General features: G+C 46.7%; 53 protein-coding genes and 2 pseudogenes. 26 read left to right on the top strand and 29 right to left on the bottom strand.

The window, feature by feature from the left end; all coding sequences use genetic code 11:
- Positions 1–356: 356 nt before the first annotated feature.
- The 5 genes from QUB26_RS18780 to QUB26_RS32030 form a co-directional block, all read right to left on the bottom strand.
- On the bottom strand, positions 357–1,490 hold the full coding sequence (locus QUB26_RS18780; RefSeq protein ID WP_333244703.1) for a hybrid sensor histidine kinase/response regulator: 1,134 nt from the start codon (positions 1,488–1,490) through the stop codon (positions 357–359).
- A gap of 56 nt (positions 1,491–1,546) precedes the next feature.
- A complete protein-coding gene (locus QUB26_RS18785) occupies positions 1,547–2,623 on the bottom strand; it encodes a response regulator (RefSeq protein ID WP_333319195.1) in 1,077 nt (358 codons plus the stop codon).
- A 3-nt stretch (positions 2,624–2,626) separates the two neighbouring features.
- Positions 2,627–11,266: a PAS domain S-box protein gene (locus QUB26_RS18790; protein ID WP_333319197.1), complete on the bottom strand. Its 8,640-nt coding sequence runs from the start codon at positions 11,264–11,266 to the stop codon at positions 2,627–2,629.
- A 346-nt stretch (positions 11,267–11,612) separates the two neighbouring features.
- Complete coding sequence (locus QUB26_RS18795) at positions 11,613–12,275, bottom strand: IS630 family transposase (RefSeq protein WP_333319199.1); 663 nt, start codon at positions 12,273–12,275, stop codon at positions 11,613–11,615.
- On the bottom strand, positions 12,161–12,559 hold the full coding sequence (locus tag QUB26_RS32030; RefSeq protein ID WP_445299620.1) for a helix-turn-helix domain-containing protein: 399 nt from the start codon (positions 12,557–12,559) through the stop codon (positions 12,161–12,163). Before QUB26_RS32030 ends, QUB26_RS18795 begins: the two co-directional genes overlap by 115 nt.
- A gap of 26 nt (positions 12,560–12,585) precedes the next feature.
- On the opposite strand from QUB26_RS32030, the pseudogene QUB26_RS18800 reads away from it, so the two are divergent.
- Positions 12,586–12,766, top strand: a pseudogene (locus QUB26_RS18800) (IS701 family transposase); the annotation flags it as partial.
- 788 nt (positions 12,767–13,554) lie between these two features.
- The gene (locus QUB26_RS18805; protein WP_333244691.1) at positions 13,555–14,085 is read left to right on the top strand and encodes a hypothetical protein; all 531 of its coding nucleotides are present in this window, start codon (positions 13,555–13,557) and stop codon (positions 14,083–14,085) included.
- A 116-nt stretch (positions 14,086–14,201) separates the two neighbouring features.
- On the opposite strand, the gene ilvD is transcribed toward QUB26_RS18805, so the two are convergent.
- Complete coding sequence (gene ilvD, locus QUB26_RS18810) at positions 14,202–15,887, bottom strand: dihydroxy-acid dehydratase (RefSeq protein WP_333244689.1); 1,686 nt, start codon at positions 15,885–15,887, stop codon at positions 14,202–14,204.
- Positions 15,888–16,178: 291 nt separating this feature from the next.
- Here ilvD and QUB26_RS18815 point away from each other — a divergent pair, with 291 nt between their 5' ends.
- The gene (locus tag QUB26_RS18815; protein WP_333244711.1) at positions 16,179–17,021 is read left to right on the top strand and encodes a pentapeptide repeat-containing protein; all 843 of its coding nucleotides are present in this window, start codon (positions 16,179–16,181) and stop codon (positions 17,019–17,021) included.
- Between the two features lie 87 nt (positions 17,022–17,108).
- Positions 17,109–17,972 carry a sulfite exporter TauE/SafE family protein gene (locus tag QUB26_RS18820; RefSeq protein ID WP_333056634.1) on the top strand — a complete coding sequence of 288 codons (864 nt, stop codon included), beginning with the start codon at positions 17,109–17,111 and terminating at the stop codon, positions 17,970–17,972.
- Between the two features lie 171 nt (positions 17,973–18,143).
- Here QUB26_RS18820 and QUB26_RS18825 read toward each other — a convergent pair whose 3' ends face one another.
- On the bottom strand, positions 18,144–18,941 hold the full coding sequence (locus tag QUB26_RS18825; protein ID WP_333244683.1) for a hypothetical protein: 798 nt from the start codon (positions 18,939–18,941) through the stop codon (positions 18,144–18,146).
- Between the two features lie 316 nt (positions 18,942–19,257).
- Between QUB26_RS18825 and QUB26_RS18830 the strand changes: the two genes are divergently transcribed.
- Positions 19,258–19,584, top strand: a complete 327-nt coding sequence (locus QUB26_RS18830; RefSeq protein WP_333244709.1) for a hypothetical protein — start codon at positions 19,258–19,260, stop codon at positions 19,582–19,584.
- Between the two features lie 59 nt (positions 19,585–19,643).
- Positions 19,644–20,183, top strand: a complete 540-nt coding sequence (locus tag QUB26_RS18835; protein ID WP_333244680.1) for a GIY-YIG nuclease family protein — start codon at positions 19,644–19,646, stop codon at positions 20,181–20,183.
- 341 nt (positions 20,184–20,524) lie between these two features.
- Here QUB26_RS18835 and QUB26_RS18840 read toward each other — a convergent pair whose 3' ends face one another.
- The 6 genes and pseudogenes from QUB26_RS18840 to QUB26_RS18855 form a co-directional block, all read right to left on the bottom strand.
- Entirely contained in the window at positions 20,525–21,847 is a 1,323-nt protein-coding gene (locus QUB26_RS18840) for a response regulator (RefSeq protein WP_333244677.1), read from the bottom strand.
- Positions 21,848–22,053: 206 nt separating this feature from the next.
- Complete coding sequence (locus tag QUB26_RS18845) at positions 22,054–26,187, bottom strand: ATP-binding protein (RefSeq protein ID WP_333319201.1); 4,134 nt, start codon at positions 26,185–26,187, stop codon at positions 22,054–22,056.
- A gap of 145 nt (positions 26,188–26,332) precedes the next feature.
- The gene (locus QUB26_RS18850) at positions 26,333–26,485 is read right to left on the bottom strand and encodes a hypothetical protein (protein ID WP_333319203.1); all 153 of its coding nucleotides are present in this window, start codon (positions 26,483–26,485) and stop codon (positions 26,333–26,335) included.
- Positions 26,486–26,662: 177 nt separating this feature from the next.
- A complete protein-coding gene (locus QUB26_RS32035) occupies positions 26,663–26,740 on the bottom strand; it encodes a DUF6887 family protein (protein WP_445299621.1) in 78 nt (25 codons plus the stop codon).
- A pseudogene (locus QUB26_RS32040) lies at positions 26,727–26,807 on the bottom strand (DUF6888 family protein); the annotation flags it as partial. The gene QUB26_RS32035 and the pseudogene QUB26_RS32040, both read right to left, overlap by 14 nt.
- Positions 26,808–27,035: 228 nt before the next feature.
- Positions 27,036–28,085, bottom strand: a complete 1,050-nt coding sequence (locus QUB26_RS18855) for a hypothetical protein (RefSeq protein WP_333319205.1) — start codon at positions 28,083–28,085, stop codon at positions 27,036–27,038.
- A gap of 428 nt (positions 28,086–28,513) precedes the next feature.
- On the opposite strand from QUB26_RS18855, the gene QUB26_RS18860 reads away from it, so the two are divergent.
- From QUB26_RS18860 to QUB26_RS18870, 3 genes are read left to right on the top strand one after another with little or no spacing between them, the layout of a single operon-like run.
- Complete coding sequence (locus QUB26_RS18860; RefSeq protein ID WP_333244668.1) at positions 28,514–28,684, top strand: hypothetical protein; 171 nt, start codon at positions 28,514–28,516, stop codon at positions 28,682–28,684.
- Positions 28,685–28,724: 40 nt separating this feature from the next.
- A complete protein-coding gene (locus QUB26_RS18865) occupies positions 28,725–28,928 on the top strand; it encodes a hypothetical protein (protein WP_333244664.1) in 204 nt (67 codons plus the stop codon).
- On the top strand, positions 28,925–29,197 hold the full coding sequence (locus QUB26_RS18870) for a type II toxin-antitoxin system RelE family toxin (RefSeq protein ID WP_333244661.1): 273 nt from the start codon (positions 28,925–28,927) through the stop codon (positions 29,195–29,197). Before QUB26_RS18865 ends, QUB26_RS18870 begins: the two co-directional genes overlap by 4 nt.
- An 89-nt stretch (positions 29,198–29,286) precedes the next feature.
- On the opposite strand, the gene QUB26_RS18875 is transcribed toward QUB26_RS18870, so the two are convergent.
- The 6 genes from QUB26_RS18875 to QUB26_RS18900 form a co-directional block, all read right to left on the bottom strand.
- Positions 29,287–29,538, bottom strand: coding sequence for a DUF2281 domain-containing protein (locus QUB26_RS18875; protein ID WP_333244658.1), 252 nt, complete (start codon positions 29,536–29,538; stop codon positions 29,287–29,289).
- 100 nt (positions 29,539–29,638) lie between these two features.
- Positions 29,639–29,974 carry a DUF5615 family PIN-like protein gene (locus tag QUB26_RS18880; protein ID WP_333244655.1) on the bottom strand — a complete coding sequence of 112 codons (336 nt, stop codon included), beginning with the start codon at positions 29,972–29,974 and terminating at the stop codon, positions 29,639–29,641.
- 11 nt (positions 29,975–29,985) lie between these two features.
- Positions 29,986–30,276, bottom strand: coding sequence for a DUF433 domain-containing protein (locus QUB26_RS18885; RefSeq protein ID WP_333244652.1), 291 nt, complete (start codon positions 30,274–30,276; stop codon positions 29,986–29,988).
- A gap of 121 nt (positions 30,277–30,397) precedes the next feature.
- Entirely contained in the window at positions 30,398–30,718 is a 321-nt protein-coding gene (locus tag QUB26_RS18890; RefSeq protein ID WP_333244649.1) for a DUF433 domain-containing protein, read from the bottom strand.
- Positions 30,719–30,834: 116 nt separating this feature from the next.
- Complete coding sequence (locus QUB26_RS18895; protein ID WP_333244646.1) at positions 30,835–31,488, bottom strand: Uma2 family endonuclease; 654 nt, start codon at positions 31,486–31,488, stop codon at positions 30,835–30,837.
- A gap of 135 nt (positions 31,489–31,623) precedes the next feature.
- Entirely contained in the window at positions 31,624–32,640 is a 1,017-nt protein-coding gene (locus QUB26_RS18900) for an adenosine kinase (RefSeq protein ID WP_333244643.1), read from the bottom strand.
- Positions 32,641–32,792: 152 nt separating this feature from the next.
- Between QUB26_RS18900 and QUB26_RS18905 the strand changes: the two genes are divergently transcribed.
- The 4 genes from QUB26_RS18905 to QUB26_RS18920 all read left to right on the top strand — a co-directional run bounded on the left by QUB26_RS18905 (position 32,793) and on the right by QUB26_RS18920 (position 36,164).
- Positions 32,793–34,352: an AAA family ATPase gene (locus QUB26_RS18905; protein WP_333244639.1), complete on the top strand. Its 1,560-nt coding sequence runs from the start codon at positions 32,793–32,795 to the stop codon at positions 34,350–34,352.
- Positions 34,353–34,439: 87 nt separating this feature from the next.
- Positions 34,440–34,766 carry a hypothetical protein gene (locus tag QUB26_RS18910; protein ID WP_333244637.1) on the top strand — a complete coding sequence of 109 codons (327 nt, stop codon included), beginning with the start codon at positions 34,440–34,442 and terminating at the stop codon, positions 34,764–34,766.
- An 86-nt stretch (positions 34,767–34,852) separates the two neighbouring features.
- Positions 34,853–35,647 (top strand): YdcF family protein, encoded by a 795-nt coding sequence (locus QUB26_RS18915; protein WP_333244634.1) that lies wholly within the window; start codon positions 34,853–34,855, stop codon positions 35,645–35,647.
- A gap of 283 nt (positions 35,648–35,930) precedes the next feature.
- The gene (locus QUB26_RS18920) at positions 35,931–36,164 is read left to right on the top strand and encodes a hypothetical protein (RefSeq protein ID WP_333047608.1); all 234 of its coding nucleotides are present in this window, start codon (positions 35,931–35,933) and stop codon (positions 36,162–36,164) included.
- A gap of 291 nt (positions 36,165–36,455) precedes the next feature.
- On the opposite strand, the gene QUB26_RS18925 is transcribed toward QUB26_RS18920, so the two are convergent.
- Positions 36,456–36,689, bottom strand: coding sequence for a ferredoxin-thioredoxin reductase variable chain (locus QUB26_RS18925; RefSeq protein ID WP_242722517.1), 234 nt, complete (start codon positions 36,687–36,689; stop codon positions 36,456–36,458).
- A gap of 13 nt (positions 36,690–36,702) precedes the next feature.
- Here QUB26_RS18925 and QUB26_RS18930 point away from each other — a divergent pair, with 13 nt between their 5' ends.
- A complete protein-coding gene (locus tag QUB26_RS18930) occupies positions 36,703–36,960 on the top strand; it encodes a hypothetical protein (RefSeq protein ID WP_333244631.1) in 258 nt (85 codons plus the stop codon).
- Positions 36,961–36,971: 11 nt separating this feature from the next.
- Here the strand turns inward: QUB26_RS18930 and QUB26_RS18935 are convergent, their stop codons facing one another.
- Both QUB26_RS18935 and QUB26_RS18940 read right to left on the bottom strand, forming a co-directional pair.
- Positions 36,972–39,740 (bottom strand): DUF3536 domain-containing protein, encoded by a 2,769-nt coding sequence (locus tag QUB26_RS18935; RefSeq protein WP_333319208.1) that lies wholly within the window; start codon positions 39,738–39,740, stop codon positions 36,972–36,974.
- A gap of 96 nt (positions 39,741–39,836) precedes the next feature.
- Entirely contained in the window at positions 39,837–40,067 is a 231-nt protein-coding gene (locus QUB26_RS18940; RefSeq protein ID WP_333057522.1) for a hypothetical protein, read from the bottom strand.
- A 222-nt stretch (positions 40,068–40,289) separates the two neighbouring features.
- Between QUB26_RS18940 and QUB26_RS18945 the strand changes: the two genes are divergently transcribed.
- From QUB26_RS18945 to QUB26_RS18975, 7 genes are all read left to right on the top strand, one after another.
- Positions 40,290–40,520: a hypothetical protein gene (locus QUB26_RS18945; RefSeq protein ID WP_333244625.1), complete on the top strand. Its 231-nt coding sequence runs from the start codon at positions 40,290–40,292 to the stop codon at positions 40,518–40,520.
- Complete coding sequence (locus QUB26_RS18950) at positions 40,514–40,666, top strand: nucleotidyltransferase domain-containing protein (RefSeq protein ID WP_333319210.1); 153 nt, start codon at positions 40,514–40,516, stop codon at positions 40,664–40,666. Before QUB26_RS18945 ends, QUB26_RS18950 begins: the two co-directional genes overlap by 7 nt.
- A 117-nt stretch (positions 40,667–40,783) precedes the next feature.
- Positions 40,784–41,011, top strand: a complete 228-nt coding sequence (locus QUB26_RS18955; RefSeq protein WP_333293018.1) for a DUF4160 domain-containing protein — start codon at positions 40,784–40,786, stop codon at positions 41,009–41,011.
- A gap of 3 nt (positions 41,012–41,014) precedes the next feature.
- Positions 41,015–41,296, top strand: a complete 282-nt coding sequence (locus QUB26_RS18960; RefSeq protein WP_333227438.1) for a DUF2442 domain-containing protein — start codon at positions 41,015–41,017, stop codon at positions 41,294–41,296.
- A gap of 55 nt (positions 41,297–41,351) precedes the next feature.
- On the top strand, positions 41,352–41,513 hold the full coding sequence (locus QUB26_RS18965; protein WP_333244621.1) for a hypothetical protein: 162 nt from the start codon (positions 41,352–41,354) through the stop codon (positions 41,511–41,513).
- A 46-nt stretch (positions 41,514–41,559) separates the two neighbouring features.
- Positions 41,560–41,805 carry a DUF4365 domain-containing protein gene (locus tag QUB26_RS18970; protein WP_333244618.1) on the top strand — a complete coding sequence of 82 codons (246 nt, stop codon included), beginning with the start codon at positions 41,560–41,562 and terminating at the stop codon, positions 41,803–41,805.
- A complete protein-coding gene (locus QUB26_RS18975) occupies positions 41,802–42,359 on the top strand; it encodes a hypothetical protein (protein WP_333244615.1) in 558 nt (185 codons plus the stop codon). Before QUB26_RS18970 ends, QUB26_RS18975 begins: the two co-directional genes overlap by 4 nt.
- Positions 42,360–42,386: 27 nt before the next feature.
- Here the strand turns inward: QUB26_RS18975 and QUB26_RS18980 are convergent, their stop codons facing one another.
- From QUB26_RS18980 to QUB26_RS18995, 4 genes are all read right to left on the bottom strand, one after another.
- Positions 42,387–43,202 carry an alpha/beta hydrolase gene (locus tag QUB26_RS18980; protein ID WP_333244613.1) on the bottom strand — a complete coding sequence of 272 codons (816 nt, stop codon included), beginning with the start codon at positions 43,200–43,202 and terminating at the stop codon, positions 42,387–42,389.
- 254 nt (positions 43,203–43,456) lie between these two features.
- On the bottom strand, positions 43,457–44,656 hold the full coding sequence (locus tag QUB26_RS18985; RefSeq protein WP_333244610.1) for an FAD-dependent monooxygenase: 1,200 nt from the start codon (positions 44,654–44,656) through the stop codon (positions 43,457–43,459).
- A gap of 154 nt (positions 44,657–44,810) precedes the next feature.
- Positions 44,811–45,407 (bottom strand): Uma2 family endonuclease, encoded by a 597-nt coding sequence (locus tag QUB26_RS18990; protein WP_333244607.1) that lies wholly within the window; start codon positions 45,405–45,407, stop codon positions 44,811–44,813.
- A 67-nt stretch (positions 45,408–45,474) separates the two neighbouring features.
- A complete protein-coding gene (locus tag QUB26_RS18995) occupies positions 45,475–45,891 on the bottom strand; it encodes a VOC family protein (RefSeq protein WP_333319212.1) in 417 nt (138 codons plus the stop codon).
- 380 nt (positions 45,892–46,271) lie between these two features.
- On the opposite strand from QUB26_RS18995, the gene QUB26_RS19000 reads away from it, so the two are divergent.
- Entirely contained in the window at positions 46,272–46,646 is a 375-nt protein-coding gene (locus tag QUB26_RS19000; RefSeq protein ID WP_190659809.1) for a response regulator, read from the top strand.
- A 239-nt stretch (positions 46,647–46,885) separates the two neighbouring features.
- Positions 46,886–48,211 carry an ATP-binding protein gene (locus QUB26_RS19005; protein ID WP_333319214.1) on the top strand — a complete coding sequence of 442 codons (1,326 nt, stop codon included), beginning with the start codon at positions 46,886–46,888 and terminating at the stop codon, positions 48,209–48,211.
- 326 nt (positions 48,212–48,537) lie between these two features.
- On the opposite strand, the gene QUB26_RS19010 is transcribed toward QUB26_RS19005, so the two are convergent.
- The 3 genes from QUB26_RS19010 to QUB26_RS19020 form a co-directional block, all read right to left on the bottom strand.
- The gene (locus QUB26_RS19010; protein ID WP_333319216.1) at positions 48,538–49,074 is read right to left on the bottom strand and encodes a GrpB family protein; all 537 of its coding nucleotides are present in this window, start codon (positions 49,072–49,074) and stop codon (positions 48,538–48,540) included.
- Between the two features lie 83 nt (positions 49,075–49,157).
- Positions 49,158–49,628 carry a GNAT family N-acetyltransferase gene (locus QUB26_RS19015; protein WP_333319218.1) on the bottom strand — a complete coding sequence of 157 codons (471 nt, stop codon included), beginning with the start codon at positions 49,626–49,628 and terminating at the stop codon, positions 49,158–49,160.
- 108 nt (positions 49,629–49,736) lie between these two features.
- Positions 49,737–49,862 carry a hypothetical protein gene (locus QUB26_RS19020; protein WP_333303040.1) on the bottom strand — a complete coding sequence of 42 codons (126 nt, stop codon included), beginning with the start codon at positions 49,860–49,862 and terminating at the stop codon, positions 49,737–49,739.
- 46 nt (positions 49,863–49,908) lie between these two features.
- On the opposite strand from QUB26_RS19020, the gene cax reads away from it, so the two are divergent.
- The 3 genes from cax (at position 49,909) to QUB26_RS19035 (ending at position 54,248) form a co-directional block, all read left to right on the top strand.
- Positions 49,909–51,030: a calcium/proton exchanger gene (gene cax / locus QUB26_RS19025; protein ID WP_333246489.1), complete on the top strand. Its 1,122-nt coding sequence runs from the start codon at positions 49,909–49,911 to the stop codon at positions 51,028–51,030.
- An 11-nt stretch (positions 51,031–51,041) separates the two neighbouring features.
- Positions 51,042–51,218: a hypothetical protein gene (locus QUB26_RS19030; protein ID WP_333303042.1), complete on the top strand. Its 177-nt coding sequence runs from the start codon at positions 51,042–51,044 to the stop codon at positions 51,216–51,218.
- A gap of 960 nt (positions 51,219–52,178) precedes the next feature.
- On the top strand, positions 52,179–54,248 hold the full coding sequence (locus QUB26_RS19035; RefSeq protein ID WP_333246962.1) for a serine/threonine-protein kinase: 2,070 nt from the start codon (positions 52,179–52,181) through the stop codon (positions 54,246–54,248).
- Positions 54,249–54,454 lie beyond the last annotated feature (206 nt).

A 54,454-nucleotide genomic window follows, 5' to 3' on the forward strand; every position in this document is an offset into this window, starting at 1 on the left:
TAAAACCGGTTTCTGGCGAGAAATCCAGAAGAAACCCGGTTTCTGGGGTGTACTTTATAAACCTGGAATCCGCTGTAATTCTCATTCCTTACTAAGTCGGTGGCACAATTCGCCAGTATGTAACAAAAGATTAAGTAGGGTGATTCGAGTTAAATTTAATAGGTTGTGTATGGTTGTGTACGGTTTTTTTTTTACCTTCTACCCCATGAATTACCGCAGAAGCAAGCTCTAATTCCGAGTCAAATATTTGTCCTGCTAGTTCATCTTTTTTGATGTGTTGCCATTTCCATGCAAAGCAAATTTATTCCTTCTCAATCTCCATAACGATGCCACCGGACTTGATAGAAAAACTCATGCTAATTGCGGACAATTGGCAGAGTGAGATGTACCGTTGTTTCCTTTTTATAGATACTGGTAATTGAGAACTCTCCTCCTGCCAGTTCGACAATTTTCTGGACAATTTTTAAGCCGATACCGGTGCCCTGTTGCTCATACCTCTTGCGTTCAAACTGCATGAAGGCACCAATTTTAGCAATTTGCTCCTCTTTCATGCCCTGCCCGGAGTCATGTACAGATAAATGTAGCATCTCCCCTAGGACTTGACTACTAACTTTAATGGTTGTCTCTGGTGAGGAGAATTTCAGTGCATTATCAATTAATTCATGGAGAATAGTTGATAGATATCGGTCTGATAGAGCGATCTCCGCTTCCTCAAGAGTGAACAACATATCGTTGCTACGGTTGACCTTCTGAGCCTGGTATGTCAACTCGGCTTCAATGGCAGAAGCTACAAATTGAGTCCGGGCAGATTCCATTTTGTGCTGTTGACTTGCGGATAGTTCTAATCCTAAATAAATCAGGAATTTTTTCGTTAATGTTTCTAGGCGACGGGCAGAGTCATGTGCCCAGCCTAATATCTCACGGATTTGGGCGATATCCATGTTTTCGATATCGTCCTTGAGCAACCCGATCGTGCCTAAGATCCCATTGAGGGGCGTATTCAGTTCGTGGGATAGAGTAGAAGCTAAGTTGCCACGCAACTCATTGAGGGTGCTGTCCAAGACATTGATGGTATTTTCTTGGATGTGGTATAAGTTCTGGATATTATCATACTGTTCCTTGATTCTGAGCATTGAATGCACGCGAGCACGCAGTTCAATAGCATTTACAGGTTTACTGATGAAGTCGTCAGCACCGACAGTGAGACAATGGGCAAGGTCTGATTTTGAATTTAATGCTGTCACCATAATGATGGGAACGGCTTGCCATTTTGACATGGCTTTGATTTTCCGACAAATCTCGATGCCGTCTATTCCCGGCATCATCACATCCAGCAAAATAAGATCCGGATCAAATATGTCGAGGGATGCGATCGCTTCTTCCCCGCTGGCAGCATAATGCAATTGATAATCCTGCTCTGATAACAGGGTTTCAATCACATCAAAGTTATCCGGCTCATCATCAACAATTAAGATAGAAAATTGAGACATAATTGCCACCATTTCAATAAGGTAAAAATTTTATAATTTCATCTGATACTCGTCAGCTATGCTGCCAAAGTGATTTCAAAAATTGCTCCTTGTGGTTGGTTGTTTCTGACACAAATTTCGCCCCCATGTGCCTCAACGACGATTTTGCAGAAAGCTAAACCCAAGCCTATTTGAGAGACATCCGACATCAGATTTCCAATCTCGTATTTCTCAAAAATTTTGTGTTGCAATGTATCAGGAACACCTGGTCCAGAGTCAATAACCTGGATTTTTGCCTTGCCCGATGTGAGGAATTCTACAGTCACTATGATTTGACTATTGGGTGGGGAAAACTTAATGGCATTCGAGAGGAGATTATCCAGCATTCGATGTATCATGGTGGCATCAACCGAGACTTTTCTACTGTTTTGTACTGGTAAATTAGCGACTATAAACTGACTTTTTTGAGCAGCAATTCCTTCAAAGTTTGAGATAGCAGATTCTATGATATCGCACAGATAAATATCAGTGTAATTGAGACGCTTTTTACCGGATTCGAGTAAATAAATTTGCAATAAATCATCAATTAATACCTGTATTGCTTGTGCTGACGAGTAAATCCGTTCCAGTTGCATTTGTTGTTGTTCTTTAGAAGACTCTAAGCTTTTTAGGAGTTCCAAGCCAAGCAAGATACCAGCCAGGGGATTGCGTAAATCGTGGACTACCATTTTAACCATATCTTCCCGCAATTTGAGTAAGCTTTGCAGGTCGTCATACTGGTGCTTAATTCGCAGCATACAGTGAACTCTGGCACGTAGTTCAATAGCATTTACAGGTTTACTAATGAAGTCGTCAGCGCCCGCAGTGAGACAATGGGCAAGGTCGGATTTTGAGTTTAATGCTGTCACCATAATGATGGGAACGGCTTGCCATTTTGACATGGCTTTGATTTTCCGACAAACTTCGATGCCATCTATTCCTGGCATCATCACATCCAGCAAAATAAGATCCGGATCAAATATGTCGAGGGATGCGATCGCTTCTTGCCCGGTGGCAGCGTAATGCAATTGATAATCCTGCTCGTTCAAGAGAGTTTCAATCACATCAAAATTATCGGGTTCGTCGTCAACGATCAAAACAGATGGTACATTCATGAATTATCTTACCAGGGAAGTTAAAAGGTGTTGAATAGTGCTTGCCAATTGCTTCAGCTTAACGGGTTTGGTGAGGTAATCATTGGCTCCGGCGGCAAGACAACGATCGCGATCGGCAGTCATGGCTAAGGCAGTTAAGGCAACGATCGGCACATCGACTAACCTAGGATCGAGGCGAATCTGCTGCATAGCTTCTAGACCATCCATACCAGGCATTTGAATGTCCATCAAAATTAGATTGGGGTTTTCCGACTTGGCCAGGGCGATCGCCTCCTCTCCATTCTTCGCCAAGAGAATGCGATAGCCTTTAGCTCTCAAGTAGCTCGAAACCGTACTGATATTGGCTTCGTTGTCTTCTGCCAGCAAGATTAAGGGAGAGCCTCCCTGCTGTTGGGGCCCGCTGGGTTCGATGCGGGGCTCTGTCTGGGATTCCGGGTCAACAGATGAGGGCGCACCAGTAGGGGCAGTGCCCCCGTGCCTGCCCTCGAATTCGATCGTGAAGCAACTTCCTACACCCACAGTGCTGGTGAGCAACACCTGCCCGCCGTGGAGTTCGACAATGCGTTTCACCAGGGCAAGCCCCAAGCCAGTGCCTGCATATTGACGATTCAGGGCGCCATCGATTTGGATAAAGGGCTGAAACAGTTTGTTGATATGTTCTGGGGCAATACCAATACCTGTATCGATGACGGCAATTCGCAGACTCTCTTTGACCAAAAAATGGGGTGAGGAATCGGCAGAATCTGGGTCTGCCCGGCGCTGTTGACGGCTAACTTCTAGGGTGATGCGTCCTCCGTTAGGAGTGAATTTTACCGCGTTGTTGAGCAGGTTGATCAAGACTTGGCGCATCCGCCGTTCATCAATCAATAAGTCGGGCAGATTGAGTGGCACTTTAATCTCTAGCTGGATGCGTTTTTGCAGGGCTTGTTGTTTGATAAATGCCAGACTGGATTGACAGAGATGATTGATTGAAACTGGGGTGCAATCGAGCTCCATTTGACCCGATTCAATTTTGGCGACATCCAAAATGTCATTGATTAACTCTAGTAAGTGAGAGCTACTCCGCTCGATGGTTTGTAAAGCTTTGATTTGTTGTTCGTTGACGATGCCAAAGACTTGCTCTTGTAGCCCCTCGCTCATGCCCAGAATGGCGTTGAGGGGGGTGCGGAGTTCGTGGCTCATGTTGGCAAGGAATTCGTCTTTGAGGCGGGTAGCACGGGCCAGTTCTTGGTTAGAGACTGCCAGTTGTTCGTTGCGCTCGGTGAGTTGCTGCTGGGCTTGTTGCCGTTCGGTGAGTTCTTGCTGCAACTGCTCAAATAGGCTAGCTTGTTGAACCGCGATCGCCAACTGGTTAGCAATTTGTTGCAGGAGTTGTGCTTCAGATTCTTGCCAGACTCGCTTTTCTCGGCAAGCATGGACGACTAAAACCCCCCAGAGCTTGTTGGTTGGGCCAGGGGCAACCCCTCTATGGCTTTGGCTGCTTCGGACTTCTTGCAGGATAGGTGCAACCATTTTGGACTTGACTTCACCAACGCTTGCGTATTCCACCAAGCAATTAGTCCCCATATCGGTCATTATATCCGGGACGATACGGGGCTTGCCCTGGGAATAGTGGTTGAGGATTTCTTGAGACCACAGTTGCTCGTCCCAGTGATGGTTTTTGAGCGCGGGAAACTCGGTCAACACAGATTCTTCAACTATTTGACTTCTGCCATTGCCAAATAGCCGGATTACGATGATTCGATCGCCTTGCAAGATTTCTTTGACTTGCTGTGTCACAGTCGCCAAAATTTGGTTAATATCCAACGATTCGCGAATTTGCTGGGCGATTTCTCCCAAAGTTCGCTGCCGTTGCAGTTGTAAAGCGATCGCCTTTTGTGTTTCCTTGCGGATAGCCAGTTCTGATTGTACCTGTTCGTAGAGGTAAGATTGCTGAATGGCGATCGCTAATTGGTTAGCAATTTGTTTAAGTAAATTGATTTCCCAGTCTTGCCATTGGCGCGGACGATCGCATTGATGAACAATCAGTAACCCCCAGAGGGTTTGATTCAGAATAATTGGAACTACGAGTTTAGCTCTGACTTGGATTTCTGCGAGGAATTCAACCAAGCAGGGTAAGATTGACTCGTTTTCATCTTCCCTATCGTTGAGGGCATAAACTTTTCCTTGGATATAGCGATCGTAGTTCTCTTCGGGGAAAACCTCTTCTGGGAAGAGGATATCCAGAAGCTTAAGCCTATTTGGCGAAACTGATTCAGCAATGGCAGCCCCCGTCCCTTCAGGAAAAACCCGATAAACCAGCGTTCTGTCTGATTGCAAGAGCTGATGGATTTCCTCAACAGTGCTATTGAGAATCTCGTCCAGATTCAGAGACGATCGCATCCGTTTAGTAATCGCTCCCAGCAAACGTTCCTGTTTTGCTTGTTGTTGCAATCTCAGTTCGGCTTCTTTGCGATGGGTGATATCCTGAAACGTGCCTACCAGACCAATAATATTACCTGAGCAGTCTCGCAGGGGAGCCTTGTGGGTTTCGAGAAATATTGGTTTACCATTGGGTAGGGTTAGCGTTTCTTCGATCCCTAATATAGCTTCACCCGTTTCGATTAACCGCCGATCCATCGCACAATACTCGTTCGCCTCGACTTCTTTCTGGCAAATATCTAAATCTCTTTTACCTATACTTTCGGTCGTAGATGGCAAGCCTAGAGTTTTGGCAAACTGCTGATTGCATCCTAAAAAAACCGACTCTCGATTCTTCCAAAACACCGAAAGCGGGATGGTATCGAGTACCGTTTGCAGAAACTGCTGAGATTCCTGCAAAGCCTTCTGGGCCTGTTTGCGATCGCTGATATCTACTAATACACAAATAGTTTGATCCTCTGAGCCTGGAAGAAGTGCGGCTCCGATCAGCACAGAAATCCGGCTGCCATCCTTACGGTAGTATTCCTTTTCCAAGGAATCGATCGCGCCATCCTGCATCAGGCGCTCCATCGCTACAACATCAGCGGGGAGATATTCGGGCGGGGTCATAGCATCCCAATGAATCATCCCAGCATTTAGTTCCTCCCTAGTGTAGCCAATCATCTGTAAGAAGCGATCGTTGGCATCGATAATGTTCCCATGAAAATCGGCAAACATCATGCCGCTCACACTGGACTCAAACACACGGCGGAAGCGGATTTCACTGCTTTCCCTGGCGAGTTCAGCTTGTTTGCGATCGCGGATATCCGATATAATTCCCTGGATGCTAATCAATTCCCCTTCAGCATTGATAACAGGTCGGGCGCTGCTTCTCACCCAGACATAATTGCCATCTCGGTGGCGATGTCGGAACTCATAATCACTTGACTTTTTACCAAGTTTGACATTCTCCCGATAATCAGTAACCACCAAAGGGCGATCGTCTGGATGCACCAGGGATATAAACGACTTACCCATCCATTCACTCTCGTCCCAGCCAAACATGGTCTTGAATTGCGGTGACAAATAAGTGAGCATCCCATCGGGTTCACATGACCAGATCAAATCATTAGCCCCTTCTACCAGGCGCCGGAATTTAGCTTCACTCTCTGCTAATTGGGCTTCGATTTGTTTGCGATCGCTGATATCGCGGCATACACAAATCAATAATCCATCCTCTGTGAGGGTGAGGGATAGCCCTTCGGCAAAGGTAGAGCCATCTTTGCGGGTGGCGATCGCCTCTCCCTCCCAAGCGCGATCGCGCCCCAGCACCGGCAAGACTTCCCGCTCAAACCGTTCTAACTCGTGTTGGGAATACAAAAGTTTCCAGGTTTTGCCCACCAGTTCTTGAGGATGTTCGTAGCCAAACAGTTCTAGATGGGCTTGATTCAAATAAAGGTAGGTGTCTCCTTGCATAATTGCAATGCCGTCGATCGCCGCCTCAATTGCTGCCAGTTGTCGTTTTAGGGTTTCTTCGGTTTGTTTGACATCGCTAATATCTGCAAAATAGCCAACAATCTCGATTGGCGTGCCTTCTTCATCTCGCAGCAGACGCATTTCATCCCGTAGCCAAACGTAGTGACCATCGCGATGCAAAAATCGATATTCATGCTGATGAGTGTTGTGTTCAAAGAGAGCCGATAAATGTGCAAAAACTCTAGGGGCATCTTCTGGGTGAATATGGTTAGCCCAGAAGCCAGATTCCGATAAAAAATCTTCTGGTTTGTAGCCCAAAATGGCTTCGATATTTTTGCTCATGAAGGTTGCTCCATAATCGCCATAGGGCTTACAGCTATAGATCATGGCGGGGCTCGATGCCAGAAGAAATTCGAGGCGTTCTTTCAAAAGGCGATTTTCTAGCTCTGTCTGTTGGCGATCGGTAATGTCTTGGATCAGGCCAAGCACATAGAGATGTTCATCATCCATCAATAGGATAGAAGTGGAAAAGGAGATAGTGCGGCACTGTCCATCTGGGCGCCGGATTTCCCTTTCCACGGCGATCAAGTTGCCCCCTTGTCGTATCTTTTTCAGGTCGGCAATCGTCTGTTTTTGAGATTCTTGATTATTCAGGTACAAGCTGTGATACCACCCCAGACGGTTAATTTCTTCTAAGGTGTAACCCGTAATCGTTTGCATTTGCTGATTCCAGACTGTGAAGCGGACAAATGGAAACTCCTCAACTTCATAGAAAACGCACAGCCCTTCAGTCATGTTTTCTACAATTTGTTGACGGAAAGTATTTTCCTGCCGAAGCGTTGCTTCGGCAAACTTGCGATCGGTAATGTCGAAGCGAATGGCTAGATACTGAAAAGGTCGCCCGCCTTCGTCCAAAAAGGGGACAATGGTGCTAGCAACCCAGTACAGGCTACCGTTTTTTGCCTGGTTGCAAATTTCACCGCGCCAAACATGACCGCTAGTAATGGTCTGCCACAAATCTTGGAAAAATGCAGGGGGATGATAGCCAGAGTTGACTAGGCGATGGGTTTTGCCCATGAGTTCATCGCGGGAGTAGCCAGAGATCGCACAGAAGGGATCGTTGACGTAGGAGATCACCCCTTGGCGATCGGTGATGACCACAATGGCAGACTGATCCAAGGCCTGTTTAAAGGCTGATAATTCTTGAATTAACTGCTGTCGTTGGAGTTCAGCCTGTTTGCCTCTGCTAATATCAAAGTTGACCCCAATCATGCTCTGGGGATTGCCTTGGGCATCTGGCACGACGACACCATAGGCTTTAATAAAGTGGAGGCTACCATCGGGATGCAACACTCGAAACTCGGTATCAAATTCTGCTTGTCCTAAGAGGGCTTGTTGGAGCAATGTTTCGGTGGCGGTGCGGTCTTCGGGATGTAGCCGGTTTGCCCAAATGTCGTAAGGCAGAGGGGAATGAGATTGTTTTGTGACACCGTACAGTTCGTACATCCGCTCATCCCAAAAGACGGTGTTTTGTACAAGATCGAAGTCCCAACAACCGATCGCCCCTGATTTGAGCGCCAAAGCGAGGCGATCCGATACTGTCTGTAGTTCTGCTTCTGCACGTTTGCGATCGCTAATATCTTTGGCGATGCCTAAAAAGCCGATAATTTGTTGATTGACATCCTTGAGGGTGCTGATGGATAGCGACACAGGAAATCGAGAACCATCTTTACGGATATAGCTCCACTCTTCTTCGCTGACAATACCTTGGCGTACTTTGGCAACAAAAAGCTCAAAGCCGGGAGGAATATTTTGCCCTAGTTCAGCAGAGAGTGATGATGCCCGGTCAATTACCTCATTTGCATCGTGGATGAGTGCGGGCGTAGCTTTGCCGACCACTTCTGCTGCGCTGTAACCCAGCATCCTTTCGGCTGCGACATTAAAGGTCTGGATGATGCCAGTTGGGTCTACGGAGATGATGGAGTAATCAGCACAATCGAGGATGGCGCGTTGCAGGCTGTTGACTTGCCAAAGCTCTTGGGTGCGTTCTTCAACTTTTGCTTCTAGCTGTTGGTTTAGTTGGTACAGTTGTCGCTCAGCCTGTTTGCGAGCCGTAACGTCTCGAATCATAAACAAGGCTTCATCTTCGCCACTCTTGACAACTCTGACCTCTTCATATTTCAGGCGTGGGCCAATGTACACCTGCTGTTCATAAACTTGCAGTTCTCCTGTCCGTAAGGCTTGTTCTAGGTGGTGTAGATGTCGGGTCGCAATTTCTCCTGAGATCATATCCACCATCGCCACACCAGGGGTATCGAAACCTGTACCGAGAAAGTCGAGCTGACGATTGGCTGTCACGCTCCCCCGATAAATACCATCGGCACCGATGCGAAACATGAAGTCGGGAACTGCTGCTAATATGGCTCGGCTGTGGGCTTCGCTCTGGATCAGGGCGGTTTCGGCAAGTTTGCGATCGCTAATGTCTGTAGTAGTTCCTACATAGCCGACTACTTGCCCGTCTGCATCCAGTTCGGGAACGGACTGCCCATATACCCAAGCCACAGCACCGTCGGGACGTTGAAAGCGGTATTCGAGTTGGAAAGAGCGATTTCCTTGAATGAATTGCTCCCATTCGGCGATGACCCGATCGCGATCGTCGGGGTGTAGCCCTTGTTGCCATCCTTCCCCGAAAGCGGTTTTTGGGGTGAGTCCGCTGATCTGAAACCAGCGATCGTTAACATAGATGCACTTACCCCTAGCATCGGCGCGGAAAATCCCCACTGGTACGGCTTCCACTAGGCTGGCGTAGCGTTCTTCGCTTTCTTGCAGGCGGACTTCAGTTCGTTTGCGATCGCTAATGTCGGTAATGGTGCCTATATAGCCGATCCGATGTCCATTGGCATCGAGTTCGGCGACGCACTGCCCATAAACCCACGTTACTTCACCGTCGGGACGTTGAAAGCGATATTCGAGTTCAAAAGAGTCGTTACCTTGAATGAATTGCTCCCATTGGGCAATGACCCAATCGCGATCGTCGGGGTGCACTCCTTGTTGCCATCCCTGTCCGATAGTGGCTCCTGTTGTGAGTCCGCTGATCTGAAAGTAGCGATCGTTGACATAGGTACATAGCCCCTCGGCATCGGTGCGAAAAATCCCCACCGGAGCGGCGGCGGCAAGGGAGGCGTAGCGTTGTTCGCTCTCGATCAGGGTGGCTTCGATCCGCTGTCGCTTTACCAGTTCATTCTGCAATTTTTGGTGGATCGTGGCTTGCCCAATGGCGATCGCCAGATGCACTGATAAGGCTTGTATCAGTTCAACTTCTTCCGGTTGCCAGTCGCGGGCGTGCTGGCTTTCGCTGGCATTGAGCAAGCCCCATAACTCATCGCCACACAGTAGCGGCACCAAAATTTTGGCTTTTGTCTGGAGGCGGATCAGCATCTGCCGATGACAGTCTGATATGTTGGCTGTGGAGATATCTGGTACGACGCGAACATATCCCTGACGATAAATCTCAGGATTGTCTTGCTTATAGCAGGTCTCATTGACCCGTTGGCCCAACAGAGACAGGGACGAGTCGGTGGATTCCGCCACGACAATGATTTCCCGATCGGCTTCAAACCGCCAAATATTGACGCGATCGCAGCCGAGCACTTGCCGCACCTGCTGCACAGTCGTATCCAAAATCGTTTGCAGGCTTAGGGACGAGCGAATTTGGGTAGCCAAGTCTGCGACTAATTTCTCTCGTTGTACCTTGGTGTTGAGAGCGGCTGTCCGAGCTTCCACCTGCTGCTCGAGCTCAAGGTTGCGATTTGCTAGCAGCGCTACCTTTTCCGCCTCTAGCCGCACCACCTTCTCTTCCCACTTCTGGACCAGCTTGTATAGCTCCAGCGGGTTGAGGGCTTGCAGCAAACTGGTCTGGGTGACAATACCCAGTAACTCCCCTTGTTCCCCTGTCACCGCCAACCGACGGATCGATCGCTGCTCCATGAGCTCCTGCACAGTCCAGAGTGAATCGTCGGGTCTAACGGCAAAAATCGGCGTACTCATTACCGCTTCAGCCCGACAGGTTTCCAGGTTCAAGCCCAATGTCTGAAATTGCACAATATCCCGCTCGGTGAGAATCCCCACAGGAATTTGTAGCGGTTCAGTAGAGATTCCGCCTGGGTGCACAATCATCACGGAACTGACGCGATGCTCTGCCATAAGTTGAGCGATCGCCAGTAGGGAACAATCTGGCGCAGCACAAATCACTTCGCGGGTCATCACTTCTGCTACCATACGCAACCGCAGCAGGTCGATCGGTCGAGATATTTGGCGCAGACTTTCGTGAGTGACTAGGCCCACTAGGCGATCGAGCTCGTCCACGATGGGCAAATGGCGAATGTGGTGCTGTTGGAGCAGATTAATCGCAAAAAATAAATCGGTGAAGGCGGACTCGCGGAGGGTGACGACGGGGTGTGCCATCACCTCCCGGAGCGCCAAATTCTCCAAGGAACGCTGCTGGGCACTCAGCCGCACCACGTCTCGCTCGGTCAGTACGCCAACCAATTGCTCGTTTTCGACTACCAACACGCAACTCGATCGCGCCTCCTTGTGGAGGTCGTCGAGTTGACCATCCGCCGTTCTAGGGGTGTTGCAGAGCGATCGCACGCCACTCATTTGGGCGATCGCATCCATCACCGTCGTATCGGGCGAAACCACCAAGGGCTCTCGCACGATCGCAGTCCTGAGTTCTATGGGAGTGAGAGCAGTAGTACGAATGAACATGAGTTTATAGGGTTTTTTTGCTGATTATTTTTTTAACCATTTCGCCTTAAACACATGAGCTGATAGCGTAGCCGGGGGTCAGCCATAGTAACGAGAAGAGTTACGTAGCTGCACGACATTCTCTAAATATTATATTTACTTACAGTTCGCTTTTGCCGGAAATGACTTAGGGAATTTCTGCCACTCTAAGCTAACGCTTTTGCATCCTTTTCATGAGATGATAAAAACAGGAATTGCCCTCAACCCTTTACTGGATTAAGTGAAATCTCGGAGAAGGCGCCGTAACGATCAAATTTGTTGACTCTTGACGATTACTGGGAATTCTACAGTACAGCACTTTGCGTGACTAAGAGGTACAGTAACAGCAGTGAGCAAAATAATTTTCGATTTGCTTACTTGAACATAATTTCACTCCCAATTCCAATAGTTTTTCTACTATCTGTATACTTCGAGGTACAAATCTCCTGAGCCATGCCTTTAATTCCCACCATAAATGTTCGATCGGGTTAAACTCTGGTGAGTAAGGTGATAAATACACTATTCTTGCTCCCACTGCTTCAATCATTTCTTCTACCCCCTCTACTTTGTGCGCCTTCAAATTATCCATGACTAATACCGCTCCTTGCCATAATTTTGGAACCAGTTGTTCTTGCACAAATTTCTTGAACTCCTCTCCGTTTATCGATTTTTCTATTGTCTTCATGGCGATGACTTTCTTATTGCTTATTGCTCCCACCACTGTTACCCTACTTCCTCTATAAAATGGCTTGATATCGTAGCTTCCTTCTCCCTTTTTACTTCTAGCTCTAAGTCTCATTATCCCCAGCAATACGCCCATTTCGTCCAAAAATATCAGATTTTCTGGTTCGACATCTCGGATTTTTTCCCAATATTCTACTCGCTTCTTTTGATTAATTTCTTTATGGGCTTGACTACTCCGTAGTGTTTTTTTTTCAAAGTGAGTTGCTGCTTTTGTAAGAATCGGCACATGGCACTCTCGCTCAACCATACTCCTGTTTTTTCGTGCCAATACTCACAATATTCTGCAAGTGTGTAATCTGGATACTGGGCTACCATCTCTTCAATCTGTTGTTCGTGACCAAAGAGTTGGCTCGGTTTACCACCCTTTGCCTGACTAGGAAGTAGTCTTCCTGTCTCTTTTTTTCGCTTTAGTAGTGCCTGTACGGTACTTTTACTGACTTGAAATCTTTCTGCTACTTTCCGAATAGAGGTGTTACCTGCTTCGTAAGTGTTAATGATCTTTTGACGCATATCTAGGGAGTAGGGTTTCATTTTTCTTTTTCTTACCACCTCTACTATTGTACCTAATCGTTAAGCAAAGTGCTGTATACAGATCGCTATTCCCCCAAGTGAGAAGTTGTGATGCGTTTAATTACTTTCATGTGGGGCTTTTCTGATATTAAGCGTAAAACACTACCAGCCATATCTCGTGGAGTGGGATTAAGCCATGAACAAACACTCTTGCATTTCCTAAGCGAATTACTTGAAAATTAGAACGCTGGAGAGAGGCTAGGTTAAACCTTTTGGACGCTCAGCATAATCGTACAAAACAATGGCTTAATACACCGATTAAGGCAAGTCCAACAGTTAGGGTCAAAGTGGGAGAAGCAGGGGTCATATATCTTCTTATTGCCAGAAGATTGTTCCCAAATGAACCCAATTAAATGGAAGTGGCAACATCTTAAAAAAGATGAATTAGCGGCACAAATGTTTGAAGCGGAGTTATATAGCAATCCTAAATGATTCATGTAAATTTGTAGGTAGTGCCTTTCTTTGCCTACCCCCTATCTATCGGGGCAACCGGGCGTGGGATTGCCCCTACAATAATTACGCGAATGATTTAGGGTTGCTATATCTCGCCTACGCCGTAATTCATGGAGTAGAAGTTAGAGGAGAAACGAGTTTCAAAAAAGAAGGCAAGTGCAGGCCCGTGCTCCCAACTCTGAGGCCATAATTCATTCCAAATCTAAAATCTAAAATCTAAAATCTAAAATGGTATGAGATTGCTTCTTGAAGGGCTGTCGCTACGCCAATAGATGAGTTATATAGCAATCCTCGCATCAGTTGTAAAAATATGTAGGGGGTAGTGCCTTTCTTTGCCTACCCCAGCCTGCATCGGGGCAACCGGGCGTGGGGAGAACCCTACAAGAATTACACAAATCATTTATGATTGCTATAAGACCCAAATCAAAACTATTTTCGGTAATCTTGAAAAACAGGAGTTGCTATAATTTAAAGTTGAAAAACAACTGTACGGAGCGAAAATTATGGGACTATTTGACCAAATTTTGAGCGCGATCGACAATCCCAACCAACAAGCAAGTCCCAATCAGTTGGGCAACATTCTCGGTGCGGTAGAGCAGTTGAGGGGAAACCAGGGCGTCGATGCGGGTACGGCTCAGTTGGCGATGTCGGTTTTGGGCGGATACGTGCGATCGGCATTGCAAAACGTGCGATCGCAGTCAGGAGACGCACAAGCTCAACAACTTGTCAACCAATTTAGCGGTACAAATCCCAATCCCCAAGCAGTACAGAGTTTGTTCGGAGCCGGCCAACTCACGCAGATAGTGACCGATATAGCCCAAAGAACTGGTTTGAATAACGCCACAGTGCAGGCGATGATACCTGTTTTGGTGCCGCTCATACTGAATTTGCTACAAACCGGCGGCAACGCCCAAAATCCAGCCCAGGGTGGAAATCCCGTTTTGAATACGTTTTTAGATACAGATGGAGACGGCGACGTAGATATTACTGACGCCATGTCGATGGCTAGCCGCTTTTTGAATCAGCGCCGTTAATTTGGGATTTTGAAACCGCAGATATCAGCGGATGGACACAGATGAACGCAGATAGGATTTTATCTGCGTTCCTCTGCGTTTATCTGCCTTCATCTGCGGTTTCAAAAATTCCTACTTTAACCCAATCCCAAATCAGTCACAGCACCGATACTGCTAGAAGAAACCAACTTAGCGTATTTAGCCAAAACGCCCCTAGTATAGCGAGGTTTAGGAGGCTGCCAAAGAGCGCGCCGCTGCTCCAATTCTGCATCAGAAACATTGAGCTGCAACAAGCGATTGTTAGCATCAATTGTAATCGAATCGCCCTCTTTTACCAGAGCAATTGTGCCTCCTACTTGTGCTTCTGGTGCAACGTGACCGACAACCATGCCGTAAGTTCCGCCCGAGAAGCGGCCGTCAGTAATTAACCCGACAGAATCGCCTAAACCTGCGCCAATAATTGCCGAAGTTGGTGCTAACATTTCGCGCATTCCCGGCCCGCCTTTGGGCCCTTCGTAGCGGATGATAATCACATCTCCGGCTTGAATTTTGCCTGCTAAAATTGCATCCAAACAATTTTCTTCAGATTCAAATACCCGCGCCGGGCCGGTAATTTGCGGTTTTTTAACGCCAGTAATTTTAGCAACGGCTCCTTCTGTTGCCAGATTTCCCCTGAGAATTGCTAAATGTCCTTGGGCGTAAAGCGGGTTGTTCCAAGGGCGGATGACATCTTGGTCGGTGCGGGGTTCGGCTGGAATATCTGCTAACACTTCGGCAACAGTTTGACCGGTAATTGTCAGGGCGTCGCCGTGCAGCAAACCCTGTTCTAGCAGCATTTTCATTACTTGAGGAATGCCGCCGGCTGTGTGCAAATCGGTTGCTACGTATTTGCCGCTGGGTTTGAGGTCGCACAGCACTGGTACTTTTGCTCGAATAGTTTCAAAATCGTCGAGGGACAGTTCAACGCCGATCGCATTGGAAATGGCCAATAAATGCAGCACAGCGTTGGTTGAACCGCCGACTGCCATGATGACCGCGATCGCATTTTCAAAGGCCTTGCGTGTCAAAATTTGGCTCGGTAACAACTGTTTGCGGACAGCTTCCACCAGCACTTTTGCAGATTCGGCAGCGCTGTCAGCTTTTTCGGCATCCTCAGCAGCCATTGTCGAAGAATAAGGCAAACTCATGCCCATCACTTCAAAAGCGCTCGACATGGTATTTGCTGTGAACATTCCGCCACAGGAACCCGCACCCGGACAAGCTTTTTGTTCGACTGCATTGAGTTCTGTTTCGTCAATTTTGCCCGCGCTGAATTGGCCGACTGCTTCAAAAGCGCTGACAACGGTTAAATCGCGTCCGTTGTGGTGTCCTGGTTTGATCGTGCCGCCGTAAACAAAAATAGCAGGAATGTTCATGCGGGCGATCGCAATCATCGCCCCCGGCATATTTTTATCGCAACCGCCGACAGCCAGCACCCCGTCCATACTTTGGCCGTTGCAAACTGTTTCGATGGAATCCGCAATCACATCTCTCGACACCAGAGAATATTTCATCCCTTCTGTTCCCATCGAGATTCCGTCGCTGATAGTAATCGTACCGAACATCTGCGGCATAGCGCCCGCTTCCCTTGCACCCGCAATAGCCCGCAAAGCGAGGTCGTTCAATCCCATATTGCAGGGCGTAATCGTGCTGTACCCGTTGGCAATCCCCACAATCGGCTTAGTGAAATCGTCGTCACCAAAACCGACTGCCCGCAGCATTGCTCGGTTGGGCGCGCGCTGCACGCCTCCAGTCACAGCTTGGCTTCTCAAATTTTCAGGCATTTTAAAATTTCCTTTGTCAGTTAGTTGTCGGTTGTTCTGTTGTCTGTTGTCTGTTTTTCTTTGCCGCTGGCTGTTGACTGCCCAGTGCCGAGAGTTTTACGCTATTTTTAATTTTCTCAGAAGCGTTCATATTTGTCAGGCCTTTTAAGAGGCAGTGGCACCGCAGTGCCCGGAAAGCAATGCAAAGATTCTACAGATACTACAGCGTGCAGAGTGAATACCGTGGTTATCTGGGATGATGTGGTAACACCCATCACTCTAACGTTTAAAAAAAATTGCGAGGCGAATGACATGGAGGCCGATCGAATTCTGAGGCAATATGCGGCCGGAGAAAGAAATTTTCGAGAAATTAACCTCGCCGGGGCCGACTTAAAAGGGGTAAACCTCAGCGAGGCTAACTTTACCAGATCGAATTTCCAAGACGCAAACCTCAAAGGCGCTAACCTGACGGGAGCGAACTTGCGCGAGGTGAAATTGGCAGGGGTGGACTTGACGGAAGCCAACCTCAGCGAAGCAAATCTCATCGGTACCGATTTGAGCCGTGCCAATCTCAGCGGGGCTAACCTGATGGGAGCCAACCTGCGCGGCTCAATGGCCAGAGAAGTCAACATGACTAAGGCTAATTTGACGGAAGCTAATTTGACCGAAGCCAACTTTACCGAAGCGAATTTGTTTGCGGCCAACTTAACCGAGGCTAGCATGATTCGCATTAATTTGATGAAGGCAAATTTGAGTTGGTCAACTCTCAAAGCGGTAAACCTGACAAATGCCATCCTCAGCGAGTCGCTTTTAGAAAGAGCTAACCTAAATCAGGCAATTCTCAGCGGGGCGATGGTGAGCGGGGCAAACTTGGCTGGTGCAGACTTGCGCCAAGTAACGATGGTTGGAGCTAATCTCACCGACGCTAATCTGAGCAATGCTAATTTGAGAGTTGCTAATGTTAGTTGGTCAACGTTGGCAAGAGCTAATTTGAGCGGTGCTAATTTGTACCGTGCCAAGCTGTGCTGGTCTAATTTTAGCGGGGCTGTTTTGGTGGAAGCGGTTTTGATTGATGCTAATCTCAATCGAACTAACTTCCGCGATGCAGATTTGAGGCGGGCAATTATGCCCGATGGCACAACTAATGATTCTTAAAATTTGATTGTTGACTGTGGACTGTTGACTACTAACTAATGACTACTGACTACTGACTACTAACTAATGACTAATGACTAATGACTAATGACTATCACTGAATTATTGATGTTGGGTGCGGCGGGAATTTTTGCCGGAATTCTAGCTGGATTTTTGGGTATCGGCGGCGGTACGGTGCTCGTGCCTTTGTTGGTGGCTCTCAATTACGCTCCGGTGCAGGCGGTTGCTACTAGCGGTTTGTCGATCGTCATTACAGCTATTTCTGGCAGCATCCAGAATTGGCGCATGGGCTACCTCAACTTGAGTCAAGTCGCAGGCATCGGATTTCCCGCCGTCATCACCGCACAAATCGGTGCTTATTTGGCGGGGATATTTCCGCCTTACTTGCTGTTACTTACTTTTGGGTTGTTGCTGTGGTTGAATATTTATTTGATTGAAGTTCGCAAGCACCTGACAGCTAAGAAGAAAGCGGAACTAGAACAAGGGGAACTGGGAGGACAAGCGGGACAAGGAGAAAATGCTCAATTACCAATTACTAATCACGAATTACCCAATAATTCCAATATTTTATTCCATCCAACTTTTGCTAAAATTGCTACCGGCAGTGCGGCGGGTTTATTAGCGGGTTTGTTCGGCGTAGGCGGCGGCGTAATTATGGTTCCCCTGCAAATTTTGCTGTTAGGAGAAAGCATTAAAACCGCAATTCAAACCAGCTTGGGCGTCATCGTCATCACGGCAATTTCGGCGACGGCGGGACACGCGGCGCGCGGGAATGTTTTGTGGGTTGTGGGGTTAATTCTTGGCGGCGGCGGTTTGTTGGGCGCGCAGGTGAGCACGCGGTTTTTGCCGAGATTGCCCGATCGTATTGTTAGTTTAGCTTTTCGATCGCTCTTGGCAGTGTTATCGATTTATGTTTTCTGGCAAGCTTGGCAAAAATTTAGTAACGGGTAATGGGTAATTGGTCATTGGTCATTGGTCATTGGTCATTGGTTATTGGTCATTGGTTATTGAGGCAGAGCCTCCGGGTATGTATTCCCAGGCAGAGCCTGGGAACAAGGCTAAGGCTACAATGACAGTTGACACTTTACTAATGACTAATGACTGATGACTAATGACTGATGACTATTGACTGAGTTTCTTCACGGCGCGAGTCAGACGCTGCAAATAAGGCTTGACAATTTCTTGATTTTGTCTCTGCAATTCGGACACTTGCTGCTGCAACTGCTGAATCTCGGTTTGCAACATCCCTGTGTCTATTGTGGGTCGATCGAGCAAATCCTGCAATTGCTGGAGAGAACCTTGGATTGTATCAAAGTCTACTTCGTTCGATCGCTCCTGTAACTGAGCCGTAATAGTTTTAACTTCAGTTAACTGTTCGCCCATCAATAAAAATCGGACGTTGACATTTTCCCAATCATGCTCTCTCAGGGCACTATTTTCCAAAATGCGGAGTTTTTGCTGCAAATCGGACAGGGTGGTGTAGAGTTCCTGAGAATCAGCCGGCAGCGCCTGGGCTTGGCGTTCGAGGGAGGCTACGGCAGCTTGTACCTCGGCGATGACGCCGGATTCCAAGCCCAGGAGTTTTTGCTGCAAGTCGGAGACGGCGGTGTAGAGTTCCGCAGGTTCTCCAGGTAGTATCTGAACTTGCTGCGATCGACGTTCTACTGCGGCCTGTACGTCCGTAATCGCAGAATTTGCCTTTTGTTGCATTTGTTGCTCGAAACGCTGGCGATTGGCGAGATTTATCGATAGTGCTGCGGTTAAGGGGGCGGCAGCGTAGACAATTTGGCCCGACAATCCTGCAGCAATCGTGCCAATAGCTGAACCAGCAACAGAGGCGTATTCTACCAATTCTAGCCAGTCCGGCTGGTTCGGGCCACTTCTGGAAGCTGGGAATGATGCTTTTTCAATCTTCTGCATAGCCTTTTAGTCGTAGTCGGATAGATGGCGATACCGACATGATAAAAGCGATCGGCAAATAAATCAGGCCTATTTGTCAAAATTTCCTGATTGTGGTATTTTAATTCACCGAAAGCATCCAGGATACCCGCCACGTGATTCATCTCGCGCAAGTTAATGCTTCAATTCTAAAATCTAAAATCTAAAATCTAAAATCTAAAATCGATTGACCTTCTGCCTTCAAAACGGTCAATCTCAGGTAAAATTCAGGATTAAGTCGATCGCTCAACAGTTAACCAATAAAAGTTCACCGCCGTCTGTCAGGAGTATAGAGAAAATGGGTCTTAAGATTATTGAAAGCTACGATAGCAGTTTTGTCCTCGAACCCGATGCTAAAACAGCACTGTTCGGTTCATTAACCGGTGAAAGCTTTCTCCAACAAATAGCGCTACAATTGCAATGCTCGCGCATTGAGTTTGCCGAGTTACTGTTTCAGCCAGTCCCTTACAGCAGCGAGACGCCGAAGGGAATGCCTGCGGAATTTGAAAAGTATCATCAATCGAGCGATTTTGCGATCGTCAACGTCCCGCCTAATTTCATGTTCCAAGCCAAAATATTTAAACCCAGCCGCCTCTGTGCAATCTATCGAGTTTTTAAGAATTAGGTAAAAGCTGGTTCATCTGTGGTTTAATCTAAAATCTAAAATCTAAAATCTAAAATCGGATGACAGAAGACATTCAATCTCTCGCCAGCTTAGAATTCATTCCATACATAGACTCCGAGGGGAAATTGCCCGATTTTGTCCAAGGAAAAATCGGCGTTTACGCAATTTTTGACAGCGATAAAGTCCTGCAATTTGTCGGCTATTCTCGCGACATTTACCTCAGCCTCAAACAGCATTTGGTACGCCAAACCCAATATTGCTACTGGCTGAAAGTCCAAACTATTGACAAGCCCAGCCGCACGATTCTAGAAAGCATTAGAGAAAGTTGGATTGCCGAAAACGGTTCCCAACCCCAAGGTAACGGTGCCGATGCTGCCAAGTGGAACGATCCCATCGACACAAAAACTGTAATGACTGCCCAAGAAACGGCAAATTATGAAGGTATCTTCGCCGATGAAATTGCCAAAGATAAATTGTTGAAAAATGTCGCGCGGCGCGTGGAAAATGAAATTTTCGCGCTGCTGAAAACTCGCGGCGTAACAGAAGAAATCCGGTTTAATCCCAAGCTCAAAACTAGCGGATTGCTGGATTTAAAGTAAATACCGCTCACCCGGCAGTCCGCCAGGGAATGAATTCCCTGTCTAATAGCGAAAGTCCTCTAAAAGAGGACTAAGCTGTTACGAATCTAGATTGTATTTTTGGGCGGGCGGGACGCCCAACACCTACTCCCCACAAGACTTGGATTTTTTTTGACAGACAATTTAAAGGCCCAACAGCTTAATAAATTATTCAGTCCTCTTTTAGAGGACTTTCACTTTGAGGCAGGGGTTTCAACCCCTGACGGACTGACGGAATATCGGTTTTACCTTAAACAGATGCTCGTGTACAATCTATCTCATATATTCTCTGGGTCGGTTAAATTTTAAAATGTTGAAATGTATTAAAATTTAACAGATATCGGAATCTGCAAAATTAACTCGGTTCCTCGGCCCGGAGCAGAAATACAACTGATTTGACCTCGATGTTTTTCCACTACAATATCGTGACTGATTGCCAACCCTAATCCAGTACCGCGGCCTACAGGCTTCGTAGTAAAAAATGGGTCAAATATCTGGTGGCGCACTTCCTCACTCATCCCACAACCGTTATCGGCAATGTTAATCACAACGGATTGAGTGTTTTGAGTGGCTAATATTGAATCTTGATTGTGCAGCGCAGCTTCTGACTCAAAACCTACTGAAGTGCTGATGGTAATTTTTCGGGGAGACGATTGATTTTCCAAGGCATCAATAGCATTACTTAGCAGGTTCATGAACACCTGATTTAACTCACTGGCGTAACAGGTGACTCTTGGCAGTTGGCTGTAGTTTTTAATGACCTCTATCTCCCCAGCTTTGTTTGTCCCCTTCAGTCTGTGTTGCAAAATAACTAAAGTATTGTCAATGCCTTCATGAATATCCACTGGCTTGTACTTTTGTTCGCCAAGGCGGGTGAAGTTCCGCAAAGACATCACAATTTCGCTAATCCGAGAAGCACCCTCTGTCATGGAATTCAGCAGTTTTGGATAATCCTCTGCGATGAATTCGGGTTGAATCTCGTTCAATTTGCCGATAATTTCTGCAACGGGGTGGGGGTAGTAATGTCGGTACAATTCGACGAGGCGAAGCAAATCTCGTGCATACTCCGCCGCTAGAGAAATATTGCCGTAGATAAAGCTGACGGGATTGTTGATTTCGTGAGCAATTCCTGCCGCTAGCTGACCTAAAGAAGCCATTTTTTCCTTCTGTATTAACTGAGCTTGAGTTTTCTTTAGTTCAGTTACGGTTTGTTCGAGTTGCTGGGCGTAGGATTGTGTTTGCTGGAACAACTGGCGCTGCACGAGTTGATTTGAGACGCGGGCGAGAACTTCTTGTTCGTGAAACGGTTTTGTGATATAATCTATACCACCAACTTCAAAGGCTTTGACTTTATCTAATACTTCATTTAAAGCACTGATAAAAATAACTGGAATGTCCTTGGTTGTGGGAGAAGCTTTCAATGCTTGGCAGACTTGGTAGCCGTCCATACCGGGCATCATGATGTCGAGCAAAATCAAGTCAGGAGGAGTTAATTCGATCGACCGCAGCGCTAGTTTGCCGTCGGGTGCGGTGCGTGTTTTGTACCCTTGCTGCGAGAGTATTTGAGCTAAAAGTTGCAAATTAGCCGGAATATCATCAACAATTAAAATATTCCCTTTTAAGACGGGAGTTGCTTCGTAATTCATATCTATTGCGGTAAAATAACCTTTATATAGCAATCCTTGCAGGAGTCGTAAATTTTTGACCCCACCCCAACCCTCCCCTTATCAAGGGGAGGGAGTAAGAAATTCACAAATGATTTAGGATGGCTATAGGCTTGTAGTGAGTACGATCGCCCGATCGCGTTTTATGAGGACGATCGTACTCATTACAAACCTATCTCATATCCTGATTATTTTGCTTCGGGATGGATGAGAGCTAGTATTTGATTGAACTGAAACTCGTTAGCCAATGTGGCTAGGGCGCTAGCTAAAGCGTCATTACGATCGCGAATTTGCTCAATGTGGATCAGAATTAACTCTAAATCGCACTCAATTGTGGCTTTCTCTAAAGCTGCCAGCCAATCTGCGGGTAAAGCTGCCAGACTCTCTGGAGTCGGAGCCTCAATTTGAGTTGACTCGGGAACACTCTCCGGTTCACCGTAAATGTAACGCACTCCCAGATGTTTCTGCAGGGTGGCAAAAATTTCTGTATCTCGAAAGGGTTTGTGGATAAAGTCATCCCAATCATCTGATACAGTAACGGTTGGCGCTTCCTCGGCGTTACTGGCACTCACGGCAATAATTGCCGTAGCTTGACCTTTAACGGTGGCTTTAATGCGTTTGGTCGCTTCATGTCCATCCATCACGGGCATCCACATATCCATAAAAATTAAGTGTGGCTCAAAACTCGACCACATTTCAATAGCTTCCATGCCGTTTGTGGCTTCTTGGAGTTCAAAGTTAAAGTCAGCGAGGAGTTTGATCAGCAGTTGGCGGTTGTCCGATCGATCGTCCACAATCAAAATACGATAGCGTGGCTGGTTGCGTTCCAGCGCTATCACCCGACGCGGTGGCTGTACGGGTTGAGGCGCCGGGACATCAACGGCGCTGACGGGGATATCAAACGCGAAGGTGGTGCCGCCTCCTACTTCACTGCGTACAGTAATCACGCCGCCCATCAGCTTGATAAACTGTTGGCTGATAGCCAGTCCCAAGCCTGTTCCTTGCTGAGATTTTGTTCCTGTTTTGGTTTGCACAAAGGCTTGAAAAAGTTTATCTAACTCATCAGCAGCTATGCCGGAGCCAGTGTCTTCTATTTCAAAATGTAATTGGTAATTACTAATTAGTAATTGCTGATCTTCACCCTCATTAACCGCACTTACTCTTACCCTAATTTCTCCTTGTTTCGTAAACTTAATGGCGTTAGAGAGGAGATTGATTAAAACTTGGCGCAACTTAAGTTGATCTGTTTGCACATATTCGGGAACTTCGCTAGAGCACTCAAATATTAACTGCAATTGTTGCTCCCTTGCCTGGAGTTGAAACATCTCTTCCAAATCGTTCAACAGGCTGCTTAATTGAAATTCTGTTGGGTTGATTGTAATGCGTCCCGCCTCTATTTTGGCTAAATCTAATATTTGATTGATTAGAGCGAGCAAGTGTTCTCCGCTGCGGTTGATAATGCGGATATTTTCCTGTTGTTCGCGAGTGAGGTTGGTAGAGCGCTGCATCAATTGGGAGAATCCCAGAATTGCGTTTAGCGGGGTGCGGAGTTCGTGGCTCATATTTGCCAGGAAAGTGCTTTTGGCAAGGTTGGCGGCTTCTGCGGCCCAGGCGGCTTGTTGAAGCTGTACTGCTTGCTGTTGAGTGGCTTCGAGCAATTGAGCTTGTTGTAAGGCGACTCCCAATTGGGTGCTAATTTGCAGCCCAATATTGATTTCTGCTTCGCGCCAAGTGCGGGGTACAGAATTTTGATAGCTGGCGAGCAAACCCCAAAGTTGACTGCCGCAAAATATGGGGAAAATAACGTAGGCTCTAGCTTGAAATTGTTTTAACAGTTCTAGGTAACAAGGACTCAACCCAGCGGTGTATATGTCTTCAATTATGCGGTAAGGAACGCCTCTAGCATACATACCACCTTGATTTCTTTGTAGATAGGTATCCAGCACTGGTTCACCGGAGGCTTGCATAGTTTTCACGGTACAGCGAGAGTCTTCGACGAGATTGTTTGGCACATTAAAATCGTCGGCTTGTGGGATCAGAGATATCCAGCCCGAAGCCATTGACTCGGCAACAAATTCGCCACTCCAATCAGGATTAAAGCGATAGATACCGACACGATCGCATTTTAGGGTTTGTCGCAGTTCCGAGGTTGTGGTTTTGAATATTGTGTCAATATCTAAGGATTGACGGATGCGATCGATGCTGCGGGCGATGGCTTGTTCTCCCTGGGCGCTTTCTCGCAAAGCTGACTCGGCTTGTTTGCGATCGCTAATATCCAAAACAGTGCCGAACAAACGGAGCAACTGCCCTTTTTCATCATAAACAGGTTTCCCTCGGACTTCAATGTAAGTGAGCGAGCCATCTCTTCGGAGCAGCCGCAGATCGATTTCAAAGCTTTGTCCCTTCATCGCTTGATCGCGCACCATTGTCAGATAGCGCGATCGATCTTCTGGATGAAAACGCTCGATTAATTGTTCGTTTGGCAGCGGTTTTTGAGTAGGATCGAGCTCATAAATGCGATAGAGTTCTTCACTCCAAGTAGTTGTTGCTGTGGCAATATCGTATTCCCAACTGCCAATACGGGCAATTTTTTGGGCTTCCAGCAGTCGGGATTCGGCTAACTGGCGATCGCTAATGTCGCGCGCTACCCAAACCGCAGAGCTATCGGAAAGTGGCGAAATTTTAGCAGCAAACCAAACTTCTTGGTTATTAATCGGCAGACTGTAATCAAAACTAATAGTTTGTTGGGTTGCCAATGCCTGTCGAACTTGAGCAAAATAAATCTCCTTCCTTGCCTCATTAAAAAATTGTTCGATGATGGAGTCGATCTGATTCGTATTAGAGTTGTATTGAAAAATTCCCTTAGTGGGTATAATTTGGATGGTTTCTTCTTGAAGCTCAAAAATTAATACAATATCTGTAATCGACTCAAAGATTTTCACAACTTGCTCAGTAGAAGTGGAAAGTTTTTGTTCTAGCAATTTGCGCTCAGCAATTTCATATTGTAATAGTTCGTTAGCACGACCTAAAGCAGCGGTACGTTCGGCAACTTCGGCGGCTAAAGTGTGATTGTAGTCAGTTAATATTTTTTCAGATTGTTTGCGCTGTGCGATGTTATAAAAAGCATTGATGGCATAAACAATATTTCCGCCTTCGTCAAAAATTGGTGTGGCGCGCACCTCAAAAGGAATAAATTTCCCCTTTCGATGAAGTTCTACATCTTCCAGGAATACTGTTTCGCCACGCAGTGCTCGGAATGCGGGCAGTTCTTCAGTGGGATAAAGCTGGTTTTGGCGGTAGATTTGATAAACTTCTACTGCTTTTTCTAAAGTTGTATCGGGAATAGTTTCTACGCCGAGCCAATGCTTGGCAGTTTCGTTGAAGTACACGACTTTACCGGAGGCATCGTGGATAGATACTCCCGCAGGTATGGCTTCGATAAATTGCTTGAGTTGGCTCTCTCTTTGCGCTAAAGCTTCATTTAAAGATTTTTGGTCTGCAAAAGCCTGTTGCAGTTGGGCTGCCATAAAATTGAAGGAATTGGCGAGTTCTCCGACTTCATCGAAGCGTCTAATTTCTAAAGGTTGATCCCATTTTCCTGTGGCAAGATTTTTGGCTGCGGTATTCAAACGCCTAATTGGTTTTGTCACCCAACGGGAAGTCAAAAATCCGATCGCGATCGCCAGTGGCAGTGTACCGATCAATAACCACAATGTATGGCGCGTATTTGCTTGAATGCGAGCCATGAAATCAGACTCTGGCACCACCACCACAATCAACCAATCTAAGCCACGGAAATCTCGATAGGGAGTGACACGGACAAATTGCCTATCGCCCTTGCTCGCTAGAGTCAATTTCTCGGTTGTTTGCAGCGTGCGGAAGTTGCCAAATCGGTTGGCGAGTTGTCGAGCAATATCTCGCGTGCGGGCATCCTTGCTGTTGGTGGCTAGCAATGGCGTCGGTTGTTTTTTTGTTGTTGGCGTCACCAAGGGTGTTTCTAGTGTGGATGTGGCAATCAGATTTCCCGATCGATCCATAATAAAAGTTTGTCCTGACGCCGAGAATTGCAGCCTAGCCAAAAAGGTATTGATTGCCGAGGGCCCATTATGATCCGTGAGGCGATCGCGGGTACGTTCTCCTACTTGTTCGATTAACTGATGTGCTACATCCTCGATTGATTCCTGACCACTTTTGAAAGAAAGATAGCCCACTAGCCCAACTACACTTACCGTTTGCAAAACAAACGGAACAATCAGAACCGTTCGCAGCGGCAGCTTGCTAAAAAAATTGGCGGTTAGGCGGTTGAAGTGATAAATGGGCATGGGTATGAACCAATTGCGCTGATAATCGTATTTTAACCGCTGTAGCGTGCCTTTATCGGCAATTGGCGCGCCCTACTGTGAAATTTCCGCCCGGTTCAATATAGCCAACTACTAGCGAAGATTGGACGCGGCTGTCAAAATTTGCTTATGTCAGTTCTGTTTCTAACTGTTGGGCATTTGATTCATTTTTACTTACAAAAATTGTGATAAGTTTTCTAATTTTTTTGTTTTTATCGGCAATCATGTCGTTAATTAAAAGCTCTATAAATGGCTTAGGGGTTGGCAGATAACTGCCCATCGTTTGAATTTTTACTTATGTTTGATTTCCCTCTAAATCTGTCAAAGTCAAGCTAGATTAGCTTTCGGGAAGTTTATTAATAGTTTGATTCGGGTGCTGGAAGCGCAACCATTTAACAACTGCTGCCTCTGTTACGGCTACAGATTCATGCAGCCGATCGACAAAAGCATAGAAAGCCTAATTATCATCTCGGTGAGCAAGTACGTAAGCTCGCAATTCCTTTCTGCTCATAGTTTGAAAATTAGGTCGGTTCATCAGAGTATCTCCATGGCCCGTTAGGATAAATCTCTATTTCGATAGTTTCACCAGCCAAAATGTAGAGGTTATATTATGTCCGGTACCATCTGAGATGTTGCACCATTCGTGTGAAGTAGGGGCGGGTTCACCAATAGCTTTAAAAGTTGCAGACAGGTTAAATAAACCCGCCCCTACCCACCCAAAAACTTATTGACTGCCGGTGCAACATCTCAGGTAGCATGGGAATTGTCGCCAGCGAGGGCGGGTTTATGAGATTGTAGATTATGGGCAATTATTATTGGTGAACCCGCCCCTACAGAGTTATGTTTTTTACTTCCCTTAACAAGGGCAACTGTAGATTTCCACACACTAATTCTGCACAATTCCACTGTCGCAGATACTCACAAACTTCAGAAATAATCGCATTTGCTGCATCTAAATTTCTGGCTTGGGAAGCATGATAGTGCGCTCTGATTAGGGGCTGAATATCCTCGATATTTTGCCATTCCGATTCCGGTTTGAGCGGAATGCTGATATAATATTTATAGGCTTGGCTGTGGGCGGTACGGAGATTTTCAGCGTTTTGACTTAGCAGGTACTCGCCCTTTTCTCGGACTAGCGGATGCAACTGATAGGAATCGCGTTGGCGATCGTAATATAGTAATTGTCGGCGCTTGAGTGCCTGAATAATATTTTCTTTAAGTTCATACTTGCTAACTTCTGGCATTTGAGCGCTAATCCCTGCAAAAGATAGCGGATATTCTGAGGTTTGATAGACAGAAATTCGGCTGAGACAATTTTGCTCGCCGTCGCTGATACGGGCTATCATTTCATCGATCGCGCTTTCAATATCTCGAATCAGCAACCAGTCTCTCTGGTGCAGAAAAATCCCGACATTTCCCTGAAACTCGGTATCATCTCGAATCAAGGCTGCGACGAGTTGTAAGGCTTTGGGATGTCCTGAATAGCGATCGCCCATTTCGGCTAATTCCTCTGCATTTGCAGTCAGATTGAAAGATTGCAATAGGGAAATTGCAGCATCTCGATCCAATCCGTTTAGCTGGATTTCGCGGGTGAGTGTTGACGGCAATTCGGCTAAGCTTTCGCGACTGGTGAAAATAATTTTGCTTTGATGTTCTGTTTCTAATAGTTGTTTGAATAACCAAGCATATTCTGCACAATCGTCTGCGAAATAACCAGCGGCTTTGGCTTCTCCTGCTTTCAAAAGTGTGTCGGCGCGATCGAATACGAGCAAGCAAGGTTTTTCTCTGAGGATTTTCAGCAGATTTTCGGTTTTTTTGCCGCAGTCATTTTGAGCGTTGGCGGCGGCGGTAATGTCGCCGTTGGAGCAGGGTAAGCTCATCTAATTTGGTATAAATTGTACTTAACAATGAGTCAAATAAGTGAGATAACAACAAGGCCACCCAATAAAATATTTCGGAATACATTTATTGAAATAAAGCGGGGTGGATAAAATCTTTCAATCGAGGTTTCTCCTGAGTGTTGTGTAACACAAGAGCAATTAAACCAAGAACAATCCCAATCTCCGGTTTCACCAGCATCCCCGTGAATTATAGCCCTTACGACCAAAATAGCGATCGCCCTTAATTCATCCGCGTCCCTCCCCGTTCATCTGCGGTTCCTAAAAAGTGCGATCGCCCTTACGACCAAAAGTGCGATCGTCCTTAAAATCCGAATAAACAAACAACATCTAATTTGTTATAATTGAGTAAAACTCAACCAACCGATTTTTACTCAATTATATAATAGCTGAAAGATATGTTTGGGAGTATGAAAAACTTAATCAGCACAGATCCACAAGGACACCTCAGTTTAAACCTCGAACCCAAGTCAACAGAATATCGCGTTCTCGTCAACGAAGCCGGACAAATTTTATTAGACCCAATAGCCAACATACCCGATCGCCCTTCATCTGGTTCTGAGATATCGCTGTTAAAATAGAAGCATCATTCCCTCCCAACTCATCTCACCATAAAAGTGTATGAAAATAGAAGACTATCCACTGGCTAAAGAATTGATATTCGATGCCGAGGGCAACATCAGTCAAGTTATTCTAGATTATACCGACTATCAGTATTTCCTAGAAGCGATGGAAGATAGAGGACTTCTATTGGCTATGGGCGCAGTAAAAAATGAAACCCCCTTAAATTTACAGCAAGCACTTGCCGAACTCGAAACAGAATGAAAGTCGAATATCTACCCAGTTTTTTAAAGGATTTAAAAGCTCTTAAAAGTACGCCTGTCTTTCAGCAAATCAAGGATTTTGCTTTTGCAGAAATTCCGAATAGTAATGATTTACAGACAATTGTTAACTTAAAAAAATTGAAAGGCGATGATAATGCGTATCGGCTTCGGGTTGGCGACTATCGAATAGGTTTTTATTTTGATGGCGAAACTGTTACTTTTGCAAGGGTGCTGCACCGGAAAGATATTTATCGCTACTTTCCACCATAAAGCTGTTTTCACTCTGACAGAAGGTTTTGGGCAACTTGTCCTTGTCCTTTAAAGTAGTAGATTAATGTGTTTGTATCGAAAATATACATCTAAAAGCTCTCCCGCAAGATGTCTTCCCCCGACTCAGCACGAATCTCTTCCAGAGTAGGAAAGTCTTCTGCCCATGTTCCAGCTAGGGAATAAACCAATTCTGTCCAAGGAGTTAAAGCATCTACTGTGTCGGTGGATTGGTTCCCATTCAGGTACTTGGCACGAATAAACTGTGCGAAAGTGAGAATTTCGCTAGCTTGATTTTGGGGAAGAGTTTTTACGATCGCATAAATCTGTTCAATAACAGTCATAATCTGATTATAGATAAAGAGCAGTTCAGTTTTATTTTAGCAATTATAATCGGTTTACTTCCACAGGCGATCGCCCTTGACGACAAAAAGCGCGATCGCCTTAAATAAATTCAACGTGCTTGTACATAGATTCATCAGTTTGAAACTCCCATACTTTCACAAGGGCCAATACAATTTCCCCGATACTTCGTCGCCCTTGGTGACAATAAATAATTCCTGCGTGTTCCGCCCCTCTACGATGAATCCTCAAAAAATCAGCATCGTAAGTAAATATTACCCGACCTTGAACTAGAGCAAAAGCCACCTGTTCTTCATCCGATGCACCTAAAAGCCCCACTTCTGGTGTCGTTGTCACATCTATACTTCTACGTCTTAAACCATCAGCAATTGCACTCTCAACGCTTTCATCCAAATGAAACCGAACTTTCTCTGTCATTTTTTCTATCTCTATCGGGGCATCTTAGAGGGAATTTCAGCCTGCATTTCCTTCACTAAATCTTCATCTTCCTGCATTTGCTGCCTGATTTCCTGAAAATGATCGTGATAATAAGCCAAAGCTGAATACACATCAGATAGCGTAATTATTGGATGCCGGGAGACAATTTCATCAGGAGAAAGCCCCATCTGTTCGTGCCAAACAACGATATCCTGTACTCTAATTCGATGTCCCGCAATACGCGGTCTACCGCCACATATACCTGGACTAATTTCAATATGTTCAGATATTACTACTTCCATAAGTTATTTTCCCGATCGTATTGATTGGTACTGTCTTTAACCATTACTTTAACACAAGATATCAAGTCGCTGCAATCAAAACATCGATCGGGCCGATTCATCTAAATGAAAGCGGATGCGTTCACTCACCTCTAATTTCGCTCAGCTTTTCCTGCAAACGAGAGGGTAGACTCTTGCGCTTCAACTCTTCGATCAAAAAATCTGATTCAGCAGTGCGGCGGTCAATTTCTTCTCGATTATCGTAATAGTAAGTCATTGCCGCATGAACCGATGCCGGTGACAAATTATAGTCCCTAGCGATTTCTTCTATCGACTCTCCCATCTTAAGATACATCTGGGCGATGTGTGCTACAGAAATTCGATGGCCCGCAATGCGTGGTTTACCACCAAGCACTCCCGGTGTAATTTCAATATACTTTGTGATGACTGATTGCTTAGACATAAAGCGCGAACGGCTCTTATTTGCTAATTTTTAGAGCTATTTAATCTTAGCACAAACAGACTTAGGGCGAGATCCCTTTCTCCATCCGCGTTCATCTGCGGCTCAAAAAAGTTGACTCACTGCGCCAAAACTTCCCTAACTCTTTCCCGAAACAAACGCACAGCCGCCCTTTGTCCAATACTTTTACTTTGCTCTATCAAACCCGGAATTTCGGCGATCGACAAAAATGGAAAAGCCAAACTATTCTCCCTCTCCTCATAACTTCCCTCAACCAAGTGATAGACTTGAAGACATTGATTTCGATATCTCCAGATTTCAGGAACCCCCAGAGCAGCATAAATTGAGAACTTATTCAACGAAGAACTCGTGTAGTCTGATTCGACTACCAAATCCGGTGGCGGATCGGCGGGTAAATTAATTTCCTCTTTATCTCTAACTAAAGATTCATTTTGAATGTAAAAACAAGTGTCCGGTTCAATAGCACGAGTTAAATCTTCCCGTTCCAGAGTCAACGCACCGAGGCTCATAGCTTCAATTTCTAACTCATCTGCTAAAGCTCCAATAAATAGTTCAAGCATGACTTTAGGTCTTTCATGTTTAGGTAATGGCATTCTAATTTCTAAAACTCCTTCAGCATAAGCAATTCTCCACGCTCTACCGTCGCCGACATCAGACATTATCGCTTTAAATGTTAGCCACTTAATGCCTGTCAAAGTAATTAGTTTTTCCTCGCTACTTTGTTGAGGAGAAGTCAATGTGGTTGTTACCATCTGAGGTACGATTAGTTAAGCTTTTATTGATTTTAACACGCCCTTCTATCATCTGCATCCACTGTGGCACAATGGATAGGTTCAAAAAAGAGCGATCGCCCTTAATCCAAAAAGTGCGATCGCCCCTTTCAATTTCTAACCAGAAATCACCTCACTCAAAAGATGAGCCTGAGAACCCTCCAGACGTGGCCCATGAATCTGCACCACCCTAGAAGCCAAGAAATTGCCCCAGCGAGCCGCTTGTGTAGAACTTAAACCGTTAGTAATTCCAAACAAAACACCCCCCGCAAAAGCATCACCAGCACCCACAGTATCGATCGCCTTTACCGGAAATCCAGCCACATCAACAATCTGTTTGTTCTCCACCACCATGCAGCCTTTATCCCCATTCGTGATAAAAGCCAAATCAGAAATCTCGCTCATTTTCCGAGCGCACTCTTCCAGAGATTCCTCCTTAAAAAAGCTCCGAACTTCATCAGCATTGCAAAAAATTACATCGCAATATTCCGAAACCACCTTGTGAAAATCATCAGCAAATCGATCGACTAAAAAGCCATCCGAAAAAGTAAAAGCCACCTTCACGCCCAGACGCTTAGACTGTTCCATCGTCTCAATGCTAGCCTTTCTCGGATCGGGAGCATCCCAAAGATAGCCCTCAACATAACTGTACTTGCAGTGAGCCAGTCGATCGACATCAATATCAGTCGCCGCCAGAGTAGTAGAAACCCCCAGATTAGTACACATCGTGCGTTCCGCATCCGGCGTAGTCAGCACAACACAAGTACCCGTGGGCTCATGCGACTCAGCAGCAGGATGCACGTTAAAATCAATCCCCGCCGCCAGCAAATCTTGCCGGTAAAATTCGCCGTTAGTATCCTTAGCAACCTTCCCCGAATAATACGCTTTACCGCCGCTCTGAGCCAAACCAATCATCGTATTTGCCGCCGAACCGCCCGATCGCATTTGCAGCGAATTGTGCTCTAAATCATGCAAAATCCCCCCCTGCGTTTCCGAATTCATCAGCGTCATCCCGCCGCGATTCAGCCCGTGGCCGAGTACAAATTCATCTTCTACCAATGCTAGGATGTCTACCAGGGCATTTCCCACGCCAAACACATCCACGGAACCAGATTCTTGATTATTTTCTGTCATCGCTGCTTTTTTTTACACTAACTATCAACTCTATAATAAATCGGATTAAAGTCAACATCCCCACTCCCAATCTAAAGTCCCCAACTGAAAATCTAAAATTCACAATCCAAAATCCCCAATCTAAAATCTAAAATCCAAAATCTAAAATCGCTATGACTTGTCTCCCACCTCTGATTCAGCAAATGTTGCAGCCCGGTTTTTACCCGCACGGGGTGACAGAACCAGTGCAGCTAATTCAGACTCACGCTTCCTTTGTCCTGCTGACAGGAGATTATACTTACAAAATCAAGAAACCAGTTAATTTTGGCTTTTTGGACTATTCAACATTGGAGAAAAGGCACCATTTCTGCAACGAAGAATTGCTGCTGAACCGACGCACGGCACCGGAAATTTATCTAGAAGTTTTGCCAATTGTTCAAATTGGGGATTCGTTTCAATTTGGTAGCAACTTGCCTGCTAGAACTCCGGCTGAAGTTGCTGTAGAATACGCACTTAAAATGCTGGAGTTTCCTCAAGATTCGCTGTTGCTCAGTTTGTTGGAGCGCGGACTGTTGACTGAGCAACTTATGGCAGACTTAGGGCGGGAAGTTGCCAAGTTTCACAGCACGGCAATTAGTAATAGCTACATTCGCACCTTTGGCGAAGTCAGTCAGATTCGCACAGCAATAGACAACAATTACCTGATTTCGCAAAAATATATCGGCGGGCCGCAGACTCAGGCACAATTTCAGGAAACTAAAGATTATACTGATGCGTTTTTTGCGGAAAATCAAGAGTTATTTAACCTGCGGATTGCCAAGAATAAAATTCGCGAGTGCCACGGAGATTTGCACTTGCGGAATATAGCATTGTGGCCAGATAAAATATTGCTGTTCGACTGCATTGAATTTAACGAGCCTTTTCGCTTTGTTGATGTCATGTACGATGTGGCTTTTACAGTAATGGATTTGGAATCGCGGGGGCGCAGAGACTTGGGCAATGCTTTTCTCAATACTTACATCGAACAAACAGGGGATTGGGAAGGACTGCAACTGTTACCTCTGTATTTGAGCCGTCAAGCTTATGTTAGAGCAAAAGTAACTTCGTTAATGTTGGACGATTCTGCTATTTCAACTGCCCAAAAAGCAGAGATTTCACAGACAGCAGCTCATTACTATAAACTGGCTTGGCAATACACAAAACCGCACCGGGGAAAGTTAACTTTGATGTCTGGTTTATCGGGTTCTGGCAAGAGTACAGCAGCTCGATATTTGGCTCGCCACACTGGGGCAATTCACATTCGATCAGATGCGGTTCGCAAACATTTAGGCGGAATTTCTTTAAATGAACGCGGGGGGCCAGATTTGTACTCGGATGAAATGACGGCACAGACTTATGGTAGATTGTTAAAGTTGGGGATAATTTTGGCTGACCGAGGTTGGGATGTGATTTTAGATGCAAAGTTCGATCGCCAAAACTGGAGAACCGATGCGATGAATCAGGCTCAATCCCACGGCTTACCCTTGCAAATCATTTACTGCACCGCACCACTTGAAGTATTGCGAGAACGACTGCAACAGCGCCGGGGCGATATTGCCGACGCGACGGCAGAATTATTGAACTCGCAGCAAGCAGCTTTTGAACCTTTTACAGAATTAGAGCAAATTTCTGTAAACATTATAGATACCCTACAAGACTTAGAGGTACAATTAAACTTGATTTGTGGGGAGTAGTTGCAGTTCGATCGCCCTTGGCAATCTTACTTATCTGCTAATATTGTAAATATCTTTCTGTTTTATTACAAAAAAAAGTTGCAGCTCATGCCAAAATTTACCGGAGACTCCAAGGGGTTTAGCCCCGCGCTGATATGGTTTGTGTTGTTTACCGTTGGGTTTCGCTTAGTAGGATCTACGCTGCCCCTGAGTCTTGCCCTTGGTGTCATTGGTGGGGTGGCTGCAGGTTTAATTGTCGCTTGGTGGCACAACGAATTACTACTCAACCCGAATATAAATTCCAAGGACAAAACCTCGGATGCTATCCTCAATAAAGAAGTAGTGCAAACGGACGCCCATAAATATAGCAAAACCTCTAGGGGTGATGCTGCTACATTTTTTGGCTGGTTATCTGGGCCAGAGGATCGTCGCTAGCTTTAGTCATTAGTCATTAGTTAACAGTTAACAGTCACTAATGTCCAATGCCCAATGCCCAATTCCCAATGCCAATTTCCAATTGAATGTTTGTATTTCTATCGAAACTCTTGCCGCTGTTTATTTATCCTTTGGGGTTGAGTTGCCTGTTAATGATGGCGGCTTTAATCACACTTTGGAAGCGTCCGAAATGGGCGGCGGCGCCAATTGCTGCGGCTCTAATTATTTTACTGCTCGGAAGTAGCGGTTGGGTTTCAAAATCGTTAGTTCGATCGCTCGAATGGCAAAACTTACCAACCGCCGAACTCCCCCAAGCTGAAGCGATTATCGTCTTGGGCGGCGGTGTCAAAGCAGCTTTACCTCCCCGTCCTTGGGTTGAATTAGCGGAAGCGGGCGATCGAATAATCTACGGTTCCCGACTTTACAAACAAAGCAAAGCTCCGCTGCTCATTCTCAGCGGCGGTAGAGTAGATTGGAAAGGTGGCGGGCCTCCCGAATCGGCAGACATGGCAGAAATTGCCCAAACAATGGGCGTACCGGCATCAGCAATTCTGCAAGACCCCGATTCACACAACACCTATCAAAATGCCGTCAACGTGCGGAAAATTTTAGATGCTAAAGCTATAAAAGGGCCGGTTTTGCTAGTGACATCGGCGATGCACATGACTCGATCGCTCTTAATTTTCCAGCGTCAGGGAATAAAAGCAATTGCCGCACCAACAGACTTCCAGATCACGCAGCAGGATATCGCAGCATCCCAAAGCAATTGGCAAGCAGTCGCCTTGGATTTATTGCCGGACACCTATCAGTTAAACCAGTCAACTAAAGCTTTGAAAGAATACATCGGCTTAATCGTTTATCGGCTGCGGGGATGGCTTTAACAGAATTTTAGATGTGGGATTTGGGATTTGAGATTGAAGAATTTAAACAAATATCAAATCCGGTTGCATCCCAATTATAGGGGCGGGGCGGGTTTATATAATTTGTCTATACTTATCAAATATCTGGGCGAACCGGCCCCTACAAAACTTCATCAGATAAGATTCCAAATCAAACGGATACGATCTAAAATCTAAAATCTAAAATCTAAAATCCAAAATTGATTGAGTGTGTTAGCTTAAAGTCATTACAGCCAATATTAGCCACCGTCGCCCCCAAACAATCATGCTGCCCCACGAGTTGCAAAACATTGCCCCCGAACCGACTCCCGCGGCCGAAATTTTTCAGAGACACCAAATTGTCCGCGAGTTTTACGATGAAATTAAGTACCGTCAAGAACTAGAACTTCACTGCCAGTGGTATTACGCTACAGCCAAGCAGCATCAGCAGGAATTGCAGAAAATGCAGGGAGATTTGAATATCTTCGGTTGGTTTAACCGGGGACGGTCGAAAAATTAAGGGTTAAATAAAAAAGATGGTTGGTAGTAAGGACTTTAGTTCAGCCGATCGACTAAAAGCCATAGAAAAAACTGAAGTCCTCACTACAAACTGTACAACAGCTATATGACTCCCGCCCAAAAGCGGATACTTGCTTTCCGACAGAAGTCGCGATCAGCGCAAAATTTTAGACTCTAGTTCAAGCTTCCAGATTCCTCTTTGGAGTAAATCTAAAATCTAAAATCTAAAATCTAAAATCGACTGACGGGATTTGATATTGTCTTTGGGCTACGGCTTCACCTTGTGAGACAGCTAGACTTCCGAAGATATCAATTCCACCTCATCCTCTTTCAGGTGAGCTCGAAATTTTTTGTCAAATTGTACTAGAACCGGCCAATTAGCACTGACAGGTCGGCCGTGCCATTCGTGAACGATCGCCACGACTTCTCCTTCCATGCCCTTAATATCAAATGGTTGACTGCGATTTTCAGGGTGGTGGTAGACAACAACAGAGTTTTTAATGCAAACGCGATCGCCAACTTTCATAAATTTAAACTTAGTGTTCTTTCTTCCAAACTATACAAAGCGTGCAAGTGTAGAACACCTGTACGCTTTGGCGACAGTCTTTTTATCTTCCCACACAAGTAGAGCGAAAACTCAAAGAAACTTGCCGATGTTCTGTCTGTGCTTCGATCGCCCGCCGCGATTCCGGGAAGCCTCCATGCCGATCGATCCTCGGTTGAACCAGCAGGCCCGATCGGCCTTTAAAGCTCGATCGGGCGGATTCTCAAGGGCGGGAATTGATTTGGTTGGCTAATCGAGAAACGATTAACTTAACTGATTTAACCAACACTCAACATCAACAGCCAAGGTTTGACCCAACTCCAGCAACTGCCGGATCGAAGACAAGTCCCAGCCGCCGCCTGAACGCGCAATCTCCAAGGCAACAGCAGCCACCGCATTTTCGCCCGCCGAGGCCTCTTGCCGCTGCAGCCAGCCCAAACACAGAGGCACAATTTGACTGTACAGAGAATCGAAATACAGTTCCTGGGATTTGTCCAGACACAAACCCAGACTCAGCCGATCGCCCACAGCAATCAAACGCTCGATCGTGCGGATCTCAGCTTCCAACTGGACAGGCGAGCGATCTTCCACACCCGATCCTGCTTGCAGCAGCCTGTCTAGCGATCGCCAAACCATCTTTTCCAAAATTTCCTTGACTTCGGGAACGTTCAACCGACAGCGGAGATGGCCGGCTTCAGTGGCGATCGCCTCAATTTCGGCCAGCAGCGGTTCCACATCCTCCGTTTCCACTTCCAGGGCCTTGGCCGCCGTCAAACAGCGGTGTCCCAAAGCCACCTCAGCAGCCACCTGCAACTCTACCGGCACCGGCAACTCGTCGCGGTGGAACGCCATCATCACCCCGTAATTTTCGCGGTAAACCTGAGTGTAAAGCTGATCCAACCGAGTCAAATTTTCCTGACTCAGCAACTGCACGATCCGGTGGCGTTCCTCAGCGAATAAATCCCGCAAGCTAAAGGACTGATCCCCAAACAGCCGCACCATTTCCAGAATGGCGTGGGCTGCCGAAGCTTCTTGCATAACTCCAAACAACCGCTCTTTGAGCATAGTGTAAGACCGGCGGCTGCCAAAAGGCTGAATACAGCAGTGGAAGTCCCAGCCGCCGAGGTGCAACGCAGCAAACACAAAAACCTCTGTTTCCCGCGTAATTTCCGAGGTTAACTGCAATTGACCCACAGCCAGAGTCATCGAGCCCATGCGCTGAATTTGGAAATCTTCCTGCTGGGCCTGATAGCAGTAAACTCGCTGTTCGCGGGGATATTTGGCAAACAGAGAACTGATCGCGTAGTGGGCGGCCACCTGTTTGAGACTAATTTGGGCTGTTACCACGAGTTTGCGGTAAACTTCGGCCCCTGTTTGGAAATACTCAACGTTGCTGGGTACGAGGGCTAGTTGAGCGACAAAATCCTTTTCTAGCTGGATACCCGTAACTTCCCCCGCCAATTCGAGCGCCCGGGCCGCGTAGCGCAGAATTTGCACGCCTTCTGGCCGCGAGATTTCTTCAAAAAACCAGCCGCAGCTAGTGAACATTAACAGGGTGTGGCGCTGCATTTCCAGCAGTCGCAGGGCGTCCACCTGTTCTCCGGCATCGAGGGGGCGCACTTGATGGCGTTGGAGGAAACTGTCAACATTACTGGGCGATCGATCCCGGATCACCTCAATATATTCATCTCTGGCTTTCCAGGGATCGCACAACAGCTTGCGCCCTGCTTCTTCGTAAATCGGAATCAGTCGATCGCGCAGCCAATTGAGAGTATCCCGCAGAGGGCGGCGCCATTTGAGGTGCCATCCGCCGCCACCACCGCAGCCGCAATCATCTTGCCAGCGATCGACCCCGTGAGAGCAACTCCAGGCCGTCACGGGTTTGAGTTCCACTTCCCAAGCGCTCGGATTTTGACTTAAATAATGAGCAAAATTCGTCACCGTCCAGCCTCGGCGGGGAAACTCTTCTGTGAAGGCGTAGGCGAGGCATTTTTCCGTACTGTGTTTGTGGTGGCCGAAAGTTTCACCGTCCGTCGCCACGCAGATTAATTGAGCCGGTCGGTGGTCTCCCCGCACTGCTTGACCCAAGCGCCCGACCAAGTGGTGGCTGCTGCTGAGAACGTCATTGAAGCCCATATCCCGCGAGATCGGGCCGTCGTAGAAAAAGATATCAATGTAGGGAGTGTTGGCAGGTGGGGCTTCGGAATTTTGGGAGTGCTGGCGGCCAAAATAGTGAGTGCTCAGCGGCGAGAGTTGGTGGTCAGCCATCAACCGCATTTCCGGCTTCAAATAGCAGCGGTACGGGCGAGTCGGATCGATTTGACCCCCGCCGACTTCGTGCCATTCGGAATTATGCCCATGTTCCCCTTCGTGGTTTTGCCCGATTAGCGGGCGGCAGCGTTCGGCTTGGGAGGGGGCTAAGACAATGAAGCGGATGCCTTCAGCGACTAAAACTTCGAGGGTGGCGTAGTCTACGGCGGTTTCGGCGAGCCACATTCCTTCGGGATCGCGATCGAACCGGGAGCGAAAATCTGCGATCCCCCAGCGAATTTGGGTATATTTGTCTCGCTCGTTAGCGAGGGGCATGATGATGTGATTGTACACTTGGGCGATCGCGTTGCCGTGACCGTTGAGCCGCTGACAGCTTTTGCGATCGGCTTCCAGAATCCGCTGGTAGACTTCCGCGTCGTAGCGTTCGAGCCAGCTCATCAGGGTCGGCCCGATGTTGAAGCTCATATACTCGTAGTTATTGACGATCCCCGCCACTTCGCCCCGATCGTTGAGTATGCGGGCAAAGGCGTTCGGGCGGTAGCACTCGATGTCAATGCGTTCGTTCCAGTCGTGGGCTGGAGAGGCGCTGGCTTGGCGTTCGATCGCGTCCAGGTAAGGGTTTTCCCGGGGTGGCTGGTAAAAGTGACCGTGAACCGTCACGCACACCCCAGTTGCAGTCGCCGCACTGCTTTGGGTTGCAGCCGTTACGGTTGGCGAAGACAAAGGCAGCACATCGGATTGAGTAGTAGAAATCGAAACCATGCGATCGAATCCTCAAGTAGTTAAAGACAATAAAACCAGCCTATTTAGAAACTGAAACCTTACGCAGCAAGAGTTTCAGCTAGGCATCTGTTCGGGCTAAATTTTGGCAGATAAGTTTTGATACATTTGTAGTATTGCTAGCAAAGCATTCGTTCCAAGATGCCAACCGTCGATCCCTGGTTTGTTTGCCAATGCTTTGCTGTTGAAAGAGTTAAAAAAGGTAGCTTTTGCTGCTTTTTGGCACTTGCGACCCATTTCGGGTTCGTGCTTGCAGGGCTGCTCATTGAGATTTTGATTTACATTGCTGGATCTTAAAGTCTTATTCATTAAATAGCAAGTTTTCGCCGGAAAAATTTAAAATTTGGCGATAAATCTTGGCGATTGTGGATATCGGTTTAATGCCCGATCGATTTATAGAATAAGAGTTTAGCCAGAGTTTCGCATCATACTTTAGGTGCTTGTTACCTAAGTTCTGGAGAAGTTAGGCCGGTTGGGTTAGGGCGGGGCAGATTTGCTGCAAATGTACTTTCCAGAAGAGATGTAACACTGGTGCGGAGTCAAAAGACAACAAAAAAGCAAAACGGTAACTGTTATATTTTAACCCCTGAGAGGTATGTGGGGGCGGAGGCGGAGGCATTGGAGGATGAGGAGGGTTTGGACGAGAAGAGGCTGCATTTGACGGGGAAGTTGGAGAGGCAATTTGCCGAGAGTGGCAAGTTAGAGGCGATGATTCAAGAAAATCTGGCGAGGGTGGAGTTAGGGGAATTGAGGAATTGCTGAAGTCCAAGCCCTCCGATATCCTGAGAATTGCGACTCACCCAGCCGCGTTAAATGTGCGCGTTTTTGGTTCGGTTGCCAGGGGTGAAGCAACAGCAGATCGCGAGGTAGATTTTTTAGTAGAATTGGAACCAAAACGCACGTTTTAAGCAATATTAAAGAATATATTGAGCGGATTTAGTCTTACGAAATCTGGGAAAACACGCCGAAAGAATTGTAGAGGAGACAATCTAATGCCAGAACTGGGTTGATTTTTAGGCATCATCATTACGATGTACTATAACGACCACCCGCCCCCGCACTTTCATGCCCGCTACAATCAACAAAAAGCCATCATTGATATCGAAACCCTCTCAATCCTAGAAGGCGAACTTTCCCCACGCATCTTAGGATTAGTTGTAGAGTGGGCTGCCCTTCATCAAACAGAGCTCATGCAAAACTGGCAACTTGCCAGACTTCAAACACCATTAGAACCTATTGCCCCTTTGGAATAAACAATGCTCAAAGATATTAGCTCAGTTCAACCATTAGAAAACTATCAACTTTACCTCAAATTTGAAGATAACCAAGAGGGAGTAGTTGACATCAGCCAATTAATCGAATTCACCGGCATATTCGCCCCCCTGCAAGACTTGACTTACTTTAACCAAGTCAAACTCAATCCAGAATGGGGGACAATTTACTGGGAAAATGGAGCTGATTTAGACCCCGATGTTCTCTACTCCATTGTCACCAACCAACCGATACAAATCAAGGAAACCATAACCAACATGATGTAATTTTATCTACGAGCTAAAACCAAACAGGTTAACAAGAATAATCGCTACGTAAAAAGTGGACATCAACCAACAAAAAGAACAATTCAGCAACATCTACCTGCAAGCTGTCACCACCGTTGCCGGCTATTCCCTCTACAAACCATTCGTAGACGATGACAGCGTAGACTGGGGAGTAGCTGCGAAAGGCGGGACTGGCCCCATCAGAGCACCTCGCTAACTCCATCCGCTACCCCCTAAAGCTCAAAAACTACGACGACTTAAGAATGGATAACTTCGCCATTCCCCGAATTTTAGTTGTAGTTTTAATCCCCGAAACACCCGAAGACTGGTTAACCCAGTCCGAAACAGAACTCTGCATGAGAAGCTGCAGATATTGGAGCTCGCTGCGGGGAAAGCCAAAAACACAAAACACAAACGCTGTCACCGTCACCATCCCCAGAACCAACCAATTTACAGTCGCCGCCCTTCAGTCAATTATGGAGGGAATTAGCCAAGGAGTCCAACCATGAAATTCACCGTAAAAGATCGCCAAACTCTCGAAACCATCGAGCTAAATCAACTGAGAAATTACTTACAAACTCACGGCTGGCATGCAGACCAACCTTTTTTAGATAATGCCACACTTTGGCACAAACCAACAACCGACGGAGAAGAATTAGAAATATTGCTACCTAATCGGCAAAATCTCCGAGATTATGGAGCGCGTATCAGCAGCGTAATTCAAACCCTAGAAAACGCCGAAAATCGCCCTCAAATTGAAATTTTAAGCGAACTACTTACCCGCATTCCCAACACGATAATTCAGGGAATAGTTATGCAAATTCACACCCCAAATACCCAAAAATTAAGTGGCGAAATTACTCTCATCGGTCTTGTAGTTGCCAAATTGCAGAAAATTCAAACTTCACTCGCCGACAAAGATTATATCCTGGCGATTAAAGCTTATCAAGAACGCTTACCGATTCTCTGTAGCGGTGACTTAATCAAAGACAACAATATCAAAGACAACAATGCCTTCATCCTCAAAAACCCCCACAACTTAACCCTCGATGAATCGTGGTAAAACTAACAGATTTTGTCGAAATCTATATTAAACACCTTTCAAACAGATATCAAGTTCCCTAGCAAAGGCCTCCGGCGCATCCAGCATCAGCCAGTGTCCAGTATCGGGTAGCGTACTTGTCGTCAGTGTGGGACGGAGGATGTGGAGGCTGAAGGGAAAAGTGTTTGAGGGAGCAATAATCGCGTGGGCCCGCGTTCCAGGGGCTGCTAGGTAGCGATCGAGATTATCAACAGCATCAAAGGCAAACATCCCGCGAGACATTCCAGACAGGCAATCCTGTGGAGTCGCCGCCAAGCAAGCGAGAATCCGATCGCGCGTATGGGCCCTGCTTCCTGTCAGCGCCTCATTGAAACTGGTTTCCACAGCCGCCCGCCAATCATCCGTCTCCAGAGCCCTCTGGTAGGGGACGATGCGTGCCTCGTGCACATCTGCAGGCACCTTGGTAAAATCTCCAGGTGGGTCTGCCAGAATCAACTGCGCGATGCGGTGCGGGGCGCTGGCTGCTGTGGCGAGGGCAATACAAGCACCGAAACTGTGCCCGACGATCGCCACTCGATCGAGTCCCAGCCCATCGAGCACCGCGAAAACATCCGCTGCACAGGAGGCGGGCGCATAGTTGCCGTCCTCCGGCGGTGCAGAATCACCGTGTCCCCGCATATCAAGGGCGATCGCGCGTCGGGTACGGGCGACATGGGCAAGCTGCGCCTCCCAGATGCTCGCAGAAACCGTCATACCGTGCACGAACACCACCGGCAGCGACTCGGATTCCGCAGCGGTGACAGGGGGGCTGGCTTCGATGATGTGAATAGTGCCGATCGGTCCTTTGATATTTGTCGATCGCATAAAAACTTCTCCTAAGTTTTATAATCCTAGACGCACGGGTAGTCAGAAACCGGATTTTTCGCAAAAATACTCGGTTATATCAAATCCGTTAACATCGGAATTATTATCTCTCTCTTCTCTTTCTCTGTGTCCTCTGTGCCCTCTGTGGTTTAATCATTCCGATACAACCGGAATTGATATTAGAGCATCGCAGAAAAGGTAAAAACCCGGTTTCTTTGGTTGGGACGGGTAAGTCAGGTTTCAATTTCCTCATTTTACACAACCAATTTTACATCTGTTACTCCTTGGCGCAATTCATACTGTCCTTTTACCCAAAATTGTTTAATTTTTTCACCCAAAAACGGAGCAGCTTGCATCATCAATAAACGCAATAATCCATTTTTTCGCAGTTGTTCGCCTTTCCACGCTTCTTGTGCTTGCAGTTGTTGGGCGCGAATAATTTCCGGTTCGCGTTCTGCCTGAATCCGCGATAATGCTAAGTCAATATCCTCGGAATTAGCCCCTGCTTTCAATAAAGGTACAAGGTGATTGGCGGCAACAATTACATCGCGGAACGCCATGTTAATTCCTTGAGCGCGAACCGGAGACATCGGATGTGCCGCATCCCCCAAAAGTATGATTCCTGGTCGATGCCAGCGCGGACAGCGACCAACCACAACAGATAATCGCATCGGAGATTCGATCGTATCGGCACAGTTGCGGAAATGTTCAGCCATCCACGCAGGCGATCGCGATGCGAAAGTTTCTGCCCAGTCTGTGTGTTTCCAATCAGTTTTGTCATCGGCAGATAGCACCCAAGCCAGATGAAGTTTTCCTGATTCTGCCCCGTGAAAGACACTGAATCCGCTACCGCCATTCAGGATGGAATAAAATACATTATCCGCCACAAACCGAGGATGAGCGGCAAGTTTAAACCACAGAACATCTATACTATTCGGCTGTTTTACTAACTCTAATTCTGCACGTTGTCGTACAACCGAGTTTCTACCATCTGTGCCAATCACAAGTGCAGCAGGAATCTCTCGCCCATCTCCTAGCTTTACACCCGCAATGCGATCGTTGTTGTACAGTAAATCTTTGACCGGCACACCTGAGATAAATTCAAACTCTGGATGCAATTGAGCTTCTACAATTAGTGTTTCTAGCAAAGGCGGTTGTGATACCAGTGTACAAGGTCGATTTGACCCCATTGGTTCATCAACTCGAAATAGTTGTCGATCGCCCACAATGAACTCCCAGGCATCAATTTGTCGGTGTGGAACACCTTCTAGCATTGTGGATAAGCCCATTTGTGCGATCGCATCCAATCCGCTGGGCATTAACCCTTCACCGCGAAACACTCGATACGAATCTTTTGCAGCCTCAACCAACGTTACAGCAATACCTCGTTTCACCAGCAGCAAACTAAGTGCCGCACCAGTTGGCCCCGATCCCACAATTACAACTTGTGTCATTTGGTATTTTCCATTGCTTGTTGCGGATATTGAGATGCGAACAGAGGTGGTTAAAGGGTGCGCGACAATCTATTAGACATCTCCCATAATTATTGTGGAACAGGCATCCTTCCTGTTCAAAACCTGCTTTTTTGGAGAAGTTTCTTAATCCCAGCTATTTTTGGAGTGCTTGCCGAAAAGTCTTAATCGCATCAACATGATTCACCATATTGATGCAACGCAACAACAAATCCAAATCGATTCCTTTCACTTCCTCACTACTGGAAACCTTTTCATAATGAAGTGTATTGCCCTCTCCCCGGAGGTGATAAACCTCTAACAATCCATCTTCCCACAACCACACTTCAGGAATTTTCAGCCGCTTGTATGCCTCCAGCTTGTCGATCCCGCCACTGGAAAACACGATCTCGATCGCCAGATCGGGTAGCCTGCGACCAGGAGCAAGTTTATAAGATTCATCCGCCTCTCGCTTGACTTTTCCGGTTTCACTTTCCAGAGTCATTGAGCCAGTTGGAGTAAAGTCAAACCCCGCCATCAGCAGGTACAGTTCCACCAATGCACCAATTCTTGCTTTAACAATTTCGTGGGGTTCTCCCGGCATTAGTTTAATCTCCAAAACTCCATCCAGGAAAGACAGTCGATATCCTGGACGGTCTAACAATTGCTCAACTGCTTTGAACTCTCTCCAAGTGAGTCCGTCAAACAGAAGGGGTGATTCTTTTCTGGGTGGTGCGATGATTGCTGCAGTCATTTGATTCTCCAGTCTATTTCCAGATGAGAAACGATCGGGTTTGGAGGGCGATTTGTTTATTATAACTTTAAGTAGCATCCTCCACTGTTAATCCGATTTCTTGCCCGTAGGATAGTTCCAGGGTGTGACCGTCCGGGTCTCGCAAAAAAGCCCAGTAGCCGATCGGATATCCAGAATCTTTTGGTTCCTCAAGCAATACGCCTTCTTGACGTGCTTTGTCGCAGAGTTCGTCCATATATTCGCGGCTTTTGCAACCTACTCCGAGGTGTGCCAAGGGAGACAGAACGGGATGTACGGAGTCTGTTTGAATTAGGACAATTACAAAAGGGCGAGTGCGATCGGAGAGCCAGACCACAGCAACACCAGTTTCTGCATCGATGCGGCGGTGAACGACCTGCATTCCAGCATACTTAGAGTAGAATTCAATACTGCGATCGACATCAGAAACGGGCAGTGCGATGTGTGTGAGACCGATATCACTCATGGGTTATGTTGCTCCAGTCATATTAGGCTTAACATCAATAATTGCCACTTCCAATCTCATAAATTTAATGAGACGATCGCCACTTATACCAATTTTTTATGAGGCCCCGTAGAATCCGATCACCCTGGCGCCCCCCGCGTCCGGGGGGGGACAAGAGTCCGATCTTTCGTCCCCCTACTATCAGGGAGATGCGAGGGGGATCGAGATATGTGCAACTTCACATTAAATTGGTATAACCGCTCGTAACTGTCCATCGTTTTGCTGCCTAGTATTTGTAAGCAGCAAAACCTGAGCAGAACCAAGACGATTTACCTCTCAAGGTAGATGTCGGTTAATCCTGCCTTTGAGATACTCCATATGAAATGTAACTATTTATACTCATGCCGCATCTTTTGTTGGTAGACGACGAAGCCCCACTCTGTGAAAGCCTTGCTTACTCACTGAGAAAGGAAGGCTATGAGGTCACTACAGCACCAGATGGACACAGCGCGATCAAACAATTCCACAAGCAAGTACCCGATATCATTCTGCTCGATCTGATGATGCCAGAAGTTGATGGGATGGAAGTGTGTTGGCGTATCCGCGCTTTTTCTAATGTGCCTATACTGATGCTAACGGCTAAAGACCAAGATATGGATAAAGTGTTGGGCTTAGAGGCAGGGGCAGATGATTATGTGACCAAACCCTTCAATACGCAGGAATTGCTCGCACGGATTAAAGCTTTGCTGCGCCGCCATCATGCGGAATCTACTTAAAAGCGGTTAAGGCATCCTTCAAGGGTTTGATAGCTCGGTTGGCTCAATCCGTGACCAATGGCGCTAGGTTAGGAGCACTTGCAACGGATACACCATTTATCCCAGCCATGTTTGAGCCGATGAAACTTTTTGCCCAAGACTCCTTCCCGAGCAGATGGTTAGCCTCTCTTCGGTGGAATTCAATCCACACGAAGCTCTTGGTTACCTACCTGCTCCTGATCGTCTTAGGAACCTCGCTTATGTCTGGTTACATCCTATGGACGTTTTATGCCTTTTTCATGGAGTCTCGTCAGACAAATTTAGAAAACTGGGCAACAGCACTGAGCGAGAGCGTTGCAGATGCCCTCGAAGAAAAAGATATGCAACAGGTGCAGATCATTGTCCGGCGCTATGGGGCACCCGCCAATATCACACTCCGTGTCCTTGATGCCCAAGGTTCGCTGCTAGCCACCTCTAACCCTCAAACAGATCGACAAATCACCAATTGGCTGCTGATACCTGGCGTTTCAGAAGGACTACACGGTCATTCGGTGCAGGGCATGGCTAAAGGGGTTTTATCAACGGACGATCGCCTCTATATTGTCAAACCGATGACTCGCAACGGTCAGATGTTGGGGATATTACGCATCTCGATTACTTTAGAACAGTTTCAGAAACAGTTTGTAAGGGTGATATGGACAATTTTAGCTGCCCTTGGCATTACCATTCTTATCTGTACCTTGGTCAGCGATCGATTAGCCCGCAGTCTCTCTAAACCCATTGAGGTGATGCGAAACTTTGCGATTAGCGTGGGTAGAGGACAGTTTGATGACAAACTCCTGATTCGTCAAAGCAATGAACTAGACCAACTCGCAACGGAACTGAATCGTATGAGTGAACGGTTGAAATCATTGGACAACGAACGCAGAGCCTTCCTAGCGAATGTTTCCCATGAACTGCGGACGCCTGTGAGTAACGTTCAAGTCACCATTGATGCGCTGGAGCGTGGCGCTGTGGATGAGCTGGAGTTGCGCGATCGCTTCTTTCAAACCATCAAAGACGAGACGAAGCGGCTTTCGGGCTTGATTAACGATTTGCTTGATTTAGGACGCTTAGAAGCGGGTGTCACGCTATTAGAAATCCAAGCCATTGCCTTAGAAAGTGTCATCAGCCGTGCGATTAGAGCAATGGAAGTTCGTATGCAGGCTAAAAACGTGACTGTAGAAGTTGATGTTGCTGACCTTCGGATTATGGGCGATTCGGAACGCTTATTACAGGCTTTTTTGAATCTCTTAGACAATGCGATTAAGTATTCTACCCCCAATGCTTGTATTTTCATTGCTGCCTCTGGCAACAAGCAACAGGCTCTGATTTCAATTCGAGACCAGGGAAGCGGCATTCCTGAAACCGATTTACCTCGCATTTTTGAACAGTTTTACACCACGAGCCGCTCTAGTAAGAATGGGGTTGGTCTGGGTCTAGCGATTGCCAGACGCATTATTGAAGCGCATGGAGGCAGTATTACAGCCAATAGTAAACCCGGTCAAGGGGCTGTATTCACCCTTTCTCTACCCTTAGAATCCTAAGTAGTTGAGCCCGTTGTCTGGTCCCGCGTCACTTCTTCCACCTGACTCACAGCAGTATTAGTCAAATGGATAGGAAAACCCGACTCTGCCAAATCAGACAATCTAGATTTAATTATCTTTTTATTTAAAGAAAAATGTTGTGCTAATTCTTTGTCAGGACATTTGCATTTTTTGTAATTATTTAGTAGTCTCTAATACCAATTTAATGTGAAGTTGCACATATCTCGATCCCCCTCGCATCTCCCTGATAGTCGGGGGACGAAAGATCGGACTCTTGTCCCCCCCCGGACGCGGGGGACGCCAGGGTGATCGGATTCTACGGAGCCTCATAAAAAATTGGTATTAGCCGCATTCAGATCCATTGCTTTAATGAAACCATCTTTTCCGTCCATGTACCCTTGAATATTATCAGGGTATTTTTGGGCAAGTTTTCTCTTTAGTTCGCTGTATTGCTGCGCGTCTTCAGGATGGGAAATCATATAATCTCGAAACGCTAAATGGCGCTCTATCTGCGCTGAGTTCACTTCAAACCCGTGAACGTGGTGTGTTCTAATCCCTGCTTCATTACCCTTGCGAAAAAAACGACGGCCCGATATCCCAAACTCACCCATTGCTTCATAACCTAATGCCTCAAGTGCTGAACTCTGTACATCAACTTTAGTAATATCTTTAACCTCAACTAACATATCGATGATCGGCTTTGCATGAATTTGTGGAATGGCTGTGCTACCAATATGATGTATAGCAACCACATTGTCCCTAAGTGCAAGTGCAATCAGTTTCGACTCAGTTTCAAAGGCGCTTCGCCAAGTTGGATCGTGCGGGACGACTTCTACTTTGAAAAAATCTAGTTTTCTTGACATCGCTGATATTTATTTGCTTTTTTTGTCATCTCATTGCTTTACGATCGCATTTAACCGAAACAGATTTTATTAGACCTCATTTTTTACGGGTTGCGCCCAAAGCTCTTAAACATACGGACAACGGGGAGGAACTGACTGTTTGGGAGAGAAATTTCAAACCGCTCGATCGCCTGATAGTCAAATTTTGTGTAAAATGGCTCTCCCGCCAGCGTCGCAATCATCTCAACTTCCTTAAATCCAGCACGCTCAGCAGCCAGTTCACATACTCGCATAATCAGACTTCCAATTCCTCGACGTGGCCAGGCTGGATGAACAAAGAATGCACGAATCTTTGCCGAGTCGCTGTCTGGGTTGAGCAGGCTGTCTTCTGGATTATTTTTGCCTGAATCACCTCCATAAAGCGTTTTACGCTTACTCCAACCACCGCAACCAACAATTTGGTGATTGTTCTGAGCAACAAAGTATGTTTGGTCTAGAATCAGTTGAGTATCAACCCCAAAAACTATGCCCAGTGCGCCTTCAATCTGCTCTGAACTATAGTAGCTTGCAGGCACAAGCTCTAGCAGAATCAGGAATTAAAGTTGTTAACTTAGGACTGTCTTCTAAGGAAGCTAATCGAATAAAAAAATCCATTGAACCGATCGGCTAAACAAATCGCTCTCTTAGTTTGTCACATCCGTGAAAGCCGCAATGCAGCGATCGCCCGTTAGCGAAGCTTGCAGAAGAGGATCGCCCACCCCCAGCTTTAAGCAAACACCCAAATCCCTCACCCTCGCCCTTTTTTTCATTTGGTCACAGGCTATGATTGACGGTTGGCAGCTTTTGAGAATCTAAATGCTAAACACAAATACAATTATTTCCAGCCTGCTGTTATTTATCCCAGTTTCCATCGCCGGACACTTTCTCGGCTGGGAATCCTCCACAATCTTCGTCACCTCGGCTTTAGCCATCATCCCTCTAGCCGCCTGGATGGGGACGGCCACCGAAGAAATCGCCGTCGTCCTCGGCGCCAACTTGGGGGGTTTGCTGAACGCTACCTTCGGAAATGCCACGGAACTGATTATCGGCATCGTCGCCCTCAACGCCGGACTAATAGATGTTGTCAAGGCCAGCATCACCGGTTCAATTATGAGTAACCTGTTGCTGGTGATGGGATTTGCGATGCTGCTGGGCGGCTTGCGTTACAAAGAACAAGAATTTCAGCCGATAGTCGCCCGGTTGAACGCTTCAGCGATGAACTTAGCCGTGATTGCCATTTTGGTGCCGACTGCAGTTAATGCCACCTCTACGGGCATCCCTGCAGAAACTATGCAGAACCTCTCTAGCGCTGTTGCTATAGTCCTGATTGTCGTCTACGTGCTGACGCTGCTGTTTTCGATGAAAACCCACAGTTATCTGTACGATGCGGGGGTAGCAGAAATAGAAATGCTTGAAGAATTAGCTGAAAGTAACTTAGCACCAGACAGTCCTGACCACAAAGTCAATCTGCCGCTGTGGATTGGGGTGCTGTTGGCCTGTACCCTGATGGTAGCTGTCGAGTCGGAACTGTTGGTGGGTACTCTGGAAGAAGCGACGGCGCGTTTGGGGCTGACATCACTGTTTACCGGGGTGATTTTAGTGCCGATTATTGGCAATGCAGCCGAACATACAACAGCGGTGACGGTGGCGATGAAAAATAAAATGGATTTGTCGGTTTCTGTGGCCGTGGGTTCGAGTTTGCAAATTGCTTTGTTTGTTGCGCCGGTGTTGGTTTTGGCAGGTTTTGTCTTGGGCCAACCGATGGACTTGAATTTCAACCCGTTTGAACTTGTAGCGGTTGCGGTGTCGGTGCTGATCGCCAATTCTATCAGTTCTGATGGCAATTCTAACTGGCTAGAAGGTACTTTGCTCTTGGCAGCTTATACGGTTTTGGCGCTGGCGTTCTACTTCCATCCGGTAATTGAGGGACTTGTTTAAAAGGCTTTCTTGTGCTGAAGGAAGAGGGAAGAGGTTCGAGGGAAGAAGGCAGATTTTTTCACTCCCTCACTCGCCCACTCTCCCACTCTCCCACTCCCTCACTCGCCCACTCTCCCACTCTCACTTCTTTCTTCGAGAATGGTGGTTGCGATCGTACAATTGAAATGTGGCTGCTCTCTCGTTATTAGTTCTGGTCTGTTTGTACATTATGTGCTCTCATCAGGGATTTGTGACCTCGATCGGCTGTGACAAATAACAAAACCTTTGGCCTCAAGCCGATCGTTCGATCGCACTGCCCCGGTTATACAAAAACACGGGATGCTGAAGTCAAGCAAGACTAAAGCCTCCCTCGACTTCAGAGACGTTGGAAGATTTCAATCAAGGGTGCTCATGAGTCTTTTACTAGGTGTGCTACGATCGTCATAAGTTGAAAATTGAGTTGAACTCAATAGCCAAAAAGTTCACCAAAATTAGTCATACTTAACTGGACTGGTTAACCTTCTGGGCGGTATGATTACATCAGTGCCGAAAACAAAGGTTTAATTATCTGGGAGAGTAAACCGAGCGTGCAAGTCAAAACTGACCAGCCTGTAAAAAGGTCGAACGGGAGTCCGCGTTTCGTTAAATTGGTTGAAAATATGGGATGACTCATGGCTAAAAGCTTCAACTAAAATTACATCAATTAGGGCGTTGCTCCGCCCGAATTAACGCCTGTGGACAAGAAGGAGCCGACTCCCTTGGGTGAAGCAGGAAGCAGGCCATTCAGGAGCAATCCTGATTCAATGGTGAGACTTAAATAAGTTTAGCCAACTTTTGTGTAGCAGTAAACGACGGTCGATTTAAAACTGACCAGCCTATAAAAAGGTCGAACGGGATACCACGATTCGTTAAATTGGTTGAAAATAATGGTTAAACAATGGCTAAAAGCTTCGACAATAATAAATAGTTGTAGAGACTTCAAAAATAGGGTGCTGCTCCACCCGAATTTACGCCTGTGGACAAGTAAGAGCCGACTCTCTTGGCAGAAGCAGGAATCAGACCCTCTAGAAAATACTTCTAGTTGAATGGTGAAACTTAGATAAGTTTAGCCAACTTTTGTAGAGCAGTGTCAAAGTAAAACTTGATAGAGCAACCTCAATCAGGGTTATGTGGCTTCTGTGAGTTATTGCCTCAATCCCAAATGCCCGAATCCCTCCGATCCAGCCAACTCTGGCAAATCCGCGTGTATCCACTGCGGGTCAGAACTTTTGTTGCAAGGTCGATATCGGCTAGTCGCGCCTCTCGGAGGCGGCGGCTTTGGCAGAACATTTGAAGTGGACGACAACGGCGCCCGAAGAGTGCTCAAAGTCCTGCTCAAAGAACATCCCAAAGCTGTAGAACTGTTTAAGCAAGAAGCTGACGTATTGGTCAGGCTCAGACATCCAGGTATTCCAAAAGTCGATCGCGACGGTTATTTTACATTTACGCCAGCTCACAGCACAGAGTCTTTTCACTGTCTGGTGATGGAGAAAATTGCTGGGGCCAATTTGCAAGACTGGCTGAAACATCGGGGCCGCCCGATTAGTCAAGAACAAGCTGTAAACTGGCTCAAACAACTGTCGGAAATTTTAGACCAAGTTCACCGCCTCAACTATTTCCATCGGGATATCAAGCCGCACAATATTATGTGCAAGCCAAACGGGCAGTTAGTGCTGATTGACTTCGGGACTGCTCGGGAAGTTTCGGCGACTTATTTCGCTAAGGTGGGCCAGGGGCAAAATGTAACTGGTATTGTTTCCCCCGGCTACACGCCGCCGGAACAAACAAATGGCAAGGCTGTTCCGCAGTCCGATTTTTTTGCTCTGGGGCGCACTTTTGTTTATTTGCTGACTGGAAAGCCGCCGACTGCGTTTCCAGAGAATCCGCGCACGGGCAGATTAATGTGGCGCAAAGGAGCTCCTCAAGTTTCCGACTCCGTGGCTAATGTGATCGATTATCTGATGGCGCCTTTTCCGGGGAATCGACCTCAAAGTCCCCAGATGGTTTTGCAGTGTTTGGAGGAAATTAATCTCGACGGCGCAGAAACTCAGGTGCCGACTCAGTTGCCGACGACGGGGCAAACTAAAATTCGCGCAACTGCCGGGGAGGGTGGGGCGAAGAAGCAGAGTTCCATAAACCGCCTCAGACCTCTGAATTCGGGATTGAACAAGAGCCAGAAAGATGTTTTTGATTGGAAAAAGAAGTTGCTGGCGGGCACGGCTGTTTTGATGGTGAGTATTGGCGCGTCTCAAATTTACGGTTCCCTGCGTTACGGGGTGTTTCCGGCAAACCCCGTGTGGCTGCTTTCGACTTTACCTACCACTCATTTTTTGCAAAGAAGTTTGGATAATGTCGGGAGTGTAAATGCGATCGCCCTGTCGCCTGACGGTCAAACTTTGGTGAGCGCAAGCTTTGGGACGATTAGAATTTGGAATGTGAGGACGGGACGCCTGGTGCGGACTCTCAATTCGGTGCATTCTAAAAAATCGGTCAAGACGGTGGCGGTGAGCCCGGACAGCTCGATTTTGGCCAGTGGGGGCGACGACAATAATGTGATTCTCTGGGATTTGAAGACGGGGCGACGGATGCGGACAATTGCCGCTCACAAAGCCGCCGTCAACGAGATCGCTTTTAGCAGGGACGGTCAAACTCTCGCTAGCGGCAGCGATGACAAAACTGTTCGCTTGTGGAATGTCAGAACCGGCAGCAGGTTGCGGACTTTGAGCGGCCACGCGGGGGGAGTAAACGCGATCGCTTTGAGCCGGGATGGTAAAACTCTCGCTAGCGGCAGCCAGGACAAGACTGTGCGTTTGTGGAATCTCGGTACCGGAGAAGTCAGAAGAATTATCACAGGTCACGGGGGCCCGGTTAATGCTGTGGCTTTTAGCCCCAACGGGCAAATTGTGGCTAGTGCTAGCACCGACAACACGATCCGTTTGTCGAACGTACAAGACGGGAAGCGCACCCGCACTTTTAAAGGGCATTCGAGCTGGGTGAGGACGATCGCCTTTAGCCCGGACAGCCGCACTTTGATCAGCGGGGGCGGAGATATTATAGTTTGGGATTTGAAGACGGGAAAAGAAAGAAGCAGTCTTTCGGGTCACAGTCAGTTTGTGAGTTCGGTTGCTATTTCCAGAGATAGCAAGACTTTTGTGAGCGCCAGTCCCGATCGCACTATTAAGATTTGGCGAATGCCATAGTGCTACTATTTGAGATTTGAGATTTGAGATTTGAGATGTGAGATTTGAGAATTGGTAATGACTGATTTTGTAAGGTTTGAAGTAATGGCTTATAGTTGCATTGTTTTTTTTAGTGGTATCAATAGTCATTAGGAATGAGAATTAAATAACTTCCACTCTTGAAAGTGGGATGGGCGTCCCGCCCGTCCAAAAAAGACGGGCGGGAC

Source organism: Microcoleus sp. B4-C1 (genome assembly GCF_036705285.1).
Lineage (GTDB): Bacteria > Cyanobacteriota > Cyanobacteriia > Cyanobacteriales > Microcoleaceae > Microcoleus.

What these genes read in the sequence shown, in the direction of transcription:
- QUB26_RS18780 (WP_333244703.1), bottom strand. Translation starts at nt 1,490, where the DNA reads ATGTCTCAATTTTCTATCTTAATTGTTGATGATGAGCCGGATAACTTT.
- QUB26_RS18785 (WP_333319195.1), bottom strand. Translation starts at nt 2,623, where the DNA reads ATGAATGTACCATCTGTTTTGATCGTTGACGACGAACCCGATAATTTT.
- QUB26_RS18790 (WP_333319197.1), bottom strand. Translation starts at nt 11,266, where the DNA reads ATGTTCATTCGTACTACTGCTCTCACTCCCATAGAACTCAGGACTGCG.
- QUB26_RS18795 (WP_333319199.1), bottom strand. Translation starts at nt 12,275, where the DNA reads ATGGTTGAGCGAGAGTGCCATGTGCCGATTCTTACAAAAGCAGCAACT.
- QUB26_RS32030 (WP_445299620.1), bottom strand. Translation starts at nt 12,559, where the DNA reads ATGAAACCCTACTCCCTAGATATGCGTCAAAAGATCATTAACACTTAC.
- QUB26_RS18805 (WP_333244691.1), top strand. Translation starts at nt 13,555, where the DNA reads ATGGGACTATTTGACCAAATTTTGAGCGCGATCGACAATCCCAACCAA.
- ilvD (WP_333244689.1), bottom strand. Translation starts at nt 15,887, where the DNA reads ATGCCTGAAAATTTGAGAAGCCAAGCTGTGACTGGAGGCGTGCAGCGC.
- QUB26_RS18815 (WP_333244711.1), top strand. Translation starts at nt 16,179, where the DNA reads ATGGAGGCCGATCGAATTCTGAGGCAATATGCGGCCGGAGAAAGAAAT.
- QUB26_RS18820 (WP_333056634.1), top strand. Translation starts at nt 17,109, where the DNA reads ATGACTATCACTGAATTATTGATGTTGGGTGCGGCGGGAATTTTTGCC.
- QUB26_RS18825 (WP_333244683.1), bottom strand. Translation starts at nt 18,941, where the DNA reads ATGCAGAAGATTGAAAAAGCATCATTCCCAGCTTCCAGAAGTGGCCCG.
- QUB26_RS18830 (WP_333244709.1), top strand. Translation starts at nt 19,258, where the DNA reads ATGGGTCTTAAGATTATTGAAAGCTACGATAGCAGTTTTGTCCTCGAA.
- QUB26_RS18835 (WP_333244680.1), top strand. Translation starts at nt 19,644, where the DNA reads ATGACAGAAGACATTCAATCTCTCGCCAGCTTAGAATTCATTCCATAC.
- QUB26_RS18840 (WP_333244677.1), bottom strand. Translation starts at nt 21,847, where the DNA reads ATGAATTACGAAGCAACTCCCGTCTTAAAAGGGAATATTTTAATTGTT.
- QUB26_RS18845 (WP_333319201.1), bottom strand. Translation starts at nt 26,187, where the DNA reads ATGCCCATTTATCACTTCAACCGCCTAACCGCCAATTTTTTTAGCAAG.
- QUB26_RS18850 (WP_333319203.1), bottom strand. Translation starts at nt 26,485, where the DNA reads ATGGGCAGTTATCTGCCAACCCCTAAGCCATTTATAGAGCTTTTAATT.
- QUB26_RS32035 (WP_445299621.1), bottom strand. Translation starts at nt 26,740, where the DNA reads ATGAACCGACCTAATTTTCAAACTATGAGCAGAAAGGAATTGCGAGCT.
- QUB26_RS18855 (WP_333319205.1), bottom strand. Translation starts at nt 28,085, where the DNA reads ATGAGCTTACCCTGCTCCAACGGCGACATTACCGCCGCCGCCAACGCT.
- QUB26_RS18860 (WP_333244668.1), top strand. Translation starts at nt 28,514, where the DNA reads ATGAAAAACTTAATCAGCACAGATCCACAAGGACACCTCAGTTTAAAC.
- QUB26_RS18865 (WP_333244664.1), top strand. Translation starts at nt 28,725, where the DNA reads ATGAAAATAGAAGACTATCCACTGGCTAAAGAATTGATATTCGATGCC.
- QUB26_RS18870 (WP_333244661.1), top strand. Translation starts at nt 28,925, where the DNA reads ATGAAAGTCGAATATCTACCCAGTTTTTTAAAGGATTTAAAAGCTCTT.
- QUB26_RS18875 (WP_333244658.1), bottom strand. Translation starts at nt 29,538, where the DNA reads ATGACTGTTATTGAACAGATTTATGCGATCGTAAAAACTCTTCCCCAA.
- QUB26_RS18880 (WP_333244655.1), bottom strand. Translation starts at nt 29,974, where the DNA reads ATGACAGAGAAAGTTCGGTTTCATTTGGATGAAAGCGTTGAGAGTGCA.
- QUB26_RS18885 (WP_333244652.1), bottom strand. Translation starts at nt 30,276, where the DNA reads ATGGAAGTAGTAATATCTGAACATATTGAAATTAGTCCAGGTATATGT.
- QUB26_RS18890 (WP_333244649.1), bottom strand. Translation starts at nt 30,718, where the DNA reads ATGTCTAAGCAATCAGTCATCACAAAGTATATTGAAATTACACCGGGA.
- QUB26_RS18895 (WP_333244646.1), bottom strand. Translation starts at nt 31,488, where the DNA reads ATGGTAACAACCACATTGACTTCTCCTCAACAAAGTAGCGAGGAAAAA.
- QUB26_RS18900 (WP_333244643.1), bottom strand. Translation starts at nt 32,640, where the DNA reads ATGACAGAAAATAATCAAGAATCTGGTTCCGTGGATGTGTTTGGCGTG.
- QUB26_RS18905 (WP_333244639.1), top strand. Translation starts at nt 32,793, where the DNA reads ATGACTTGTCTCCCACCTCTGATTCAGCAAATGTTGCAGCCCGGTTTT.
- QUB26_RS18910 (WP_333244637.1), top strand. Translation starts at nt 34,440, where the DNA reads ATGCCAAAATTTACCGGAGACTCCAAGGGGTTTAGCCCCGCGCTGATA.
- QUB26_RS18915 (WP_333244634.1), top strand. Translation starts at nt 34,853, where the DNA reads ATGTTTGTATTTCTATCGAAACTCTTGCCGCTGTTTATTTATCCTTTG.
- QUB26_RS18920 (WP_333047608.1), top strand. Translation starts at nt 35,931, where the DNA reads ATGCTGCCCCACGAGTTGCAAAACATTGCCCCCGAACCGACTCCCGCG.
- QUB26_RS18925 (WP_242722517.1), bottom strand. Translation starts at nt 36,689, where the DNA reads ATGAAAGTTGGCGATCGCGTTTGCATTAAAAACTCTGTTGTTGTCTAC.
- QUB26_RS18935 (WP_333319208.1), bottom strand. Translation starts at nt 39,740, where the DNA reads ATGGTTTCGATTTCTACTACTCAATCCGATGTGCTGCCTTTGTCTTCG.
- QUB26_RS18940 (WP_333057522.1), bottom strand. Translation starts at nt 40,067, where the DNA reads ATGAATAAGACTTTAAGATCCAGCAATGTAAATCAAAATCTCAATGAG.
- QUB26_RS18960 (WP_333227438.1), top strand. Translation starts at nt 41,015, where the DNA reads ATGCTCAAAGATATTAGCTCAGTTCAACCATTAGAAAACTATCAACTT.
- QUB26_RS18970 (WP_333244618.1), top strand. Translation starts at nt 41,560, where the DNA reads ATGGATAACTTCGCCATTCCCCGAATTTTAGTTGTAGTTTTAATCCCC.
- QUB26_RS18975 (WP_333244615.1), top strand. Translation starts at nt 41,802, where the DNA reads ATGAAATTCACCGTAAAAGATCGCCAAACTCTCGAAACCATCGAGCTA.
- QUB26_RS18980 (WP_333244613.1), bottom strand. Translation starts at nt 43,202, where the DNA reads ATGCGATCGACAAATATCAAAGGACCGATCGGCACTATTCACATCATC.
- QUB26_RS18985 (WP_333244610.1), bottom strand. Translation starts at nt 44,656, where the DNA reads ATGACACAAGTTGTAATTGTGGGATCGGGGCCAACTGGTGCGGCACTT.
- QUB26_RS18990 (WP_333244607.1), bottom strand. Translation starts at nt 45,407, where the DNA reads ATGACTGCAGCAATCATCGCACCACCCAGAAAAGAATCACCCCTTCTG.
- QUB26_RS18995 (WP_333319212.1), bottom strand. Translation starts at nt 45,891, where the DNA reads ATGAGTGATATCGGTCTCACACACATCGCACTGCCCGTTTCTGATGTC.
- QUB26_RS19000 (WP_190659809.1), top strand. Translation starts at nt 46,272, where the DNA reads ATGCCGCATCTTTTGTTGGTAGACGACGAAGCCCCACTCTGTGAAAGC.
- QUB26_RS19005 (WP_333319214.1), top strand. Translation starts at nt 46,886, where the DNA reads ATGTCTGGTTACATCCTATGGACGTTTTATGCCTTTTTCATGGAGTCT.
- QUB26_RS19010 (WP_333319216.1), bottom strand. Translation starts at nt 49,074, where the DNA reads ATGTCAAGAAAACTAGATTTTTTCAAAGTAGAAGTCGTCCCGCACGAT.
- QUB26_RS19020 (WP_333303040.1), bottom strand. Translation starts at nt 49,862, where the DNA reads ATGAAAAAAAGGGCGAGGGTGAGGGATTTGGGTGTTTGCTTAAAGCTG.
- cax (WP_333246489.1), top strand. Translation starts at nt 49,909, where the DNA reads ATGCTAAACACAAATACAATTATTTCCAGCCTGCTGTTATTTATCCCA.